Source organism: Leucobacter ruminantium (assembly GCF_017565705.1).
GTDB classification, from domain to species: Bacteria; Actinomycetota; Actinomycetes; order Actinomycetales; family Microbacteriaceae; genus Leucobacter; species Leucobacter ruminantium.
In genome coordinates this window covers 55137-111756 of sequence record NZ_JAGDYL010000008.1, presented here as the reverse complement: position 1 = coordinate 111756, position 56620 = coordinate 55137, and the positions used below count along the sequence as shown (strand labels likewise).

52 protein-coding genes and 1 tRNA gene (1 of these 53 running past the window's edge) are annotated in these 56620 nt (G+C 71.0%); 14 read left to right on the top strand and 39 right to left on the bottom strand.

From position 1 onward, the window contains the following. Positions 1-124 precede the first annotated feature (124 nt). From J4H91_RS06900 to J4H91_RS06870, 7 genes are all read right to left on the bottom strand, one after another. Positions 125-985, bottom strand: a complete 861-nt coding sequence (locus J4H91_RS06900; RefSeq protein ID WP_208045517.1) for an aldehyde dehydrogenase family protein — start codon at positions 983-985, stop codon at positions 125-127. Next, positions 982-2451: an aldehyde dehydrogenase family protein gene (locus J4H91_RS06895; RefSeq protein ID WP_208045516.1), complete on the bottom strand. Its 1470-nt coding sequence runs from the start codon at positions 2449-2451 to the stop codon at positions 982-984. Before J4H91_RS06895 ends, J4H91_RS06900 begins: the two co-directional genes overlap by 4 nt. Positions 2452-2470: 19 nt before the next feature. Continuing rightward, positions 2471-3496 carry a deoxyribose-phosphate aldolase gene (deoC, locus tag J4H91_RS06890; RefSeq protein WP_208045515.1) on the bottom strand — a complete coding sequence of 342 codons (1026 nt, stop codon included), beginning with the start codon at positions 3494-3496 and terminating at the stop codon, positions 2471-2473. Between the two features lie 32 nt (positions 3497-3528). Further along, positions 3529-4485, bottom strand: coding sequence for a sugar-binding transcriptional regulator (locus tag J4H91_RS06885; RefSeq protein WP_208045514.1), 957 nt, complete (start codon positions 4483-4485; stop codon positions 3529-3531). Positions 4486-4494: 9 nt separating this feature from the next. Beyond that, entirely contained in the window at positions 4495-5523 is a 1029-nt protein-coding gene (locus tag J4H91_RS06880; protein ID WP_208045513.1) for a galactitol-1-phosphate 5-dehydrogenase, read from the bottom strand. 195 nt (positions 5524-5718) lie between these two features. Then, complete coding sequence (gene menD, locus J4H91_RS06875) at positions 5719-7575, bottom strand: 2-succinyl-5-enolpyruvyl-6-hydroxy-3-cyclohexene-1-carboxylic-acid synthase (RefSeq protein WP_208045512.1); 1857 nt, start codon at positions 7573-7575, stop codon at positions 5719-5721. Then, positions 7572-7970, bottom strand: coding sequence for a PLDc N-terminal domain-containing protein (locus J4H91_RS06870; protein ID WP_208045511.1), 399 nt, complete (start codon positions 7968-7970; stop codon positions 7572-7574). Before J4H91_RS06870 ends, menD begins: the two co-directional genes overlap by 4 nt. 111 nt (positions 7971-8081) lie before the next feature. Here J4H91_RS06870 and J4H91_RS06865 point away from each other — a divergent pair, with 111 nt between their 5' ends. Together J4H91_RS06865 and J4H91_RS06860 are read left to right on the top strand one after the other, a co-directional pair. Next, the gene (locus J4H91_RS06865) at positions 8082-8369 is read left to right on the top strand and encodes a DUF4229 domain-containing protein (protein ID WP_208045510.1); all 288 of its coding nucleotides are present in this window, start codon (positions 8082-8084) and stop codon (positions 8367-8369) included. After that, entirely contained in the window at positions 8366-9568 is a 1203-nt protein-coding gene (locus tag J4H91_RS06860; RefSeq protein WP_341783468.1) for an FAD-dependent oxidoreductase, read from the top strand. The genes J4H91_RS06865 and J4H91_RS06860 overlap by 4 nt, the downstream gene beginning before the upstream one ends. A gap of 126 nt (positions 9569-9694) precedes the next feature. Here J4H91_RS06860 and J4H91_RS06855 read toward each other — a convergent pair whose 3' ends face one another. The 4 genes from J4H91_RS06855 to J4H91_RS06840 form a co-directional block, all read right to left on the bottom strand. Then, positions 9695-10648, bottom strand: a complete 954-nt coding sequence (locus J4H91_RS06855; protein WP_208045509.1) for a 1,4-dihydroxy-2-naphthoate polyprenyltransferase — start codon at positions 10646-10648, stop codon at positions 9695-9697. Further along, entirely contained in the window at positions 10645-11892 is a 1248-nt protein-coding gene (locus J4H91_RS06850; RefSeq protein WP_341783467.1) for an AMP-binding protein, read from the bottom strand. The genes J4H91_RS06855 and J4H91_RS06850 overlap by 4 nt, the downstream gene beginning before the upstream one ends. A gap of 62 nt (positions 11893-11954) precedes the next feature. Further along, positions 11955-12869 (bottom strand): 1,4-dihydroxy-2-naphthoyl-CoA synthase, encoded by a 915-nt coding sequence (locus J4H91_RS06845; protein ID WP_208045508.1) that lies wholly within the window; start codon positions 12867-12869, stop codon positions 11955-11957. Between the two features lie 102 nt (positions 12870-12971). Then, positions 12972-13712, bottom strand: a complete 741-nt coding sequence (locus J4H91_RS06840) for a VIT1/CCC1 transporter family protein (RefSeq protein ID WP_208045507.1) — start codon at positions 13710-13712, stop codon at positions 12972-12974. Positions 13713-14044: 332 nt separating this feature from the next. Here J4H91_RS06840 and J4H91_RS06835 point away from each other — a divergent pair, with 332 nt between their 5' ends. Next, complete coding sequence (locus tag J4H91_RS06835) at positions 14045-15199, top strand: o-succinylbenzoate synthase (RefSeq protein ID WP_208045540.1); 1155 nt, start codon at positions 14045-14047, stop codon at positions 15197-15199. Between the two features lie 156 nt (positions 15200-15355). Here J4H91_RS06835 and J4H91_RS06830 read toward each other — a convergent pair whose 3' ends face one another. The 4 genes from J4H91_RS06830 to J4H91_RS06815 all read right to left on the bottom strand — a co-directional run bounded on the left by J4H91_RS06830 (position 15356) and on the right by J4H91_RS06815 (position 22345). Next, positions 15356-16564, bottom strand: a complete 1209-nt coding sequence (locus J4H91_RS06830) for a cobalamin-independent methionine synthase II family protein (protein ID WP_208045506.1) — start codon at positions 16562-16564, stop codon at positions 15356-15358. Positions 16565-16738: 174 nt separating this feature from the next. Further along, a complete protein-coding gene (locus tag J4H91_RS06825) occupies positions 16739-18568 on the bottom strand; it encodes an AMP-binding protein (protein ID WP_208045505.1) in 1830 nt (609 codons plus the stop codon). After that, positions 18561-21755 carry a hypothetical protein gene (locus J4H91_RS06820; protein ID WP_208045504.1) on the bottom strand — a complete coding sequence of 1065 codons (3195 nt, stop codon included), beginning with the start codon at positions 21753-21755 and terminating at the stop codon, positions 18561-18563. The genes J4H91_RS06825 and J4H91_RS06820 overlap by 8 nt, the downstream gene beginning before the upstream one ends. A 68-nt stretch (positions 21756-21823) precedes the next feature. After that, positions 21824-22345, bottom strand: a complete 522-nt coding sequence (locus J4H91_RS06815; RefSeq protein WP_208045539.1) for an adenine phosphoribosyltransferase — start codon at positions 22343-22345, stop codon at positions 21824-21826. Positions 22346-22606: 261 nt separating this feature from the next. Here J4H91_RS06815 and J4H91_RS06810 point away from each other — a divergent pair. Then, positions 22607-22680: transfer RNA gene (locus J4H91_RS06810), tRNA-Arg, on the top strand. 64 nt (positions 22681-22744) lie between these two features. Here J4H91_RS06810 and J4H91_RS06805 read toward each other — a convergent pair. Further along, the gene (locus J4H91_RS06805) at positions 22745-23203 is read right to left on the bottom strand and encodes an SRPBCC domain-containing protein (protein WP_208045503.1); all 459 of its coding nucleotides are present in this window, start codon (positions 23201-23203) and stop codon (positions 22745-22747) included. Between the two features lie 171 nt (positions 23204-23374). On the opposite strand from J4H91_RS06805, the gene J4H91_RS06800 reads away from it, so the two are divergent. Beyond that, positions 23375-23689, top strand: a complete 315-nt coding sequence (locus tag J4H91_RS06800; protein ID WP_208045502.1) for a hypothetical protein — start codon at positions 23375-23377, stop codon at positions 23687-23689. Positions 23690-23788: 99 nt separating this feature from the next. Here the strand turns inward: J4H91_RS06800 and J4H91_RS06795 are convergent, their stop codons facing one another. Together J4H91_RS06795 and ku are read right to left on the bottom strand one after the other, a co-directional pair. Then, positions 23789-24271, bottom strand: coding sequence for a CinA family protein (locus J4H91_RS06795; RefSeq protein ID WP_208045501.1), 483 nt, complete (start codon positions 24269-24271; stop codon positions 23789-23791). A 25-nt stretch (positions 24272-24296) separates the two neighbouring features. Next, positions 24297-25151, bottom strand: a complete 855-nt coding sequence (gene ku / locus J4H91_RS06790; RefSeq protein ID WP_208045500.1) for a non-homologous end joining protein Ku — start codon at positions 25149-25151, stop codon at positions 24297-24299. 69 nt (positions 25152-25220) lie between these two features. Between ku and J4H91_RS06785 the strand changes: the two genes are divergently transcribed. Both J4H91_RS06785 and J4H91_RS06780 read left to right on the top strand, forming a co-directional pair. Further along, complete coding sequence (locus tag J4H91_RS06785; RefSeq protein ID WP_208045499.1) at positions 25221-27665, top strand: ATP-dependent DNA ligase; 2445 nt, start codon at positions 25221-25223, stop codon at positions 27663-27665. Between the two features lie 139 nt (positions 27666-27804). Beyond that, a complete protein-coding gene (locus J4H91_RS06780; protein WP_208045498.1) occupies positions 27805-29157 on the top strand; it encodes a glutamate--cysteine ligase in 1353 nt (450 codons plus the stop codon). A gap of 2 nt (positions 29158-29159) precedes the next feature. On the opposite strand, the gene resB is transcribed toward J4H91_RS06780, so the two are convergent. The 4 genes from resB to J4H91_RS06760 are packed head-to-tail and all read right to left on the bottom strand — an operon-like array spanning position 29160 to position 32874. Beyond that, positions 29160-30815: a cytochrome c biogenesis protein ResB gene (gene resB / locus J4H91_RS06775; RefSeq protein ID WP_208045497.1), complete on the bottom strand. Its 1656-nt coding sequence runs from the start codon at positions 30813-30815 to the stop codon at positions 29160-29162. Beyond that, positions 30799-31542, bottom strand: a complete 744-nt coding sequence (locus J4H91_RS06770) for a cytochrome c biogenesis protein CcdA (protein ID WP_208045496.1) — start codon at positions 31540-31542, stop codon at positions 30799-30801. Before J4H91_RS06770 ends, resB begins: the two co-directional genes overlap by 17 nt. Before the next feature lie 4 nt (positions 31543-31546). After that, positions 31547-32233, bottom strand: a complete 687-nt coding sequence (locus J4H91_RS06765) for a TlpA disulfide reductase family protein (protein ID WP_208045495.1) — start codon at positions 32231-32233, stop codon at positions 31547-31549. Next, positions 32230-32874 carry a histidine phosphatase family protein gene (locus J4H91_RS06760; RefSeq protein ID WP_208045494.1) on the bottom strand — a complete coding sequence of 215 codons (645 nt, stop codon included), beginning with the start codon at positions 32872-32874 and terminating at the stop codon, positions 32230-32232. Before J4H91_RS06760 ends, J4H91_RS06765 begins: the two co-directional genes overlap by 4 nt. Before the next feature lie 136 nt (positions 32875-33010). On the opposite strand from J4H91_RS06760, the gene aspS reads away from it, so the two are divergent. Beyond that, positions 33011-34354 (top strand): aspartate--tRNA(Asn) ligase, encoded by a 1344-nt coding sequence (aspS, locus tag J4H91_RS06755; protein ID WP_341783466.1) that lies wholly within the window; start codon positions 33011-33013, stop codon positions 34352-34354. A gap of 46 nt (positions 34355-34400) precedes the next feature. Here aspS and J4H91_RS06750 read toward each other — a convergent pair whose 3' ends face one another. The 6 genes from J4H91_RS06750 to J4H91_RS06725 form a co-directional block, all read right to left on the bottom strand. Then, positions 34401-34976, bottom strand: a complete 576-nt coding sequence (locus J4H91_RS06750) for a hypothetical protein (RefSeq protein WP_208045493.1) — start codon at positions 34974-34976, stop codon at positions 34401-34403. Further along, entirely contained in the window at positions 34973-36190 is a 1218-nt protein-coding gene (locus J4H91_RS06745) for a signal peptidase I (RefSeq protein WP_243752725.1), read from the bottom strand. Before J4H91_RS06745 ends, J4H91_RS06750 begins: the two co-directional genes overlap by 4 nt. A gap of 88 nt (positions 36191-36278) precedes the next feature. Further along, positions 36279-36860, bottom strand: a complete 582-nt coding sequence (locus J4H91_RS06740; protein ID WP_341783465.1) for a SipW-dependent-type signal peptide-containing protein — start codon at positions 36858-36860, stop codon at positions 36279-36281. A 79-nt stretch (positions 36861-36939) separates the two neighbouring features. Then, the gene (locus tag J4H91_RS06735; protein WP_243752724.1) at positions 36940-37521 is read right to left on the bottom strand and encodes a SipW-dependent-type signal peptide-containing protein; all 582 of its coding nucleotides are present in this window, start codon (positions 37519-37521) and stop codon (positions 36940-36942) included. 156 nt (positions 37522-37677) lie between these two features. Beyond that, the gene (locus J4H91_RS06730) at positions 37678-38391 is read right to left on the bottom strand and encodes a methyltransferase domain-containing protein (protein WP_208045491.1); all 714 of its coding nucleotides are present in this window, start codon (positions 38389-38391) and stop codon (positions 37678-37680) included. After that, positions 38384-39349, bottom strand: coding sequence for an NAD(P)/FAD-dependent oxidoreductase (locus tag J4H91_RS06725; RefSeq protein ID WP_208045490.1), 966 nt, complete (start codon positions 39347-39349; stop codon positions 38384-38386). The genes J4H91_RS06730 and J4H91_RS06725 overlap by 8 nt, the downstream gene beginning before the upstream one ends. A 68-nt stretch (positions 39350-39417) precedes the next feature. Here J4H91_RS06725 and J4H91_RS06720 point away from each other — a divergent pair, with 68 nt between their 5' ends. Continuing rightward, a complete protein-coding gene (locus tag J4H91_RS06720; RefSeq protein WP_208045489.1) occupies positions 39418-39969 on the top strand; it encodes a helix-turn-helix domain-containing protein in 552 nt (183 codons plus the stop codon). Positions 39970-40712: 743 nt separating this feature from the next. Here the strand turns inward: J4H91_RS06720 and J4H91_RS06715 are convergent. Continuing rightward, complete coding sequence (locus tag J4H91_RS06715) at positions 40713-41216, bottom strand: VOC family protein (protein WP_208045488.1); 504 nt, start codon at positions 41214-41216, stop codon at positions 40713-40715. An 88-nt stretch (positions 41217-41304) separates the two neighbouring features. Here J4H91_RS06715 and J4H91_RS06710 point away from each other — a divergent pair, with 88 nt between their 5' ends. Next, complete coding sequence (locus J4H91_RS06710) at positions 41305-42105, top strand: AraC family transcriptional regulator (protein WP_208045487.1); 801 nt, start codon at positions 41305-41307, stop codon at positions 42103-42105. Between the two features lie 11 nt (positions 42106-42116). Here the strand turns inward: J4H91_RS06710 and J4H91_RS06705 are convergent, their stop codons facing one another. The 5 genes from J4H91_RS06705 to J4H91_RS06685 form a co-directional block, all read right to left on the bottom strand. Continuing rightward, a complete protein-coding gene (locus tag J4H91_RS06705) occupies positions 42117-43559 on the bottom strand; it encodes an alkylhydroperoxidase domain protein (RefSeq protein ID WP_208045486.1) in 1443 nt (480 codons plus the stop codon). Between the two features lie 106 nt (positions 43560-43665). Next, the gene (locus tag J4H91_RS06700; protein WP_208045485.1) at positions 43666-45495 is read right to left on the bottom strand and encodes a dipeptide ABC transporter ATP-binding protein; all 1830 of its coding nucleotides are present in this window, start codon (positions 45493-45495) and stop codon (positions 43666-43668) included. Beyond that, positions 45495-46385, bottom strand: coding sequence for an ABC transporter permease (locus tag J4H91_RS06695; protein WP_208045484.1), 891 nt, complete (start codon positions 46383-46385; stop codon positions 45495-45497). The genes J4H91_RS06700 and J4H91_RS06695 overlap by 1 nt, the downstream gene beginning before the upstream one ends. Then, complete coding sequence (locus J4H91_RS06690; RefSeq protein WP_208045483.1) at positions 46382-47380, bottom strand: ABC transporter permease; 999 nt, start codon at positions 47378-47380, stop codon at positions 46382-46384. Before J4H91_RS06690 ends, J4H91_RS06695 begins: the two co-directional genes overlap by 4 nt. Before the next feature lie 10 nt (positions 47381-47390). Next, entirely contained in the window at positions 47391-49022 is a 1632-nt protein-coding gene (locus tag J4H91_RS06685) for a TIGR04028 family ABC transporter substrate-binding protein (protein ID WP_208045482.1), read from the bottom strand. Between the two features lie 192 nt (positions 49023-49214). Between J4H91_RS06685 and J4H91_RS06680 the strand changes: the two genes are divergently transcribed. Next, entirely contained in the window at positions 49215-51341 is a 2127-nt protein-coding gene (locus J4H91_RS06680; RefSeq protein WP_208045481.1) for an FAD/NAD(P)-binding protein, read from the top strand. After that, complete coding sequence (locus J4H91_RS06675; RefSeq protein ID WP_208045480.1) at positions 51338-52030, top strand: SDR family oxidoreductase; 693 nt, start codon at positions 51338-51340, stop codon at positions 52028-52030. The genes J4H91_RS06680 and J4H91_RS06675 overlap by 4 nt, the downstream gene beginning before the upstream one ends. Before the next feature lie 11 nt (positions 52031-52041). Here J4H91_RS06675 and J4H91_RS06670 read toward each other — a convergent pair whose 3' ends face one another. The 4 genes from J4H91_RS06670 to J4H91_RS06655 all read right to left on the bottom strand — a co-directional run bounded on the left by J4H91_RS06670 (position 52042) and on the right by J4H91_RS06655 (position 53491). Continuing rightward, a complete protein-coding gene (locus J4H91_RS06670) occupies positions 52042-52344 on the bottom strand; it encodes a Dabb family protein (protein WP_208045479.1) in 303 nt (100 codons plus the stop codon). A gap of 71 nt (positions 52345-52415) precedes the next feature. Continuing rightward, positions 52416-52709, bottom strand: a complete 294-nt coding sequence (locus J4H91_RS06665; protein ID WP_208045478.1) for a glutaredoxin family protein — start codon at positions 52707-52709, stop codon at positions 52416-52418. Between the two features lie 111 nt (positions 52710-52820). After that, on the bottom strand, positions 52821-52919 hold the full coding sequence (locus J4H91_RS06660) for a 30S ribosomal protein bS22 (protein ID WP_005504750.1): 99 nt from the start codon (positions 52917-52919) through the stop codon (positions 52821-52823). A gap of 92 nt (positions 52920-53011) precedes the next feature. Continuing rightward, entirely contained in the window at positions 53012-53491 is a 480-nt protein-coding gene (locus J4H91_RS06655) for an ArsR/SmtB family transcription factor (RefSeq protein WP_208045477.1), read from the bottom strand. A gap of 105 nt (positions 53492-53596) precedes the next feature. Here J4H91_RS06655 and J4H91_RS06650 point away from each other — a divergent pair, with 105 nt between their 5' ends. Continuing rightward, complete coding sequence (locus tag J4H91_RS06650; protein WP_243752735.1) at positions 53597-55018, top strand: TrkH family potassium uptake protein; 1422 nt, start codon at positions 53597-53599, stop codon at positions 55016-55018. Between the two features lie 120 nt (positions 55019-55138). After that, a complete protein-coding gene (locus J4H91_RS06645; RefSeq protein ID WP_208045476.1) occupies positions 55139-55804 on the top strand; it encodes a potassium channel family protein in 666 nt (221 codons plus the stop codon). A 14-nt stretch (positions 55805-55818) separates the two neighbouring features. Here the strand turns inward: J4H91_RS06645 and proC are convergent, their stop codons facing one another. After that, positions 55819-56620, bottom strand: partial view of a pyrroline-5-carboxylate reductase gene (gene proC / locus J4H91_RS06640; protein WP_243752723.1) — the 3' portion only. It continues 65 nt past the right edge of the window; 802 of the gene's 867 nt are visible here — the last part of the coding sequence; its start codon lies beyond the right edge, outside the window — the gene reads right to left on this strand; the stop codon is at positions 55819-55821.

The following is a 56620-nucleotide window of genomic DNA, read 5'->3' as shown; positions in this document are numbered from 1 at the left end:
TCCACACTTCCGCGCAGAATGCCCGGTTTTGCGCTCAGCTGAGCACGGGCGCATCGGCTCGGCGCACGGAAAGGCCCCGCCTCCGTCGCGGGCGACGGAGGCGGGGCCTTTCTGCTGCACTCGGCTAGAGCACGGCCTTCGTGTGCCACACCGTCTTCACCTCGACGAGCGAGGTGATGCGCTCCAGCGAGGGATCGGCGCTGTCGCCCTGCACGGGGAACAGCACGCGCTTCACGGTGTCGGAGGCGGTGCGCTCGAGCTCGGGCCAGTCGAGCTCACCGCACCCGGCGAGGTCGATCGCGTTCACGTCGGCGTGCGCCGCGAGCCAGGGCGTCAGCTCCGCGGGAGAGCCGCTCAGGATGTTCACCACGCCGCCCGGGAGGTCGCTCGTCGCGAGCACCTCGGCCAGCGAGATCGCCGGCAGGGGGGCCTGCTCGCTCGGGATCACGACGACGGTATTGCCCGAGACGATCGCCGGGGCGATCACGCTGACCAGCCCGAGCAGGCTGCCGCCCGACTGCGGTGCGACGATCGCCACCACGCCCGTCGGCTCGGGAACCGAGAGGTTGAAGTAGGGGCCGGCGACCGGGTTGGCGCTGCCGGTCACCTGCGCGTACTTGTCGGCCCAACCGGCGTACCAGACCCAGAGGTCGATCGCCCGCTCCACCTGCTGACGCGCGGCCTGAGCGGAGCCGCCCTCGAGCGTCTGGATCTCCTCCGCGAACTGCGCGCGGCGGCCCTCGAGCATCTCCGCGATCCGGTAGAGGATCTGCCCCCGGTTGTAGGCCGTCGCGCCCGACCAGCCGGGGAACGCCCCGCGCGCGGCCCGGACCGCGTCGCGCGCGTCCTTCCGAGATCCCTGCGCCGCGTTCGCCACGAACGCCCCCTTCCTCGAGAGCACCCGGTAGGAGCGCCCCGACTCACTGCGCGGGAACTTCCCGCCGATGAACAGCTTGTAGGTCTTGGGAATCGTGAGCCTCGTCACTGGTCGGCTCCCTTCGTCAGGCTCTGCGCGCTCGCTCCGTCGGCGAGGTATGAGGTGAGTCCGGGCCTGCCGCCCTCGCGGCCGTAACCGGACTCGCGGTAGCCGCCGAACGGCGAGGTCGGGTCGAACTTGTTGAACGTGTTGGTCCAGACCACGCCGGCGCGCAGACGGTCGGCCACCGCGAGCACGCGCGATCCCTTATCGCTCCAGATGCCGGCGGAGAGGCCGTAAGGCGTGTTGTTCGCCTTCGCGATCGCCTCCTCCGGGGTACGGAAGGTGAGGATGCTCAGCACCGGGCCGAAGATCTCCTCGCGGGCGATGCGATGGCTCGTGGAAACGCCCGTGAAGATCGTCGGCCGGTAGAAGAAGCCCTGCTCGGGCAGCGCGCAATCGGGGGCCCACGCCTCGGCCCCCTCGGCCGTGCCCGCCTCGGCGAGCTCGGTGATGGTCGCGAGCTGGGCGGCCGAGTTGATCGCGCCGACATCGGTGTTCTTGTCGAGGGGATCGCCCACGCGCAGCGTCGACATGCGGCGCTTGAGCCGCTCGACGAACTCGTCGTGGATCGACTCCTGCACGAGCAGGCGCGAGCCCGCGCAGCAGACCTGGCCCTGGTTGAAGAAGATGCCGTTGACCACGCCCTCGATGGCCTGGTCGACGGGGGCGTCGTCGAACACGATGTTCGCGCCCTTGCCCCCGAGCTCGAGGGTCAGCTTCTTGCGGGTGCCCGAGATCGCACGCGCGATGTTCTGGCCGACGGCGGTCGAGCCGGTGAAGGCCACCTTGTCGACGCCCTCGTGCGAGACGAGCGCATTGCCCATGCTGCCCGGGCCGGTGAGGATGTTCACGACGCCGGGGGGCAGATCGGCCTGCTGCAGGATGTCTGCGAACAGGATTGCGGTGAGCGGAGTGGTCGAGGCCGGCTTCAGCACGACGGTGTTGCCCGCGGCGAGCGCCGGAGCGATCTTCCACGCCAGCATCATGAGCGGGAAGTTCCAGGGGATCACCTGGGCCGCGACACCGAGTGCGCGCGGATCGCGCACGCCCGAGTACTCGAGCTTGTCGGCCCAGCCCGCGTAGTAGAAGAACCACGCCGCGACCGTGGGGATGTCGAAGTCGCGGGTCTCCTTGATCGGCTTGCCGTTGTCGAGGCTCTCGGCGACGGCGAGCTCTCGCGAGCGCTCCTGCACGAGGCGGGCGATGCGGAAGAGGTACTTGCCGCGGTCGGCGCCCGAGAGCTTCGACCACGTGCGCTCGTAGGCACGACGGGCCGCGGCGACCGCACGGTCGACGTCGCTCGCGTCGCCCGCCGACATCATCGCGATCCGCTTCCCGTCGGCCGGCGAGATGGTCTCGAAGGGCGTGCCGTGCCCCTCGACGAACTCGCCGTCGATGAAGAGGCCGTACTCGTCCTGGAGCTTCAGGATGCCGCGCGACTCGGGAGCCGGGGCGTATTCGAGGAATGACATGTGTACTCCGGTTTCCGGGTCAGTCGATGGTCACGTAGTCGTTGCCGGAGTACCGGCCCGATGCGAGCTTCTGGCGCTGCAGCAGCACGTCGTTCAGCAGGCTCGACGCGCCGAAGCGGAAGAGCTCGGGCACGAGCCATTCCTCGCCCACCGTCTCGGCGACGGTGACGAGGTATTTGATCGCGTCCTTCGACGAGCGGATGCCGCCTGCGGGCTTCACGCCGATGCGCTCGCCGGTGAGCGCGTACCAGTCGCGCACCACCTCGAGCATCGACAGCGTCACCGGAAGCGTCGCCGCAGGCGAGACCTTGCCCGTGGAGGTCTTGATGAAGTCGCCGCCCGCGAGGATCGAGAGCCATGAGGCTCGGCGCACGTTGTCGTAGGTCTTCAGCTCGCCGGTCTCGAGGATCACCTTCAGGTGGGCGTAGCCGCCGTCGGGCCGACGGCACGCCTCCTTCACCGCGACGATCTCGTCGTAGACCTCGCCGTAGCGGCCCGCGAGGAACGCGCCCCGGTCGATGACCATGTCGATCTCGTCGGCGCCGGCCGCGACCGCGTCGCCCACATCGGCGAGCTTCACCTCGAGCGAGGCGCGGCCGGCGGGGAAGGCGGTCGCGACCGCGGCGACGCCGATCGTGCCGCCGCGGCCCACGTGCGCGTCGCCGAGCGCGTCGATCGCGACGTCGACGAGGTCGCCGTACACGCAGACGGCCGCGACGCGGGGACACGTCGGATCCGAGGGGTCGGGCATGAGCGCCTTCGCCACGAGAGACCGCACGCGGCCGGGAGTGTCGGCGCCCTCGAGCGTCGTGAGGTCCATCAGGCCGATCGTGCGGTCGACGGCCCACGCCTTCGAGGAGGTCTTGATGGAGCGGGTGCCGAGGCCGGCTGCGCGCGCTTCGAGGCCCACTCCGTCGACGCCGGGGAGTCCGTGGAGGAAGCGCCGGAGGTTCACCTCGCTCGCGGCTCCGCCGAGGACGTCGACCGCGGCCGTTTCCCGGCTCGCAGGGGCTGCGGCGCCCGCTGCTTCAATCAATTGGGTCATGCGTGATCCTTTCCGAGGGATTTCAAAACTACTCAGGTGCAGAGCGACTCGTCGAGCAGGTGCTGGGCCGTGAGCTCGTCGGTGATGAGCACGGTGCACAGTCCGCCCGCCACCACGGTGCGGCAGACGTCGTGCTTGGTCTCGCCCGAGATCACCGCGATGGAGCGCTTGGCCCCCCGCAGCTCGTCGAGACGCATCCCGACCGTGCGATCGTCGAGTTCGGGATCGACGGGATAGCCGTTCGCGTCGATGAAGCGGCCGAGCACGTCGCCGACGGCCCCGCGGCCGCGCAGCACGGCCAGATCCTGCTGAGCGAGATACCCGCTCTCCGTGAGCACCGAACCGAGGTCGACCGGGCCGGCGCTGAAGAGGTAGGTGTCGGCGCTGCGGCCCAGGTCGAGCACGCCGGCGACCGTGCGATCGCTCTCGATCGCGCGCTTCGTCTCGACGCGCTCGAGAATCGCGGGGCTCGGCAGCATCGCCGCGGATCCGTGCGCCTTCCTCGCGATCTTGGCCGCGGTGTCGGCGGCCGAGCTGGCACGGCGGTTCAGGCTGACGCCGCCGTTGATCTGCACGACCTGCACCCCGCGGGCCCAGTCCTGCCGCAGCTCTTCGGCGACGTCGTGCAGGGTGCGGCCCCAGCTGATGCCGAGCACCTTCGTCACCGGGCGCATGCTGGTGAGGTACTCCGCCGCCGCCTGCGCCACCCTGCGGCGCAGCTCGGTCGACTCGTTCTCGCCGAGACCGGGCACCACGACGGCCTCCCTGAGACCGAAGCGTTCGCACAGTTCGCGTTCGAGTTGGCCCTTCCGCGCGCGCGGGTGCACGATCTCGATGCGCACATGACCGGCTTCTTTGGCATGGGCGATGAGCCGACCGACTTTCCAGCGCGTGATCTGCAGAAGTGCACCGATCTCGCCCTGGGTCTTGTCTTCCTTGTAGTAGAGCTCTGCGGCCTTGATCGCCAGCAGCTCATCGTCCTCGGTCATGCCGCCTTCCTACTTGGTCGGGATGAAAAGCACCTTCGAAGAGAAGATGGAGCGGTCGGCGAGCTTGCGCATCGTGTCGGGCAGTTCGTCGAGCCCGAGCTCGTGGGTGATCATGAACTCCCAGCCGAGGCTGCCGTCCGCAAGGCGCGCGGCCGACTCGGTCCACTCCCTGCCGGGGAAGGGCGCCGAGAACGAGTTCCAGCTGCCGTGCAGCGAGACCTCACGGCGCAGGAAGTTGGAGAAGGTCTTCTTGTCGAGCTCGATCGGGTGGTTGGGGATGCCGATGAACGCGGCGCGCCCGTGACGCGCCATGAGGTTGGGGGCGAGGGCGATGGTCGGGGGCGCTCCAGCGGTCTCGATCAGCACGTCGAAGCCCTTACCCGCGAGCTCGAGCGCCTGCTCTCCGCTCGTCGCGGTGAGCGTCGCTCCGGCCTCGCGCGCCATGGCGGCCTTCTCCTCGCTCACGTCGAGGGCGAGCACCTCGCTCGCGCCGCCCAGCAGCGCCCACTCGATGGCGAAGAGGCCGATGGGGCCAGCGCCGAGCACCGCGACGCGGTCGCCCTTGCGCAGATCGGTCTTGAGCACCGCGTGGAGCGCGATGGCCGCGGGGTCGATCATCGCAGCGGCGCGGGGGTCGAGGCCCTCCGGCATCAGCAGCGCGTTGTTCTCGGGCACGTTCACGTAGCGGGCGTATGCGCCCTCGCGGCGGCTGCCGAAGTAGTCGTAGTCCTCGCAGAGGCTGAAGTTGCCCGCCTGGCAGCTCTCGCACTCGCGGCATGGCAGCAGCGGAGGCACCGTGACGAGGTCGCCGACCTTGAACGCGGTGACCTCGTCGCCGATCTCGACGACGTGGCCTGCGAACTCGTGACCGCAGATGATCGGCGAGTAGTAGGCGCCGTTCGACATCATGCGGGGGATGTCGGATCCGCAGACGCCGCACGCAGCGACCTCGAGAAGCAGGTCCTTGGAGCCGATGGCCGGGATCGGCACCTCTTCGACTCGGATGTCACCGGGCTCGTAGAGAACCGCAGCGGTCATCTTCCCTTCCATCAGGTGTATCCCCTTCTCTCGGCTGGTATGCCGCATCGCATTCGAGGTGCACCGCGCACCGCTATCAGATTAGGAAAGCAGCGGGAGCCCCTCAACAGTTGAAGGGGTGTTTGCTCATGTGAGCAGGGCGGGTCGAGATGTTCTCGCAGCTGAGCAGGATCGCGCCTGCGAGCGGCGCAGCCGTCACCGCGCGAGCGGAACCTCGATCAGCGTCGGCGCGGCGACCGGCTCGGTGAGCAGCCGCTCGAGCTCGGAGCGCGTGGCGACCCTGCGATACTCCCAGCCGTAGCTCGCGGCCAACGGCTCCAGCAGCGCGCGCTGGGGGGTGAGCATCACGCGATCGAACGCACCCGCATCGGCCGAGCCGGCGACCTCGAGCCCGTCGAAGATGGTGCCCCCGCCGTCGTTGCCGACGAAGAGCTGCACGCGCGGCCGCTCCTCCGATTCCGGGAGCAGCAGCGAGCCCGCGTCGTGCAGCAGGGCGAGATCGCCCAGCAGCACGCGCGTGGCGCCCGCCGCTCGCGCGGGGTCGGGCGCCGACTGACTCGCGGCGGCGACGCCGAGCGCGGTCGCGACCGTGCCGTCGATGCCCGCCAGTCCTCGGTTCGCGTGCACCTCGACCCGGCGCGGCGGTGCGAGCCGGTCGAGTACGCGCACGAGCCTGGACGCGGCGACCACGAGCCGGTCGTGCGGCCAGCTCGCGCGCCACACGGCCTCCACGAGCATCTCCCGCGAGATCGGCTCGCGCATCGCCTCCACCTCGGCGCGGGCGTAGGCGCTGCGCTCCCGGTACCCGGTCGCGAGCGCCGCGTCGAGATCGGGCTCGTGCACGGTGCTGCGCTCGCCCCGCAACTCCCGGTCGGCGACGACCCAGGCGCCCAGCCAGCGGCGCAGCGCCCCGGCCTCGTGTTCGGGCGCGACGGTGGCCGCGCGCACCACCCGGGTGCCCGGAGCGGGCGCGTAGTGCTCGACGCCCGGCCCCGCGTGGGGATCGACGACGATCACCTCGACGTCTTCGCGGCGCAGCAGCGCCGGCACCTGGCGGGTGAGCGTTGGATGGCCGAACACGATCGCCCGCTCGACGAGCCCGCCGATCGAGGGGTCGTCGATGAGCGTGGCGTAGGCCGTGATCGCCTCGCGGCCGAACCTGGCTCCGCTCACGGCCTCCGCGAGCAGAGGGATCCCGGCCGCGTGCGCGAACGCCTCCGCCTCCGGGCCCGATCCCTCGCCCGCGATCACGACGGCGAGCGCGTCGCCGCGGTGCTCGGGGCCGCCGTGCACGTAGACGTCGGCGCCCCCCATGCCCGTGAGCGATCGAGGGCCGTCGCCGGTCGCCCCGCCCCGCGACCCGGCGCCCGTGAGGGGCGCGGACTCGCGCAGCTGCTCGGCCTCCTCGGCCGCGGCGGCGAAACCGCGTGCGATCATCTCGTCGAAACCGGCGGTGCCCGAGAGCGGCTCGCGGAAGGCGAGATTCAGCTGCACCGGCCCGGGCGGCCGGCCGCCGAGCACGCCCGTCGCGGCCTCCAGGGCCGCGACGGCGAGGGAGCCCGGGTCGCTCGTGATGCCGGGGGCGAGGGAGCGGCCGCGCACGAGATCGCCGTCGCTCCCGAACTCGGGCGCGGGCACATCGACGGCGAGGCGTGCCGCCGAACCGAAGATGCCGGCCTGCGCGGTGGTCTGGTTGCTCCGGATGCCGCGCAGCTCGGACGGTCGGTCGGCGGTGAGCAGCAGCATCGGCACCCGCCCCTCGTGCGCCTCGAACGCCGCAGGAGCGAGGTTCGCGACCGCCGTTCCGCTCGTCACGATCACCGGGGCGGGCACGCCCGTCTCACGGGCGATCCCGAGGGCGAAGAACCCCGCCGACCGCTCGTCGAGACGCACGTGCAGGCGTACCGCGCCCGCACGTTCGGCAGCAGCAGCGGCGAGCGCGAGCGCCTGCGAGCGCGAACCGGGGCAGAGCACGATGTCGCTCACGCCTCGGCGCACGAGTTCACCGAGCAGCTCGACGGCGAAGATCGATGAGGCCGCAGGGCGAGTCATCGCTGGGGCGACTCCGAGTCGTCGGCACCCGGCTGCTCCTCGCCAGGCTGCTCCTCGCCCGAGCCGTCGTCCTCACCCGGATAGACCTCGTCGTCGAGCGCGCGCAGCTGCTCCTCGAGATCGCGCATCCGCGCGTCCAGATCTTCCTCGGAGATGCGGGTGCCGGTGAAGCGCGGGTCGTCGTCGGGAGCCGTGCGCCGCACGGACTCGGCCGATCCCTTCCCGATCATGAACCAGAGCACGCCGCCGATCACGGGCAGCACGACCACCAGCACCACCCATACGGGCTTGCTCACCCCGCGGGCGCGAGAGCCGTCGGTCATCGCGGCGTCGACCAGCGCGTAGAGCGTGAATGCGACGGCGATGACGATCCCGATGATCACGAATCGCACCATGCTTCCATGCTAGCCGTGCCCCCTGACATGCTCCTGGCCGCGAACCGGCGCGATCGCGGCGCACAGCGCCGCCTCGGATTCGGCGCAGCCGGCGCGGGTACACTCGGTCGAATGAGCAAGACCCGCACCGCCTGGATCACGTACATCGTGCTGCGACTGCTGCTCTTCGCGGTGCCGTTCGGCGTACTCTACATGATCGGCCTGCAGCCCTGGCTCGCGGCGGTCTTCGCCGCGCTCATCGGCGCCGCCCTCTCCATCCTGCTGCTCTCGAAACAGCGGGCCACGGCATCCGAGAGCATCTACGACTGGCGCAACCGCACCCGCACGGCCGATGACATCGTCGAGGACGAGGCCGTGGACGCCGCCGACTCGCCCGACGGCGAGACCGGGCGAGCGTGAACACCGCCGGGCGGGTCGACGCGACAGCGCGGATCGACCGGGCCGAGCGGCAGGACGGCCCCGAGCAGATCGACCAGATCGTCGTCGGGGGCGGGGCGATGGGCCTCGCCGCGGCCTGGCAGCTCGCGCGACGCGGGCAGCGGGTGGTGCTGCTCGAGCGCTTCGAGCCGGGCCACAGCCGCGGGGCATCGCACGGTGCCACCCGCAACATGAACAACGCCTACGAGGAGCCCCACTACCTCGACCTCTACGACGAGGCGCTGGACCTCTGGCGCGAGCTGGAGGAGACGAGCGGGGAACGGCTGCTGACGCTGTGCGGGCTCGTCACCCACGGCGACCCGGTGCACGTGCGCGGCGCATACGAGGCGCTCGCCGCCCGCGGGGCCGCCGCCGAGCTCATCGGCGCGGACGAGGCCGCGTCCCGCTGGCCGGGCATGCGCTTCGACGGCGAGGTGCTCGTGAACCGCGACGCCGGGCGCATCCACGCCGCGACCGCGCTGCAGGTGCTGGCGGCCCAGGCGGCCCGCCACGGCGCCGATCTGCGCCACGGACATCGCGTCACCGCGATCGAGCCGTTCGAGCACGGGATCGCGGTGCGCGGCACGGATCCCTCTGGAGATCCGTTCCGCCTGGTCGCGGCCGGCGCGGTCGTGGCCGCCGGAGCCTGGAGCAGGCCGCTCCTCGACGGACTCGTCGACCTGCCGCGCCTCACCGTCACCGAGGAGCACCCGGCCCACTTCCAGCCGCTGCCGTCCTTCACCGAGCCGGGCGCGGAGGACTGGTGGCCGTCGTTCAACCACTTCCGCTCGGCGGAGGCCTCGGAGTCCGCGCGCACGGGTGCCGTCTACGGCATGCTCACGCCCGGCGAGGGCGTGAAGGTCGGCTTCCACGCCGTCGGCGACGAGGTCGACCCCGACGACCGACGCTTCCGGGCGAGCGACATCTCGCGCGCAGCGCTGCGCGACTACGTCGCCGAGTGGTTCCCCGGGCTCGACCCCGACACGGCCGCTGAGATCAGCTGCACCTACGCCTCGACGGATTCGGGCGACTTCGTGCTCGACCGGGTCGGGCGCGTCACCGTGGCAGCGGGCTTCTCGGGGCACGGCTTCAAGTTCACCCCCGCGATCGGGCGCGTGCTCGCCGACGCGGCGACGGGCCGCGCGTTCCCGCCGGATCCCTTCCGCCTCGCGGCGCACTGAGCGCGCCGCTCATTCGGATATCGCACGTATTTCGGATGAGAACAGGGGTTCCGATCCGAAGCACGTGCCTCATCCGAAATACGGTCCGGGGTCGGGTCGTCGGGCCGGGGCGAGGGATCCGAGGCGTCAGAACGCGAACGCGAGGCCGAGCAGCACGCCGTAGGCGAGCGCGGCGAGGCTCGTCAGCTGCAGCACGAGGATCAGCTCGCGCGGCGTCTTCGCCGTCACCACGATGAGGATGCACGGCGCGATCGCGAGCAGCACCAGCCACACGATCACCATGCTCGGGTTGACGAGCCCGTAGAGCGCCGGCACCGCGAACGGCAGCACCACGCAGAGCACGTAGAGCAGGCGCGTCGCCCGATCGCCGATGCGCACGGCGAGCGTCTTCTTGCCCGCGAGCCGGTCGGTCGGGATGTCGCGCAGATTGTTGACGACGAGCACCGCGACCGCGAAGAGGCCGACGCCCGCCCCTGCCCACCACATCTCCTGGGTCTGCACATCGGTCTGCAGGTAGACCGTGCCGACCGTGGCCACCAGGCCGAAGAAGACGAACACCACCACCTCGCCGAGCCCGGCGTAGCCGTAGGGCCGCTTGCCGCCCGTGTAGAACCAGGCGGCGACGATCGCGAGCGCGCCCAGCGCGAGGAACCACCAGCGGCCGCTCAGCACGACCGCGACGAGGCCCGCTGCGGCGGCGAGCCCGAAGAAGACGAGCGCCGTCGCGAGCACCCGCTTCGGGTTCACGAGCCCCGAGCCCGTGAGCCTCGCAGGGCCCACCCGGAAGGCGTCGGTGCCCCGGATGCCGTCGGAGTAGTCGTTCGCGTAGTTCACGCCGATCTGCAGCAGCACCGAGACGGCGAGCGCGAGCAGCGTCAGCGTCCACGAGAAGCCGTGCACCATGCGGGCGATGCCGGCGCCGGCCGCGACCGGCGCCACCGCCAGAGGCAGCGTGCGCAGCCGCGCTCCCCCGACCCAGTTCCGCCACGTGATGCGCGGCGGCGCGCCCGAAGCCGCCTGCCGCTCGGCGGCCGCCCGCCGTGCGGGGTTGCCCGATCTCCGCGGATCCTTCGCGTTCATGCCCGCCCTTCTTCCGCCGCGTGCCTGCCGCGGCGGGTCTCGCTGAAACTGTCCCGAAGGCGCGAGATCCACGCCTCGATCGCCCGGAGGTCGGGCTTGCCGCCCGCGAGCCGCGGCAGTTCGTCGGTCTCGGTGGCCCACTCGGGAGCGGCAGCCGCGCCGAGGCGCTCGCGCAATGCGGCGCGCACCTCGTCGAAGGCGAGGGATCCCTCGCCGCCCGTCTCCACGACGAGCCCGACCCGCTCGCCCCACTCCGGGTGCGGCACTCCGACCGCGACGGCCGACTCCCAGCCGGCGTGCTCGCGCGCGGCACGCTCGACCTCGTCGAGCGACACGTTGACACCGCCCGACACGATCACGCGGTCGAGGCGCCCCGTCACCGTGAGCATGCCGCCCAGCAGTTCGCCGGCGTCGCCCGTGCGATACCAGCGCGTCGTCGCACCGTCGCGGCCTGCCTCCTCGACGAAGCGGTCCGCAGTGAGTTCGGGGTCTCCCACGTAGCCCAACGCGAGCGACGGGCCCGCGAGCTGCACCTCGCCGCCGCGGATGCGCACACGGGTGTCGCCGATCTCCACGCCGTCGTAGACGCAGCCTCCCGCCGTCTCGGTCATGCCGTAGCTGCGCTTCAGCGCGATGCCCAGCTCGTGCGCGCGACGACGCAGTTCGAGCGGCACCGACTGCCCGCCGACGAGCACGGCGTCGAAGGCGCGCAGCGCGTCGGCGGCCCCGCGATCCCTCTCGGCCAGATCGAGCAGCCGCGAGAACTGCACGGGCACGAGCGAGACGTAGCGGCGGTCGGCCTCCATGACCTCGGAGGCCCGCAGCAGCAGCTCCGCGTCGAAGGGCCCGTCGAAGAACACCGGGGGCAGGCCCGAGACCTCGCTGCGCACGAGCATCTGCAGGCCCGAGATGAGGTGCGTCGGCAGCGCCACGAGCCACTGCCCCGCGCCGCCGAAGCGCTCGTGCGTCGCCTCGGCGCTCGAGCGCAGGGCCTCCGCGCTCAGCGCCACGGCCTTCGGCACACCGCTCGAGCCCGAGGTGCGCACCACGAGCGCGGTGCCGTGCGGCAGCTCGGCGCGGTGCAGGGCAGCGATCTCGTCGGCGGCGTGTGCGGCGGCTCGGTCGTCGACATCAGCGGGCACAGGCAGCACCGGGGTCCCGCCCGAGAGGGCGTCACCGAGGGCGGCCATGAGCCAGGCGCGATCATCGGTCGGGATCGCGCGGAGTGCGTTCGCGGCAGTCACCGTTCCAGGGTACTCCGCGCTCGGACCGCAGGGCGCTCGGGATGAGGGATCCGAGCGCCCGCTCAGTAGTGGTAGGGGAACGGCGACCAGTCGGGGTCGCGCTTCTCGAGGAACGAGTCGCGGCCCTCGACGGCCTCGTCGGTGCCGTAGGCGAGGCGCGTGGTCTCGCCCGCGAACAGCTGCTGCCCCACGAGCCCGTCGTCGACGGCGTTGAACGCGTACTTCAGCATGCGGATCGCGGTCGGCGACTTGCCGAGGATCTCGCGCGCCCACTCGAGGCCGGTGGCCTCGAGCTCCGCGTGCGGCACGACCGCGTTGACGGCGCCCATCTCGTAGGCGCGCTGCGCCGAGTACTCGCGGGCGAGGAAGAACACCTCGCGGGCGTTCTTCTGGCCGATCTGGCGCGCGAAGTAGGCGCTGCCGTAGCCGGCGTCGAAGGATCCGACGTCGGCGTCGGTCTGCTTGAAGCGCGCGTGCTCCTCGCTCGCGATCGAGAGGTCGCAGATCACGTTGAGCGAGTGCCCGCCGCCCGCCGCCCACCCCGGCACGAGCGCGATGACCACCTTCGGCATGAAGCGGATGAGCCGCTGCACCTCGAGGATGTGGAGTCGGCCGGCGCGGGCCGCGGCCTCGGGGCCGACCGCGGTCTCGTCGTCGCTGTACTTGTAGCCGTCGCGGCCGCGGATGCGCTGGTCGCCGCCCGAGCAGAACGCCCAGCCGCCGTCGCGCGGCGAGGGCCCGTTGCCGGTGAGCAGCACGACGCCCACGCGCGGGTTCACGCGCGCCCGGTCGAGCGCGTCGTAGAGCTCGTCGACCGTATGCGGGCGGAAGGCGTTGCGCACCTCGGGACGGTCGAACGCGATGCGGGCGATGCGCCCGTCACGGCTCAGGTGCGCCGTGATGTCGGTGTAGCGCTCCGCGCCGGGGGCGTCTTGCCATTCGGAGGGATCGAAGATGTCGGAGACCTGCTGCGTCATGCACCCAAGCCTATTCGGGGCGGGGGGGGCGGGCACCGGGTAGGCGCCGGCATCCCTCCCCGCCGCGAGGCATCACGGCACCGGGATCCCTCGCCGCAACGCCTACGCCACAGCGACGCCGAAGAGCAGTCCGATGAGATACGTGGCCGCCATGGTCGCCGTGCCCATGATCACGTTGCGCAGGATCGCCCGCGTGCGCGGTGCCCGACCGAGAGCCGCGCTGACCCACCCCGTCAGCAGCAGCCCGACGCCCACCGCGACCGCGGCCGCCCAGATGCGGTGAGCGCCGAGCGGCAGCAGGATCATGACGAGCGGCAGCAGCGCTCCCACCGTGAACGAGAGGAACGACGACACGGCTGCCGCCCACGGGCTCGTGAACTCGTCGGGGTCGATGCCGAGCTCGACTTCGGCGTGCGCGGAGAGCGCATCGTGCGCCGTCAGCTCTTCGGCGACGCGATGCGCGAGCTCGGGCGAGAGACCCCGCTGCCGGTAGAAGCCGGCGAGCTCGGCGAGCTCCTCCTCCGGCTGTTCGGCGAGCTCGCGGGTCTCCTTCGCGATCATGGCGCGCTCGGTGTCGCGCTGGGTGCTCACCGACACGTATTCTCCGCCGGCCATCGAGAACGCTCCCGCGACCAGCGCGGCCAGGCCCGCCGTGGCGATGGCGAGCAGGTTGTTCGGCGTCGCGGCGGCCACGCCGATCACGACGCCCGCGGTGGAGACGATACCGTCGTTCGCGCCCAGCACGCCCGCGCGCAACCAGTTCAGCTTCTGCCCGATGCGGCTGTCGTGCGGCTCGTCGGGGTGCGCGCCCGGGGCCGGGGTGTCGATGCGTTCCTGCTCCATGCGCCCATCATGCTCTCGCGGCGCGAGGCCCGCAAGCAAGGGAAGGTTTGCCTTTCTCCTGCTCATGCGCGATTTCTCCGCGCCTCTCCGACGAGACCGACTGTTCCGGCGAGGCCGACTGCTCCAGCGCCCCTGGAACCGTCGGTCTCGCTGAAAGCGTCGTGTTCGGTGCGGGCAGCGCAGGGATCCGGTGCGGAGATGGCAGGATCGAGGGCATGGGCGGTGGGCAGGCGAGCGAGCGGCGAGGGATCCCTCTGCTCGAACAGCCGCGAGGGATCCCTCTGCTCGAACAGCCGCGAGGGATCCCTCCGCTCGCAGATGTGCTCGCAGCCATGCGGGTGGTCGCGATCCCCACCCGCACCCGCTTCCGCGGCGTCGCCGTGCGCGAGGCCGCGATCTTCGAGGCGCCGCTCGGCGCAAGCGAGTTCTCGCCGTTCCCCGAGTACGACGACACCGAGGCCGCGGCCTGGCTGGAGGCGGCGCTCGACTTCGGCTGGCACGAGCAGCCACCCCAGCTGCGCGACCGCATCGAGGTGAACGCGACGGTTCCAGCCGTCCCCGCCGAGGAGGTGCGCAAGATCCTGGCGCGCTTTCCCGGATGCCGCACCGCGAAGGTGAAGGTCGCGGAACGCGGCCAGTCCATCGCCGACGACCTGGCCCGGGTGCGCGAGGTGCGCGAGGCGATGGGGCCAGATGCGAGAGTGCGCGTCGATGCGAACGGCGGTTGGACGATCGACGAGGCCGTGACCGCGCTGCGCGCGCTCTCCGGCTTCGACCTGGACTACGCCGAGCAGCCGTGCGCGACGGTGGCCGAACTCGCGGAGCTGCGCGCGCGGCTGTCCGTTCCGGGTCCGACTCCGGATCAGAAGGTCGGGGGTTCGAACAGCGTGAAGCCCGCTACGGGAGACTCGAGCAAGGCATCGGCCGAGGGTAGCGCGCGCGTCGTTCGGGACGACGGGGTCGCAGGTTCAGATCGTCAGCTCGCCGCGGCCGACGGCGCGACCGAGATCCGAGGATCGACAGACCGTTCGCCCATCGTGCGCATCGCCGCCGACGAGAGCGTGCGCAGGGCCGCCGACCCCCTCGCCGTCGCACGGGCGGGGGCTGCCGACCTGCTCGTGGTCAAGGCGCAGCCGCTCGGCGGAATCCGCCGAGCGCTCGACATCGTGGAGCGCGCCGGGCTGCCGGTGGTCGTGTCGAGTGCGCTCGACACCTCGGTGGGCATCTCGATGGGGTTGCACCTCGCGGCGGCGCTGCCCGATCGTCTACTCGCGGGTGCCTGCGGGCTCGGAACTGTGGCGCTGCTCGACGGCGACATCACCGCCCGGTCGCTGCTGCCCGAGCGCGGGGGGATCCCTGTCGAGAGACCGGCCCTCGCCCCGGCCCTGCTCGACCGCTACGCGGCCCCGCCCGAGCGGGAGCGCTGGTGGCGGGAGCGCGTGACACGCTGCCACGCGCTCCTCGCCGAACGAACACGGCGGGCGTGAGAGAAGCCCCGGGGAGAGCTCCCCGCGGTGTTCGTTCGCCCCCGCCGTGTTCGTTCGCCCAAGGTGTTCATGCGGACTGCAGCCGGACGCGGGCCTCGGCCACGCACGACCCCGCCACGCGCCCGCCGCGCCCGCCACGCGCGCCGCGGGCCGCGACTACACGCGGGCCGCGGCGCGCCGGGCGCCCTCGCCGAGCGACTCGAGCTTGGCCCACGCGATCTGCGGGTGCACGCGACCGCCGAGGCCGCAGTCGGTCGCGGCGATGACGCGCTCAGGGCCCACGATCTTCGCGAAGCGCTCGATCCGCTGCGCGACGAGATCGGGGTGCTCGACCAGGTTGGTCGAGTGGCCGACCACGCCGGGCACGAGGATGAGGTCGTCGGGGATGATGTCGCGGTTCTCCTCCCACACGGCCCACTCGTGCTCGTGACGGGCGTTGGCGGCCTCGAACGAGATCTGCCCGACCTTCGCGCCGAGCACCGTGCGCAGAATGTGCTTCAGCTCGATGTCGGTGGTGTGGGGGCCGTGCCATGAACCCCAGCAGAGGTGCAGGCGCACCTGCTCCTTCGGCAATCCCTCGATCGCCGCGTTGATCGCATCGATGCGGATCTGAGTGAAGGCGAGGTAGTCCTCGACGGAGGGCTCGGGATTGATCTGATCCCAGTTCTCTGCGAGCGAGGGATCGTCGAGCTGGAGGATGAGGCCCGCGTCGGTGATAGCGCGGTACTCCTCGCGCAGCGCCTCCACCCAGGCGTCGATGTGCTCCTGCTCGCTCGCGTAGAAGTCGTTGCGGACGCGGGCGGCGGAGCCGGGAGCGATCGCGGTGAGGAACCCGCGCTCGCCCTCCTGCAGCGCAGCGCGGAGGTTGCGGGTGTCGGCGGCGACGGCCTGCTGGCCACGGTAGGCGATCTCGCCGGTCGTCGTGGGGAAGGCGGTCGCGGTGCGACCCGTGGCGATCCCTCCCTCCGGGTCGTTGTAGGCCTCGGCAAAGGCCTGCCGGTCGCGACGGTCGAGGAAGGCGGTGAGGCGCACATCGCCGGGGGCCGAGCGCACCGGCGGCTCGTTGAAGGCGTTGATCTCGGTCAGCGAGAGGCCCGAGACGCGCTGGAAGGAGTAGCTCCACCACGCGCCGTAGTCCACGGCGTTCGACATCGCCTTGCCGAACTCGCCGTCGCCGGGCTGCGTGATGCCGAGTTCGCGCTGCCGCTCGACGACATCGCGCACGGCCTCGGCGACGAGCGCTTCGAACTCCAGCGTCGACTGCAGGGTGAAGCCGTCGTCCTCGAAGGTGCGTGCGGCGTTGGCCTCGATGAGCGCCTGCGTGCGCGGCAGGCTTCCGGCTGTGGTCGTCTCGATAGTCGTCATGACTGCGAAGCTACCGGCGTGCTCCCCCGCCCTCCAGTCTCATGACGCCGAATGACACGAAGGACGGTGCGCGAGCCTCGGGCGCGGTCCCATCAGGCGAGGGATCGGCAGTGGCGTGAGAGCGGACACGATCCCTCAGGCGAGGGATCCGCCGCGCTGCCGCGCGACACCGTCTCAGCCTTTGAGCCCCGGGAAGTCTTCTTCCCGCCACTCGGTCTCGATGCGACGGCCCTCACCGAAGGCGGCCTCCTCGCGCTGCCGCAGTTCGACGCGGCGGATCTTGCCCGACGTCGTCTTGGGCAGCTCGAAGAACTCCACGCGGCGCACGCGCATGTAGGCGGGCAGCGCGACTCTGGCGTGGGCGAGGATGGCGCGCGCCGTCTCGGCTTCGGCGGCCGCGCCTGCCGCGAGGGAGACGTAGGCCTTGGTGACGTTGAGGCGCGTCTCGTCGGGAGCGCCGACGACGGCGGCCTCGGCGACGAACTCGTGCTCGATGAGCGCGCTCTCGACCTCGAACGGAGAGACCTTGAAGTCGCTCGACTTGAAGATGTCGTCGGTGCGGCCGACGAAGGTGAGCACGCCGTGCTCGTCGCGGTGGGCGACGTCGCCCGTGTGGAAGACGCCGCCCGCCATCGCCCTGGCGGTCGCGTCGGGGTCGCCGAAGTAGCCCGTCATGAGGTTCACGGGCGCCAAGGAGTTGTGCAAAGCGTCGCTTTGAGCGCCGACGGCGCTGTCCGCGCCCTCGCGGACAGCCGACGTGCGGAGCAAGGAGGAACAGGGCGAGAGCCGCAGGCAGAGCTCGCCCTCGTCGCACTCGGCCCCGGTGAGCGGGTCGACGAGCACTGCGTCGACACCGGGCAGGGGTTTGCCCATCGCGCCGGGCACGATGGGGTCTCCCGGCATGTTGCCGATGAGGCAGGTGGTCTCGGTCTGGCCGTAGCCGTCGCGGATCTCGAGACCCCACCACTCGGAGATGCGCGCGATGACCTCGGGGTTGAGCGGTTCACCGGCCGACACGACCTCGCGCAGCGCGCGCGGCCTGCGGTCGAGCCGACTCTGGATGAGCATGCGCCAGACCGTCGGCGGGGCGCAGAAGGTGGTGACGCCGGCCCTGTCGAGTTCGGAGACGAAGTGCTCCGCGTCGAAGCGGGCGTAGTTCAGCACGAGGATCGTGGCGCCCACGTTCCACGGGGCGAAGAAGCTCGACCATGCGTGTTTGGCCCAGCCGGGGGCGCTGACCACCGAGTGCACGTCTCCTGGCCGCACACCGATCCACGAGAGGGTCGTGAGGTGACCGAGCGGGTAGCTCGTGTGCGAGTGCTCCACGATCTTCGGGCGGCTCGTGGTGCCCGAGGTGAAGTAGATGAGCGAGGGATCCGTGCTCGCCGTCGTCTTCGCGATCGGTGCGAGGGAGGCCGCGCTCGACTCTTCGTAGCGCAGCCAGTCGAACAGCGCCGCCCGCTGATCCCGGGTCGCTCCGCCGATCACCCCGTCGAAACCGACGCCGACGCGCCCGTACCCGCCGGGCACCTCGGCGAACTTCATCGCGTCGTCGGCCGCCGCGAACACCCAGCGCACACGGCCGCGCTCGACGCGGTCTGCGAGTTCGTGCGCCCCGAGCACGACCGAGGTGGGGAGGATCACGACGCCGAGCTTGAGCGCGGCCAGCATGATCTCCCACAGTTCGAGGCGGTTGCCGAGCATCAGCATCGCGACGTCGCCCTTGCGGGCACCGATGCCCCGCAGCCAGTTCGCCACCTGATCGGAGCGCTGCTTAAGCTGGGCGAAGGTGCGCTGCGACTCGCTCCCGTCGGCCTCCACGATGCGGAGCGCCGCGCGCTCGTTGCCCTCGGCGAGGGCGTCGAAGACGTCGTGCGCCCAGTTGAAAGCCGGCCCGACATCGGGCCAGCGGAACTCGGCGCGGGCGCGCTCCGGATCTCCGGCGAGCTCGAGCAGTCGATCGCGCGCGGCGAGGAAGGCGGCGGTGGGGTCGATCTCAGTCATGGCTCTTATTCTGCCCCTTCCCCGCCGGTCCCATCCGCGCGACGAGAACGGCCTGCGCGGCGACCGCGGCGAGCATGATCGCCCCGACCGCGATGGCGGCCCACCCCTCCCCGTTGCCGCCGGGCATGCTCATCACGGCCCAGAAGAACAGCACGCTCTGCGCGATCGCGGCGATCGGGATCGCGCCGTATGCGACGGTGCGCAGCGAGGCGCTCGGACCCCGTCGGGAACGCGCGGCGAACGCGAGCACTCCGAGCGATGCCACGACGATGATTCCCGCGAGCCCGAGCACGGCGGCATAGGGAGCACGGTATGCGAGGCGATAGCGCTCATACGCCCCGGGGTCGACGCTCTCGAAGGTTCCCGGTGCGAAGTTCAGCACCACCCCGAGGTCTCCAGAGGTTCCGAGGTCGTATTTCTCGAGGGTCCCGTTGATCTCCTCCGAGACTTCCCAAGCGGACTCCGGGGTCTCGGGGTCGTGGTCATCGGCCCTTCGCGACTGCACGGCGTCGGCGTCGAGCGAGACGACGAGGGATCCGTCGTCGAGCCGACGCTCGGAGCCGATGCGCAGCTCGTAGGGAGTGCGCTCGTCGAAGAGCATCTCGGGGTAGGCCGTGGTGTCGTATTGCCACGGCCGATACCAGTTGCCGTCCTCGTAGGGCACTCGCTCACGGTCGCCGTCGTAGTCGATCCACCCACCCGACTCGATCTCGTCGGCGATGCGCGGGTCGATCGCCAGCGTGACGCTGAGCGGGCGCACGGGGGCTCTTCCGTCGAAGGGGTTCTCCGTATCGGTGTAGTGGGCGTCCTCCCAGAATCCGTGCCAGGCGGTCCAGCGCAGCTGCTGCGGCTCGGCTCCGTTCGCCGAGTCGACCACCGGGCTCGTCAGCGCATAGACGACCTCGACGTCGTAGAGCCCGTCGAGCACGTCGGACATCCGCGTCACCATCGCGGTGCTCTGCGGCCCCGCGACCTCCTGGAACGGCACCTCCTCGCCATCGACGCTCACAGATTCGATCTCGAGCCCGAGGCTCTGGCCGAACCGTTCGCGCGGCCACTCCCTAGCGAACTGCGGCACCGACGAACCTCCCGGCGTGAACCGCACGCTGTCGTGCTCTACGACTCGGAGCCGCGCGCCGCCGCGTTCGTCGCGCTGCAGCTCACCGTCGATCGTAAAACCCTCCACCTGCGACCAGACCGTGCCCGACGGGCCCGACGGCCAGGTGACGAAATCGGCCTCCGCGTACGGAGCGGGTCTGGCTGACACGGTGACGATAGAACCGGCGAGAAGCCCGACCGAGGCGAGGAGGGCGAGCGCAGCCGGCAGCGACACGAAGTGCTCCGTGCGCCAGCCGCGGCCGAGCCACCGGTCGCCCGCCTCGCGGCCGGCGCTCGCGGCGACCCTGCGCCCGGCGCGTCTGGAACTCTCGAAGAGCACGGCGTAGGGCAGCAGCGGCTCCTCGACGGTGCCGCGGTCGAGCAGACGCGTCGCGCGCGCGTAGACGTCGATGCCCTTGAGCTGCTGCACGACGAGGGCGCCGTCGCGGGTGAGCGGCCGAGGCCTCCACACCGCCCAGACGATCATCACGGCGAGCGCGCTCGACACGAGCACGAACAGACCCGGCCACCAGACGACCGTGAGGATCACCTGGTGCGAGAGCTGTCGCAGCAGCCCCCACTGCAGCAGCACGACCGCGATGGGCGCGAGGATGAAGGTGTCGCGCACGTAACTGTCGGGCACCCAGCGCAGCCCGCCTTCGACCGGGCGATCGTTCCGGGACCAGCGCGACCGCTGCCGCAGCACGCTCGGCAGGTTGCCGATCCGACCTGCACGCATTCCCGCGCGCGCGATGGCCGCGAGTCGCGCTTCTCTCCCCGGGCGCGCGGCAGAGCCGAGGCGCCCCGAGCGCGCGACCGCCGTCGCCTTTCCTCGCGCCGCCGAGGCCTTCGCGTTCCGGCGCCTGTCCGATCTTCCGGGGCTCCCGGATGCGGCGTCCCCGCGCGCCAGCTCGGCCACGAGCTCCGCGTGCCACGGACGGTCGAGAAGCTGCGCGGCCTCCGACGGGGAGAGCTCGGGCAGCTCGGCTCGCGCGAGATACCACGGCTCACCGGCGCTGTCGGCCCACACGACCCTCCTCGCCGCGAGTGCGAACGGCAGGAGGACGGCGAGAAACGCGAGCGGCAGAAGCGGCCCCCAGGTCTGCCACCAGAATAGGGCTGTGGTAGGAGGTTGCCCGAAGGTGCCCGCTTCGAAGGCGGTGTCGATGACGAGATCGGGGTAGGGCGGCAGGGTGTCGTCGTTGCTGAAGGCGTAGCGCACACCCTCAGCCGTCTCCTTCTCGGGAGTGAGCCATTCGGTGCCGCTGAGCAGCAGCCAGCCCACGTAGGCGCGCGGCGCCCGCACGAGCGCTTCATCCAGCTCGCGGGACAGCGTCAGCGATACATCCACGCCCTTCGTCGCCTGCGGCCAGCTCGGCCCGAGCAGGGGCCACGACCAGCCGTCGACCGCGCCTCCCGTGGCCTCGTCGACTCGCGGTGAGGCGAGATCGCGCATCGAGTAGTCGAGCGCGATCGCTCGCTTCCCCTCCAGCTTCGCGCCGTCGGGGGGTGCGAGCGTGACGGTGGTGATCGTCGCGCCGCGCTTCACCTCGACGTCCGCCGACTCGCCGTCGATGGTCGCCGAGTGCATCTCGAACCCCGTGTCGTGGCCGTCGAACTCGGTCACGAACTTCCGCTCGATCGACCGCTCGGGTCCGTTCGCGAAGTCGGCGGTGTAGCGTTCGGAGATCTTCGCGGAGAAGCGCCCGCCCTCGGTGCGGGTGATCGAGTAGTCGATGTTCGCATCGGTGGCGATCCAGTCGACCTCGCCCACCTTCGCCGAGTCGAGCACGTCGTCGAAGTCGCGCGGCTCGTTGATGACCGGCCCGAGGAGCAGCAGCACGCCGATGGCCATCACCAGCACCCAGCAGAACCCGATGGCGAAGCGGATCGACCGGTTCCCTCGTGCCCTGAGACGGGCCTCCACTGCGGTGAGCACACCTGCGAGCCAGCGGAACAGCGGCGCGTGCTCCGGCTGCGGGTCGGGGATGCGCCCCGAATTGAGCAGTTCGGGATCCGAGCCTGCGAGGTCGAAGGGATCGGGCGCAGGCAGCGAATCGGGCTCCGAACGGCGGCGTCTACGACTCATGCTTCGACACTAGCGGCGACCTCCGACATCGGGACGACCGCGCAGGGTGAGCGACTCGCCGCCTCGGATCAGCTCCTGAACACCGTGTGCAGCCTCGGGTCGTTCAGCGCGTCCCTGCCTCCGAGCCCCTCGATCTCGAAGAGCACCGCGGTGCCTGCGTGCGCGTAGCCGAGCTCGCGCAGCAGATCCCTCCCCGCCGCGAGCGTACCGCCGGTCGCGAGCACGTCGTCGATGAGCAGCACCCGGGTGCCGCGGGGGAAGTCGGCGTGCGCCTCGACCTCCGCGATGCCGTACTCGAGCGCGTAGCTCATCTTCGCCGCGGGACGAGGCAGCTTGCCCGACTTGCGAACCGGCATCAGCCCGACTCCTGCCGCGTAGGCCGCGGCGCTCGCGAGCAGGAATCCGCGCGCCTCCAACCCGGCGACGACGTCGAAGGAGCCCCGGAACGGCGCGATCAGCGCGTCGACCGTCGCGCGGAACGCCTCGGCGTCGGCGAGCAGCGGCGTGATGTCGCGGAACAGCACGCCCTCGAGCGGATAGTCGGGAATCTCGAGGATCAGCGATTCCGCGCGCTTCAGCTCGGGCGTCATCTCGGGGAAGCTCGGCAGGTCGAGGGGCTCGCTCATCGTCTCTGGCACGCGATCCAGGCTACTCGCTCCCTCCGATAAGGGATCCTGCCGCAGCACCCCGCCATCCGGAACAGCACGCCGACGGGTGTCCGACGTCTCCCCTCCCCAGGCGCTTTCCCGCGTCAGGATCCCTCGCCGGAGCACGAAGACACACCCGGGCGACCGTAATTTTTCTTTTCACCGCGACTCATGTAAAGTTTTCCGAGTTGAGAGATCAACAGTGCGCCCCTAGCTCAGCTGGATAGAGCATCTGACTACGGATCAGAAGGTCGGGGGTTCGAATCCCTCGGGGCGCGCGAACCATCTGAAACCCCCGTCGCGGCAGCGGCGGGGGTTTCGTCGTAGCTCGACGATCGCCGCTCAGCGCGCGAGGTAGGCCGCGAGGTTCGCGAGCGAGGAGGCGAAACCGACCGCGTGCTCAGCTGCGGAGATCCCCGACGGCACGCCCTCGGCCCGGATCCGCACGGTGCTCCCCTCCGCAGCCTGCTCCACCGCCCAGGTCATGGTCATCACGCCGGAGAACGCCGGATCGTCCGACTCGAACTCCACCTCCTGCACCACGCGCTCGCCCGGCACGATCTCGACGATGCGGGCCTCCACCGCATCCGATCCCTCGCCGGTCTTGCCGGTCTCCCGGGCATCGAGGTACTCCAGCACCATGCGGTAGCCCCCGCCCGGGCGCATGTCGAAGCGTTCGAACCGGCCGCGCATTCCCTCCGGCGGCAGCCACTCGGCGAGCGCTTCGGCGTCGGTGAGCGCGGCGAACACGCGGTCGGTCGGTGCGGGGATCGTGCGGGCCGCGGTGTCGGTTCTCGGCATGCTTCGACGCTAGCAAGCGATCTCGAAGGTGTCACAGGCGCCTCGCTATCAGACCCCGGCACGAGCGGCAAGGCCCGTTCGCGATCGCGGCACGGCACGTATCGTCGGGAGTCCAGAGCAACCCGAGCGGGGCCCGCGCAGCGGGCCGCACCGCGGAAAGGCCGCAGGATCATGGACCAGCACGCGAACGACCCAGACAAGACCGGCGCCGAGAGGGATCCGGAGCGTCCGAGCGCGGAATCCCCGGAATCGGTTCCCGAGTCGGTGCCCTCCGCCGGGGACCGCGCGGGCAAGGTCGGCCCCGACGCCGCGGATCCGCCACGTGCGGGAACGCCGGGAGACGAACGGGCGGCCGACAACCCCGAGCTCGACGCCGACGAGGGAGCCGACGCTTTCGAGACTCCGAGTTCGGCGCAGCGCAAGCAGCGCCAGTCCGACGCCGAGCGTCAGGACGAGGATCACATCTCGATCGACACGCCCGACTGAGCTCGGCGCGGCCCCGGCTCGCGCGAGCGGCGCGCACGCGACCGGCGCGGATGCCTCCGGACGCCTCGCCGGGCCGCCTGCGACGCGAGCCCCGTCGCTTCACTCGCGCACGCGCGATACGAGGGCCCTCAGAGCGGCCTCGATGGTCTGCCGCATGACGTCCAGGGGGTCCCCCCGGAAGCGATGGAGTTCGGTGCGCGGCTCGGAGTCGTGCCAGGTCGAGAGATACACGGTGCCTGCAGGCTTGCCCTCGTCCGGCTCGGGGCCGCCGACGCCCGTCACCGCGACCGAGCATTCCGCCCCGAGCAGCCTCGCCGCAGAGGAGGCCATCGCCTCCGCCGTGGGTCCGGTCACCACGGGACCGCGGGGCGCATCGAGGAGGTCGTACTTCACCTCGGGGTGGTACGCGACGATCCCTCCCCTGAACCAGTCCCCGGCGTCGGGCGCCGCGGCGAGCGCGGCAGCCAGCTGGCCACCGGTCAGCGACTCCGCCACCGCGAGACGAATCCCCCGCGCAACAGCGAGCTCCGCCAGCTCGCCCACGAGATCGTCGACCGCTGCTCCGAGCGCCGTCTTCACCATCGTCCGTCCTCCGTTCCTCCGGCGCTCATCCGCTGCGCCGCTTCGCGGCACCCGAACCCGAGCGCGACGCCGTCCGCGGCTTCTTCCGTGTGCGGCGCTTCTTCGCCCGTGAGCGCTCGACACTCTGTTTGAGCGCCTCCATGAGGTCGATGACCTCGCCGCCCCGCGCGGTCTCTCCGAAGGTCTCCTCGGTGTCGATCGCGTCGCCCTCGCGACGCTTCGCCTCAATCAGCGTGCGCAGCTGCTCCTGGTATTCGTCGCGGAAGTTGTCGGGCTCGAAATCGCCGGAGAAGCTCTTCACGAGCGCCGTCGAGAGCTGCATCTCCTTCGCCGAGATGCGCACCCGCTGATCGAGCGTCGGGAACTCGGGCTCGCGGATCTCATCGGGCCACAGCAGCGTCTGCAGCAGCAGGGTGTCGTCGCGCACGCGGAGCGCCGCGAGCCGCGTCTTCTGCCGCAGCGCGAACTGCACGATGGCGGTGCGCTCCGTCTTCTCGAGCGTGCGTCGCAGCAGCACGTAGGCCTTCGGCGACTTGCCGGACGGGGCGAGGTAGTAGCTGCGGTCGAGCAGCATCGGGTCGATCTGCGCGTTCGGCACGAACTCGACGACGGAGATCTCTCGATCCCTCTCCTGAGGGATCGACGCCAGCTCCTCCTTCGTGAGCACGACCGTCTCCTCCTCGTCGACGAATGCGCGCTCGATGTGCTCGTAGGCGACGATCTCATCGCACACCTCGCAGCGCCTCTGATAGCGGATGCGCCCGCCGTCGGCATCGTGCACCTGGTGCAGCGGCACGTCGTGGTCCTCGGTCGCGCTGTACAGCTTCACGGGCACGTTGACGAGGCCGAAGGTAATCGCGCCGCTCCAGATCGCTCTCATGCCTACAGTAGACCCCGTTCGAATGTCAAAGGTCTACCGCTTGCACGAACCCCCTTCGAGCATGTAAGCATGCCGAAACACGAACAGCTCGTGCGCGTGGGCGGGCACCGCATCAGACTCTCGAATCTGGAGAAGGTGCTCTACCCCGCGACGGGCACCACCAAGGGCGACGTGATCGGCTACTACCGGGCGATCGCGGAGACCATGCTGCCCCACTGCGCGGACCGGCCGGCGACCCGCAAGCGGTGGCCCGACGGTGTCGGCGAAGACGGTACCGGCTTCTCCTTCTTCCAGAAGGACCTGGGCGAGGATGCTCCGGAGTGGGTGGCGACGGGCAGTATCGAGCACCGCGACCACGTGAACGACTACCCGCTCGTGAACGACCCCGCGACGCTCGTGTGGCTCGGACAGCTCGCGGCGCTCGAGCTCCACGTGCCCCAGTGGCGCTTCGGCCCCGACGGCGTCGCGATGAACCCCGACCGGCTCGTGTTCGACCTCGACCCCGGTGAGGGCGTGCCGCTCGCCGACTGCGCGCGCGTCGCGTTCCTCGTACGCGACATCCTGCGCGACATGGGCCTCACCTCGGTGCCCGTGACGAGCGGCAGCAAGGGGATCCACCTCTACGCGGCGCTCGACGGCGAGCAGACCTCGGACCAGGTCTCCGCCGTCGCTCGCGAGCTGGCGCGCTCGCTCGAGGCCGATCACCCGGACGAGATCACGAGCTCGATGAAGCGGGCGCTGCGCCCCGGCAAGGTGTTCATCGACTGGAGCCAGAACAACGGGTCGAAGACGACGGTCGCACCCTACTCGCTGCGCGGGCGGACGGAGCCCCTCGTCGCCGCGCCGCGCACCTGGCGCGAGCTCGCGTCGCCGCATCTGCGCCATCTCGACTTCCGCGAGGTGCTGAGCCGGGTGAAGCGGCGCGGCGACCCGCTCGAGGCGCTGCTCGACGCGGCGCCCGCGCGCGACCGCCTGCAGCTCTACCGCTCCAAGCGCGACGCGGCGCGCACCCCCGAGCCGGTGCCCGAGCCGGGCGACGGCGACGACCCCGACGCGGCGGGAGACCTGCGCTTCGTCATCCAGCGCCACGAGGCGCGCCGCCTCCACTACGACTTCAGGCTCGAGCACGACGGGGTGCTCGTGAGCTGGGCGCTGCCGAAGGGGGTGCCCACGGATCCCTCGACCAATCATCTCGCCGTGCCGACCGAGGACCACCCGCTCTCGTACCGCCATTTCGCGGGGCGCATCCCGAAGGGCGAGTACGGGGCCGGCACGGTCGAGATCTGGGACGCGGGCACCTACGAGTTGGAGGAATGGTCGCGCGACAAGGTCGTCGCGGCCCTCACCGGGCGCCCCGGCGGCGGGCTCGGCGGTACCCGTCGCTACGCGCTGTTCCGCGCCGGCGAGCTGGGCGGCAAGCCCAGCTGGCTCATCCACCTCATGCCGGACGAGGGATCGGGAGGGATGGGTTCCAGGGGAGCGGGTTCCAGGGGCGCGAGTTCGGGCCGCCGGAGTTCCGCGCGCGCCGGCTCACGCCGCGCGAGTTCCGCAGCCGATCTCTCCCCCATGCTCGCCGAGACCGGGACGCCGGCGCGGCTCGTCCGCCTCGACCCGGAGCATTGGGCGTTCGAGATGAAGTGGGACGGCATCCGTGCCATCGCATCGATCGCGAGTTCGGGGGTCGAGCTGCGCAGCCGCTCGGGCGCCGATCTCACCACCGCCTACCCCGAGCTCGCCTCGCTGCACGAGGCGGTCAACGCCGAAGAGGCGGTGCTCGACGGCGAGATCGTGGCCCTCGGCGACGGCGGCGCCCCGAGCTTCAGCCGCCTGCAGACCCGTTTCGGCTTGACCGACCCCCGCGAGATCGCTCGCGCGCGGCGCGGCGCCCCGGCCGCCCTCTTCGTCTTCGACGTGCTGCGCGTCGACGGTCGCGACTGCCGCGGCCTCACCTATCTGCAGCGCCGCGAGCTGCTCGAGCGCCTGATCGAGGAGGGGTCGGCCGCGCCCGTCTCTCGCCCCGAGGCCTTCGACAGCGACCCGGAGGAGGCGCTCGAGACGAGCCGACGGCTGGGCCTCGAGGGAATCGTCGCGAAGCGGCGCGAGAGCCTCTATCACTCGGGCGCACGCTCGGGCGACTGGCTGAAGTTCCCGCTCGTGATCGCTTCGGAGGCCGTCGTGGTCGGCTGGCGCGACGGCCTGTCGGATGCCTCCGATATCGCCTCGCTGCTGCTCGCCGTCCCCGACGGCGTCGGACGGTGGAGGTACGCCGGCCGCGTGGGGACGGGGTTCTCGAACCGCGAGCGACGCGAGATCAGGAAGCGGTTCGCACCGTTGGAATGCTCGGATCCGACGGTCGACGACGTCCCCGCCGAGATCCGGCGTGACGCTCACTGGGTCGTGCCCGACCGAGTGTGCGAGGTGACGGCGAAGGGCCGCACCGAGTCGGGTGTTTTCCGGCAACCGGTGTGGCGCGGCTGGCGACCCGACAAGAGCCCCGATGAGCTCGGGCCGTGACCGCGCACACGCACGCGATCCCTGTCAAGGGCCTTACCGCGCCGCCCGGCGGCGTCTAGCGTGAGGTGCAGCGCTCCGAGCGCACGGGCCGTGAACGCGCGGAGCAGCCGATCGCTCGCTTCTCCGACGGCAGGGTTCCATGACGACACGCACGCACGCCTCATTCGAGCGACTCATCGGAGTCGAGGAGGAACTGCTGCTCGTCGACCCCGAGACGGGTGTACCCGTTCCACGGTCGGGCGCGGTGCTCGCGACGGCGCACGCCGAATCCGGGCGTGCAATCCAGGGATCCGCCCCGGCCACACACCTCGAGGCCGAGCTGAAGCGCGAGCAGATCGAGGTGGTCTCGGCTCCGTGCGCCACCCTGAGCGGGCTCGCGATCGAGGTGGCGGCGGGGCGACGCCTCGCAGACGTCGCCGCCCGAGCCGCAGGGGCGCGCGCCGTCGCGCTCGGCACGAGCCCGGCGCCCGTCGACTCGCACCTCATGCAGTCGTCGCGCTTCCGGTCCCTCGCGAAGCAGTACCCGCTGACCACCCGCGAGCAGCTCACCTGCGGGCTGCACGTGCACGTCACCGTCAGCGACGACGAGGAGGGCGTCGCCGTGATCGACCGGGTGCGGCCGTGGCTGCCTGTGCTGCTCGCGCTGAGCGCGAACTCTCCGCTGTGGCAGGGCGTCGACACGGGATTCGCGAGCTACCGGCACCAGGTCTGGGGTCGCTGGCCCTCTGCCGGCTCGACCGAGGTGTTCGGCTCGGCCGCCGCCTACCACGGGATCGTGGAGCGCATGGTCGAGACGGGGGCGCTGCTCGACCGCGGCATGGTCTATTTCGACGCCAGGCTGAGCGACCGCTACCCGACCGTGGAGATCCGCGTATCCGACGTGTGCATGTCGGCGAGACGCGCAGTGGGGCTCGCGGGAATCGTGCGCGGACTCGTCGAGACGGAGGCGGCGGCGTGGAGACGCGGAGAGCCGCTCGAAGCCGTGCCGACGACGCTCGTGCGACTCGCGATGTGGACGGCCAGCCGCTTCGGCCTGGAGGCCGAACTGATCCACCCGGTCGAGCAGCAGCCCCGGCCCGCGGCGGAGGCCGTCGAGGCGCTCCTCGATCACGTCTCCCCCGCGCTCGAGGAGACCGGCGACCTCGCGGAGGTGCGAGGAATCGTCGCAGAGATCCTGCGCGAGGGCACGGGGGCCGAGCGGCAGCGATCCCTCATCGCCCAGGGCGCGAGCTACGCGGAGCTCGTCGCCGACGCCGTGGCGGTGACGCACCGGCCGGTGGCTCGCGAGATGCGACCCGGGCAGCGCAGGGTCTATATTCGGCACATGCGCACGAAAGAGATCGACGGTATCGTCTACACGCTCACCCGCCGAGACGCGCCGGGGCCCGACCTCGATGCATGGTACTGGCTCGGCGCCGACGGATCGGTGGCGGAGCTCGACGAGGCCGAGCACCGGGCGCTCCGCGTGAGCGAGGTGATCCTCGACGAGTGAGGCTACAGCCGCTCGCGGTGCAGCTGCTTCAGGTCATCGACGGCCCGCTCGAGCGAGGGATCATCGCCTCGCGCGAGGGCCGCGTACTGCAGCGCGACGCCGTCCTCCGTCGGCACGGCCTTCACCCACATGCGTCGGCGCGCGACGAACAGCGACCAGAGCAGGCCGCCGAGCGCGAGCAGCGCGAACACGAGGATCCACTGCTGCGCCGGATTGCGCATCACATCGAATGACGCGTAGCGGGGCACCGCTTCGAGGGTGATGGTGCCGAGCCCGTTCGGCAGATCCACCGTCTGGCCCGGGGTGAGCTCCAACGATTCCTTGTCGATCGCGCGGCCGGTGAGCTGCTCCATCGCACCGGTGTCGAGGGCGTAGACGGACTGCGGCACTCCGTTGTCGATGCCGAGGTCGCCCACGAAGACGTCGAGGGTGAGCACGGGGTTCTCGAGGTCGGGGTAGTTCGAGGTGAAGGCACCCGTGTCGAGATCCGACTTGGTCGGGTAGAAGAAGCCGCGCAGCCCGAGCTGCGTCTGCTCGCCGCTCTCGTCCATGATCCCGTAGGGCACCTTGACCACGCCGAGCGACGTCATGTTCGTGTCCTGCGGGATGAACGGCATCGCCTCGCTGTAGACGACCGTTCCCTCGGCGTTGCGCACCGTGATCTTCGGCGCGTAGCCGTTGGCGATCAGGTAGATCGGAGAGCCGTGCACCCGCAACGGGTGGTTCACCCGGATCGTATGCTCCGACTCGCTGCCGTCGGGATCGATGAGCGTCATCGACGCCGTGTAGTCCTTCACCTGACCGATGGCCGAAACGTTGCCGTCCTCGGGCGTCATGTAGGTGACGTCGAGCCCGTCGAGCCGCAGGCTGAAGGGTTCGAGGCTCTCGGTGTCGAAGGAGCGGCCCGAGTTCACGGTGTCGTAGTCGATGAGCTGGTTGACCATCGTCTCACCCTCGACGAGCACTTTCTGCCCGTTGAACGTGAACACTCCGCCGATGCCCACGCTGATGAGCACGCCGAGCAGCGAGAGGTGGAAGAGCAGGTTGCCGGTCTCGCGCAGATAGCCGCGCTCGGCCGAGACCGAGACCTCCTCGACGCCCCTGCGGGTGACGCGCTGCACCTGCACGCGGTAGCGGAGCTTGCGCAGCACCTCCGCAGCGACCTCCACCGCACGCTCGGCGAACTCGGCGCGCTCGGCGTCGGTCGCCTCGGGGTTCGAGACCCGCACCTCACTGAAACCGGCCATGCGCTGCAACCGGGCCGGAGTCTTCGGCGGCTGCCCGCGCCACGCCCTCCAGTGGTGCACGATGCGCGGCAGCACGCAACCGATGAGAGAGATGAACAGCAGCAGGTAGATGGCCGAGAACCAGACCGAGCCGTAGACATCGAAGGCCTGGATGGGGAAGGCGTCGAGGATGGGGAACAGCTCGGGGTGGTCCTGCTCGTACTGGATCACGCCGTTGGGGTCGGCGCTGCGCTGCGGCAGCAGGGATCCGGGGATCGCGGCGACCGCGAGCAGCAGCAGCAGGATCAGGGCGACCCGCATGCTCGTCAGTTGACGCCAGAACCAGCGCAGCCAGCCCTTCAGCCCGAGCTCGGGCGCCTCGACGCGCGCCGCGGCGCCCGATCCGTCGTCGTAATCAGAGGGGCGTGACATATCCGCCGATCACCGCCTGCAGTGCGTACATCATCCGGCTCCAGAGTCCGGTCACCATGAGGAGACCGATGAGGATCAGCAGCACGCCGCCGATCAGGTTCACGGCGCGTATATGCCGTTTGAAGAATGTCATGGTCCGCGTCATCCACCCGAAACCGAATGCGGCGACCACGAAGGGCAGACCGAGGCCGAGGCAGTAGCAGAGGGCGAGGACCACCGAGCGCCCGACCGATCCCTGCTGCAGGCTCAGACCCATGATGACGGTGAGCGTCGGGCCCATGCACGGGGTCCATCCGATGGCGAACACCGCGCCGAGCAGCGGAGCGCCCACGAGACCGAACCTCGGCTTCAGGCGCAGCTTCCGCGTCGTCTGCATGCGGCTGAAAAGGCCGATGAACACGAGCCCCATCAGGATCACGAAGACACCCATGACGCGGGTGATGACGCTCTCCCACTCGAGCAGCCACACGCCGACGGTTCCGGCCGCCGCGAGGAACGCGACGAGGACCGCGGTGAAGCCCGCGACGAACAGCAGCGCACCGAGCACGACGCGGCTTCGAGCCGCGCGATCGCCGGGGGCCGAGGTAGCGGTGGAGCCGACATAGGCGAGGTAGCCGGGCACGAGCGGCAATACGCACGGCGACAGGAACGAGAGGAGCCCGGCGGCGATCGAGATCAGCGACGCGACGAGCAGCTGCCCGTCGCCCACGAGGTCCTGCAGCTCCACCGGGCTACTGCTCGCCCGATCCGGTGCCGGATCCCTCGCCCGACTCGGCCAGCGTCTCGCCGATCAGGGTGCTCAGCTGCGAGGCGCCGGCGAGCTGCCCCAGCACGCGATGCGCCACACGCCCCTCGGTGTCGAGCACGAGGGTCGTGGGCACGGCGTTCAGCGGCACCTGCCCGGCGAAGGCGCGCTGCACGGCACGGCCGCCTGGCGAGTCCATGATGGACGGGTACGCGATGCCGAACTCCTCGGAGAACTGCTGCGCCTGGGCGACCTGGTCGCGGGTGTTGACGCCGACGAACTCGACGCCCTGCGGCGAGAACTCGTCATAGGCCTCGACGAGGTCGGCTGCCTCTGCGCGGCACGGGGCGCAGCCCGCGTACCAGAAGTTGACGACCGTGACGCTGCCCAGCGTGTCGTCGGAGCCGTAGGTCTCCCCCGTCTCGGTCTCGCCGGAGAACACGACGGGCTCGGTGCGTTCGGAGGGCGGGATGCTCAGCGAGGAGCCATCGCCCGAGACGTAGCCCTTATCGCCGCCCTCCTCCCACTGCTGGGAGAGGTCGTCTCCGCCGCTGCAGGCCGTCGCGCCGAGCAGCAGGCCGGCCGCGGCGACGCAGGCGGCCACGCGCAGCGACGCGCGCCCGCGGATCCCTCGCGGAGGGATCCCTCGCCGATCGAGATCGCCGCTGCTCATACGGCGCCCACGTCCGTCGCCTCGGCGAGCAGAGCTGCAGCGGGCGTGCGGTAGTCGACCTCGAACCAACGCTCGCCGCGCTTCTCGAAGCTCGTGATGCTCGACAGCTCGCAGCGGCGCGAAGCGGGATTGTGGAAGAGCGGTTTGCCCGCGATGTCGAGATGCGCCATCCAGATCGGCGACTGGTGCGAGACCATCACGATGTCGCCCTCGCGGGTGCTGTTCCACGCCGCATCCATGGCCTCGCGCACGCGGGCCGCGATGCTGCGGTAGGGCTCGCCCCAACTCGGGCGCAGGGGGTTCCAGTAGCGGTGCCAGTAGCGCGGCTTCTTGAACGCCGAATCCGGGCCGCTGCCCTTGAGCCCCTCGAAGGAGTTGGTGGGCTCGATGATGCGCTCATCCGTGACGATCTCGAGACTGAACGCGCTCGCGATCGGGCGCGCCGACTGCTGCGCGCGCTCGAGCGGAGACGCGATGAGCCTGGCGACCGCACGGTCGCTGCCGGCCAGTTCGAGGGCGGCAGCCTCGGCCATGCGGTGCCCCAGCTCGGACAGGCGATAGCCGGGCAGGCGGCCGTACAGTACGCCCTCCGGGTTGTGCACTTCGCCATGGCGCACCAGATGCAGCAGTTTGTCGCTCACGTCTCCATTCTACGTTCGGGGTGTCTGGGAGGTTGCGGCGGGGGTCCGCGTGCGAACGAGGTGGGAACGCGGGGCGCTCCGCGCCCGGCTCACCGATCAGGCATCGCGGCCGCGCCCGACCGGTAGACTGTCTCGGGTGACTGAGCGTGTATTGATCAAGGACCTGGCCGCCCGCGAGGACGGCCCCGTACGAGTTTCCGGCTGGGTCGAGAAGGTGCGCGACCAGCGCTACGTGCAGTTCGTCGTGCTGCGCGACGAGAGCGGCGCGGTGCAGCTCGTGAACGGAGGCGTGCTGCGCGAGCCCGACCCCGAGAACCCGCGCTCCGACATCCTCGTGCCCCGCACCACCACCATCTCCGAACTCACCCAGGGCACCTTCGTGACCGTGAGCGGCGAACTGCAGCACAACGAACGCGTGAAGCTCGGCGGCGTCGAGATCCAGATCGACGAGATCGAGGTCGTCACCCGCGCGCTCCCCGACAACCCGATCGCGGCCGACAGCGGCATCGATGTGCGCCTCGACTGGCGCTTCCTCGACCTGCGCCGCCCCGAGCAGAACCTGATCTTCCGCATCCAGACGACGTTCCTGCACGCGCTCCGCAATGTGTGGGTCGACCGCGGGTTCATCGAGATCCAGACCCCGAAGCTCATGGCGTCGGCGTCCGAATCGCGCGCCGAGCTGTTCGAGGTCGAGTACTTCGAAGGTCAGGCGTTCCTCGCGCAGAGCCCGCAGTTCTTCAAGCAGATGGCGCAGGCGGCCGGTTTCGGCGGCATCTTCGAGGTGGGCCCCGCGTTCCGCGCCGATCCCTCGTTCACCTCGCGTCACGCGACCGAGTTCACCTCGGTCGATACCGAGCTGAGCTGGATCGACTCGCACGAAGACGTCATGGAACTGCACGAGGAGCTCATCGTCGCCGGCCTCTCCGCGGTGAAGGAGAAGCACGGCGAGGAGATCCAGAAGCTCTTCGGCATCGAGGTCGAGGTACCGGCCCGCCCGTTCCCGCGCATCCCGCTCGCCGAGGCGAAGGAGATCGTGAAGGCCGAGGGCTACGAAGTGCCGCGCGCCGACGCCGACATGGACCCCGAGGGCGAGCGCCGCATCGCCGCGCACGTCAAGCAGAAGTACGGCTCCGACTTCGTCTTCCTCACCGACTACGACGCTTCGATCCGCCCGTTCTACCACATGCGCCACGCAGACGACGCGCAGCTCACCAAGAGCTACGACCTCATCTACCGCGGCACCGAGATCTCGACGGGCGCGCAGCGCGAGCACCGCATCGAGGTGCTCGAGGCGCAGGCGGTCGAGAAGGGCATGGATCCCGCCGAACTGTCGTTCTACCTCGACTTCTTCCGCTACGGCGTGCCCCCTCACGGCGGCTTCGGCATGGGCCTCGCCCGGGTGCTGATGCTCATGCTGCAGCAGTCCTCGATCCGCGAGGTCACCTACCTCTTCCGCGGCCCGAACCGCCTGCTGCCGTAGGCCGGATCCGAAAGGGATCGGGCCGCACGCGGCCCCTGTTCCCGCTTCACTGCTGCAACGCGCACTTCGGCGTGCCGAGGCCCAACAGGTACCAGGTGCCGGAGACGGTCATCCAGCTGGACTTCCAGTCGTTTCCGGCGTTCGGAAGGCTGTATCTCAGGCCCATGCTCTTGCTCCCGCCGACGAGCCCGCCCAGCAGTCCCACTCTGACGACGGTCGTGTAAGCCCCGGGATCACCGCTCACGGCCGTCGTCGTGACGTTGCCGAGCAGCGCGTCGGTCAGCGGGATGAGCAGACCGCTCGAATCCGATCGGCCGTACTCGAGGGCGAGTCCCGCGACCTCCGGCGGTTGGCGCCAATGGATCGTGAGCGTCGAGTTCAGTCCGAGCAGGCCCGTCGCCTCGCAGCTCGTGTAGACGGGAGCGGGGACCTGGTACGTGCCGAACGCCGCATTGCCCGACTCCGAGTCGGCCCAGGTGGCTTCGGTCCAGGCCGGCCGATCCGTCAGCACCGGCGCGGAGATCACCACGAGCACCGTCAGGGCGCCGACCGCCCAGCCGATACGCCAGGAGGGCCGGCGCGGCACTCGCGATCCGTGGCGTCCGCTGCCATTCATGTTCATGAGACGCTCCGCACTCTCCGGCGCGCCATCGCCCTCGCCGCTCCCGCGGCGCTCAGCCCGACCGCCAGCGCGCCCGCGCCGAGCAGCGCAGCCGGCCCGATGCCCGCGCCGCCCGTCGTCGGCAGGCCGTGCACCTCGCCCGGTCCGGACGTCACCTCTTCGCCGAACCCCGTCGCGCGCAGAGTGAGCTCGACGACGCCCGAGGCCGGTTCGGGGATCTCGGCGGTGATGAGGAACCAGCGCTCGGCGCCTCCCTTCCACGCCAGGAGGGATTCGAAGCCGGTGTCGGGGTCCGCCGGCGCGGACGCGCGGAGGAGTTGCTCATCACCGGCGCAGCGCGCGTCGACCCAGCGCTGCGTGCAGGCGCGCACGTCGACGTTCAAACCGAGTTCGTGCGAGCCCGCGGCGTTGAGCGCGACATCCACCGAGGCCTCCTTCGCCCCCGCCGCGCGAATGCCCACCCCCACCTGCCAGTGCACGGGGATGCCCACTCGCATCGCGCGCATTTCAGCGGGATCCCCGATCGACGTCAGAGTCAGGTGCTCGCCGCGGACGATCTGTTCCTCGACTCCGGCCCCTTGCGCCTCGGCGCGGGGAGCAGGCGCGACGGCGAGCGCGAAGCCGACGGCCACCGCCGCAGCTCCGCTGCCGATCCGCGCCCCTGCTCCGTGCCGCCCCCTGACCGGAGCGGGTTCGTCACGCGCTGCGGCCCCTGCGGCGTCCTCGCCCGAGGCTCCCTGCGGCCACCGGCGCGGGTTCCGCGGCCAGAATGCCCACGTGACGAGCACCGAGGCTCCGATCGTGAGCGTACCGAGCACCCAGGGGTTCGAGAACCACACGACCGTGTACGCGAGCCCCGGCACGGAAGCGAGGACCCGGCGTACCTCGGTAACCGTGTACGGCGAGGGATCGGGCGCCTCGTTCGCATCCCCCTTCATCGTGATCGTGCGGGTCTCGCCCTCGCCGCTGACCGAGGTCACGCGGTGCGTCACGGGGAGGTCACCGGGACGGTCGACGGTGACCACGTCGCCGATCTCGATCTCGGAGGCGGGGATCTCGCGCACCGCCGCGAGCGAGCCGGCGGGGATGGTGGGCGACATCGAACCGGTCTTGAACATGATGAGCGACACGTGGAAGACCGTCGAGAGGACCACGAGGACGATGCAGACGAGACCGCCGAGAGCGGCGAGATTGAGCAGGGCGCCGCCGATCATCCCGGGAACCGAACGCCTTCGGGCCGGCATGCTCACCCCCTCACTCATGTCTCACGCGTCTCCGTCGCGGCCGTCGCTCGGAGAACCCTCACGAAGTCGACGTCGCAGTGAGCGTCCACGTCGCCGCAGCGGTGAGGCCCTGTGCGGCGTTCTCCGTGCCTGCGGGAAGCGTCACAGCGAAGCAGTAGGCGACCGGCGAGGCCCCCGCGGCGGCAAGATTCTGTGCGCTCGCCGCCCCGGCGGTCAGCGGGCTGCCGTTTGCCACGACGGCTGTTCCGGCTGCGTACGACGTGGCGTCGCAGTTGCTGGTCGCTGGGATGGTGCGCACCCCGTACCTGAGATACGTGCCGAGTCCGCTCCCGGTGACAGTCGCTCCGCCCAGCGTCACCGTTCCTGTGACGTTCGTGGTGGGGGTCGTCTTCACGATAAAGCGCGAGTAGACCGTCGTTCCCGGCGACAGCGCGTTCGGCGTCAACGTGAAGGCGAGCGCGGCGGGCGAACCGGACGGGTGGTCCGAGAACGCGGGCGCGGTGCCGGGCCCCGCAGCGCCCACGATTCCGAACGTGCTGGCCGTGAAGGTGCCCTGCGCGACCTCGGTGTCGGTCCAGGCCGCGAGCGTGAGCGTCGCACCGACCCCGAGCACGAGTGCACCGGCGAGCAGCGCGCGCACGCGCGAGAACCAGTCTGGTGAAACCCGCCGGGCCCCGTGGGCGCCGGCGGATTCGCCGCGGCGGGACACCTCCGGCCCCTTACAGCGCGTCAGCGGATGTGGCCGCGAAGTTCCAGAGGATCGTGCCGTCCTGTCCCTGCGGGAGCGTACTGTCGGCGCTCACCCGGAAGCACAGGTAGACCGGTGTGCCGAGCGCGGTGAGCTCGAAGCTCGTGCCGTTCTCGTTCGTGCCCGCCCCGTAGGCGGTCGCGTCGCACGTCGCCGACGTCGTGTAGCGGTAGCTCGCCGTCGTGCCGGTGATCTTCGCGCTGTCGTCCTGCGTCACGGTGACGTCGGCCTGGTTGGTCGAGCCCGGCGCCAGTCGCACGGCGTAACCCGCATAGACCGTGTCGTTCGGCGCGAGCCGATCGGCGCCGACCTGGAAGTTCAGGGTCGCGGCGGACGCCTGGTCGGGATGTTCGGCGAACGTCGAACCGTCCGCCGCTCCCTGGATGCCGAACTGGCCGCTTCCGAAGACGCCCTTCGCCCACTCCTGATCCGTCCACGCGGCGAGCGTGATCGCCGCGCCCACGCCGAGCACGAGCCCTCCGGCGAGGATAGCCCTGGCCTTCGTCCATCCGCGCTGCTTCGCCGCAGGCGCGACGCCGTCTGTCTGAATCATGATTTCCCCCATAGAAAAGCGCAGCATCCCCTTTTAGCTGCGTGCTGCCAGGCTAGGCGAAGCCATCGCTAAACGGAAGTCGACCGCCCGTGTCGCACTGCCGCGACCCTCGGACACGGGCGCAGAGAGTTGCGAATGATCCCTCCCGTCCTGGTTTCAGCGAGGAACAGCCGCTCCGCCCGGGTCCCGGAGACGCCGCACCACCACCAAGGTGTCCTTGAGCACGGTGGGAACGCCATCGGGCCCCACCGCCTCGCGCGCACGCACCTCCGCGAGCTCGATCGCCCAGAGTTCGGGGGCGAGATCGAGGGCGGCGAGCTCCGACTCCGGGGAGGGGAAGTCGCCCGGATGATCGGGCGCCCATCCCGGTGCTGCGGCGTGGGAGATCACGACGAGGCGTCCGCCGAGCGCGACACGTTCGGCGGCGGCCCGCAGGATGCGCTTCCGCGGCAGCTCCACGGGCGACTGCAAGAAGCTCGCGGTGACGAGGTCGTAGGGGCCGGCGGAACCGTCGACCGTTTCGGGTGCAGATGCCCACTCCCCCAGGTCGGTCGCGATGAAACGTGCAGCGATCCCTCGCGAATCGGCTGCCGCTCGCGCTCGGCCGGTCGCCGTCGGTGAGAGGTCGATGCCCGTCGCGTCCCACCCGCGCTCGGCGAGCCACAGCACGTCGCCTCCTTCGCCGCAGCCGAGGTCGAGAGACCGGCCGGGCGTCCAGTCGCTGACGATCTCCGCGAGGGATCGGTTCACCTTCCCCGACCACACCGCCTCGGCGCCGGCGTAGCGCTGCTCCCAGAACTCGGCCGGGGCCTGCTGCGAGACGCGGGCGTCGCCGTGCCCGGCCGTGCGCGGGTCCCCGTGCTCATGCACCGGTCGGCCCTCCGGCGGCGAGCGCGAAGTCCTCCTCGACGAGCACCGCGTTGACCGCCGCGCCGGCCATCGCGCCCGCGCCCATCGCCACCGGGACCGTGGCGGCCGGCGCGACGACGTTACCTGCGGCCCAGACGCGCGGGTGGCTCGTGCGCCCAGTCGGGTCGACGGCGATGAAGGATCCCATCGGCGTCTCCGCGCGGTCGAGGGCGAGCTCCGCGAGGAAGCCGTCGTGCGGCACGAGCGCGCTCGCGGTGAAGATCGCATCGACTGCGAACTCGTCGGAGGCGGTGCGCACGGCGGCGATCCCGGCTCCGTCGCCCGCGACGACCTCCGTGACCGGATCAGGCACGAGCCGCACCCCGCGCGCCGCGAATTCGCGGCGGGCCTCGTCGCTCAGCTCGCCGAGACCCGCGGTGAACACGGTCAGGTCTTCGGTCCACTGCCGCAGCAGTCGGGCCTGGTGCATGCCGAGCGGCGAGGTCGTGATGACCGCGAGCCGCCGCCCGCGCACCTCCCAGCCGTGGCAGTAGGGGCAGTGCAGCACACCGGTTCCCCAGTGCCGCGCGAGGCCCCGGATCGGCGGCAGCTCGTCGGCGATGCCCGTCGCGACCACCAGCGAGCGGGCCTCGAGGGTGTCACCGCCGTCGAGCTCGACGAGCACGCGCGCGGGCGATCCGGACCCCTCGTCCGCAGGGCGGTCGCGCACGGCGAGCACCGATCCCTCGCGGAATGCGACGCCGTACCGCTCTGCCTCCGCTCGCCCGCGGGCGAGGAGCTCCGCGGGAGGCGTGCCGTCGAGGCCGAGCACGTTGTGCATGTGCGAGGCGAAGCGATTGCGCGGGCTGCCCGCGTCGATGACGAGCGTGCCGCGCAGCGAGCGGCCGAGGGCCTGCGCGGCGCTGAGCCCCGCTGCGCCGGCCCCGATCACGATGGTGTCCCAGGTGCGATGAATCATGGGACCAGCATGCGCCTCGGCATGCGATACTTGCAAGCAAGTTTGCCAAATCAGCAAGGAGTCACGTCATGGAGGAACTGCGAAGTCTCGGCCCGCGTCTGCGCTCGGCCCGCCAGGAGCGCGGATGGACGCTCGACGAGCTCGCCGAGCGCGCGGGCATGTCGGCGAGCACCCTCTCGCGGCTGGAGTCGGGCAAGCGGCAGGCGAGCCTCGAGCTGCTGCTTCCGCTCACGCGGCAGCTCGGGATCCGCGTCGACGACCTGCTCGAGCCGCGCGAACGCGACCCCCGCGTGCACCGCAGCGCGATCCGCCGCGAGGGGATGACGATCGCCCCGCTCACCCGCGAGGAGTCGGAGGTGCGCGCCTTCAAGATCACCTACCACACTGACGCCCCTGAGCGGCCGCTGCAGGTGCACGACGGGCACGAGTGGCTCTACGTGCTGTCGGGACGGCTGCGCCTGCACCTCGGCGAACAGGAGCTCGTGCTCGGACGCGGTGAGGCGGCCGAGTTCGACACCACAGTGCCGCACCGCATGCGCGCCGAGGGCGGGCGCCCGGCCGAGGTGATCAGCATCTTCAACACCGTCGGCGAGCGCCTGCACCTGCACAGCGCGGGGTGACGTGGGCGGCGGTGGCTTTCTCGGCCTGAAGCACCGAACGCGACGGTTTCAGCGCGACCGACGCTTTTCGGGCCTCTGAAACAGTCGATTTCGCTGAAGCCGTCGGGTTCGCGCGGGGGTCCGGACTCGCTGCATGCAGCAACCCGCTTCCCGCCAAGGGGTGCCTTCGCCCCCTCCCGGAGGAGGTCGCCCGGACCGTGCGTGACATCCCTTCGGGGCGAAGGCGTCTCTCACACGCGCCGCAGCGTCCCGGCGGCCTATTGCTGGCCGCTAGCCAGCTCAGGGGTCTGGACGCAGCGCTGAGCTCGGAACCCCCGCACCGAGGTCAGAGGCTGTTTACCGGCACTCCGCACGTTGAAAATCCACAACGTCCGCGGCCTCCTGGGCGGGCTCGTCGCTTCCTCCGCGGGCGAGACGCGGGCGTTTGCACGAGATGCCCCCCGGATTCCCGGGATAACGCTCGCGTCTCGTGAAAACGGGCGCGTCTCGCGGCGAGGGGTGCGGCGGGCGGGCGACTTTCTTCGCGGGAGAGACGGGGCCGTTTGCACGAGATGCCCCGCGCACGTGGAGACCTCGAAACCCTCGGACCCGGCGCGAAATCGGCTGATTCCCGCTCAGAGCTCACCCCTCGAACGATCCGGGCCAATAGGCCCGGCACGGAATTTGCCGAACGCTGGCGCGTTCAGCCCTGAAGATTCCTGGCCTGGTAAGGCCAGCGCGATCCTTGGGCGAACGCTTCGCGTTCACCCTTCAAAGGATCGCGCCCACTCCCGCACGCGGGCGGCGCTCTCCTCCTCCGACAGGTCCTCGACGCGCGTCATCACCGACCAGCGCACGCCGAAGGGGTCGCGGATGCTCGCAAAGCGGTCGCCCGACACGAAGTCGCTCGGCGCCTCGCGCACCGTGGCGCCGGCGGCGACCGCGCGCTCCACGACGGTGTCGACATCGGGCACGTAGATGCCCATGGAGTAGCAGTCGTCCTCGCCCTCGGGGCCGGCGACGAGGTGGTAGTCGGGCATCGGTTCGCCGAGCTGCAGGTGCCCGGTGCCGAAATCGAGGTCGGCGTGCGCCACGACGCCGCCCATCTCGGTGACGTCGATGACGCGCGCGCCGAAGACGTCTCGGTAGAACTCGATCGCCTCCGCTGCGCGGGGAATCGCGAGGAAGGGGGTGAGGCTGGTGGCGCCGTGCGGCATGCCGTTCGTGGTGTGCGCGCCGTTCGCGGCGCGTGTCTCGTGTGCGTTCATGCCCTCAGCGTAGGATCGGGCTCGGGGCGGGGCTTGCAGATTCGCGCCAGATCCCCGGAGGCGAAGGCAGTCGGGTCGAAGGAGCACGATGGACGAGGATCGGCGCGGCATTCTCTACCCCCGGCGCCTGCCGGAGTTCCATCGACTCGCACCTGACCCCGAGGTGGAGCACGCGGTGCGATGGTTCTGGATCCCCGAGTGGGATCTCGCGCCGGGCCAGGAGTCGCGCCAGGAGCTGCTGCCGTTCCCGGCGTGCAACCTCGTCGTCGAGCCGCAGGGCGTCACGGCGGTCGGACCCACCACCCGCCGCTCCGATCGGGTGCTGACTGGCCGGGGCTGGGCGGTGGGCGCGCTGCTGCGGCCCGCAGCGGTGCCCGCGCTGGTGCCGAGCCCGGCCGCGATCCGCGATTCGGCACGGCCCGTCGCCGACGACGCGCTGCTCGCGCGTGTGAGAGACGCGATGCAGGATCCGAACGCATCGGGAGGCCGGCGCCGCGAGCGCGCGGTCGCGCTGCTCTCGCGATGGGTCGCCGAGCGCGTCCCGCGCCCCGACGCATCGGGGTCGAGCGACGGGGAGCTCGCGAACCGCCTGGCCGACGCGCTGGCGGATCCCTCGGTCATCCGCGTCGACCAGCTTCCCGACCGCGTGCACGCATCGACGCGCACGCTGCAGCGGACCGCCGATCGCTTCTTCGGGCTGTCGCTGCACTCGATGATCCGCAGGCGCCGTCTGCAGGAGGGCGCGCAGCGGCTGCGCGAGGGCGACGCGCCCACCATCGCCGCGCTCGCCGGTGAGCTCGGCTACTCCGACCACGCCCACTTCACGACCGACTTCAAGGCGGTGCTCGGCGTCACCCCGAGCGAGTACCGGCGTCGCGCCGCGGGTTGAGCGACACCGCCTCAGACGCTGGGCTCGCCGAGCGACAGCATGAGGCGGTTGGCCCAGTTGAAGAAGGCTCCGGCCTGGATCGCGTCGACCACCGCGAGCTCGTCGAATCCGGCGTCTCGGAGGGCCGCGACCTCGGCGCCGCCGAAGCGGGGCGGCGTCGCGGTCAGTGCGACGGTGGCGTCGATGAGCGCGTCCCAGCGCGGCGAGATGCGCGCGGCGACACCCTCGTCGAGCAGCCGCTGCACCTCGTCCCGATCGGCGCCGTTCTCCGTCGCGAAGCGCGAGTGCACGGAGGCACAGAACACGCAACCGTTGTATCGGGAGGCCGCCGCCGCCGCGATCTCGCGGTCGGCGCGGGGCAGGCCGGCATCGGCGTTGGTGAAGATGTCGAGGTCGGTGAGCGTGCGCTCGAGCAGCGCCTCCGGGTCGCGGGCGAGCAGCCGGAAGTAGGGCATGTGCACCCGGTCGCGCTCGACGAGCGCCCGGTAGTGCCGCTCGGTGAAGTCGGCTGCGGGCAGCGGCTCGAGCCAGGGCTTCCAGCCGAGGGCGTCCTGTGTGAAGCGCGGCGGCTCCGTCACCCGGGGCGCTGGCGGCAGATGCTCGGCGGTTCCGACAGGGATCCGCCCGGGGCCGTCACCCAGTCGCTGCGCCGCGGCGGCCGCGACCTCGGCGGCGAGCGCCTCGAGACGCTGCCGGTCGCTCCCGGGAGCGGCGGCCGCGGCGGCGCCCTCCTCGGTCGGCGCGCCGCGCAGTTCGGGCGAACCGGATCCCTCGCCCGCTCCGACAGCATCGCCGCCCGCGCCGAGGCTCGCCCGCAGCGCACCGAAGCCCTGCGCGACGCGAAGTTGGAACGCGAGGAACGAGATCAGCTGGGAGAGCGTGACGACGCCCGTCGTGCTCCAGCCCGCCTCGAGCAGCGCTTCGAGGTGGTCGCGCTGCGCGTCGCGCGGGTGCAGCACGAGCAGGTGGGCGTGTTCGAGCGCGGCCGCCAGCCGGTCGCCGAGCAGGTAGGCGGTCTCCAGGGCGTCGACCTCGTAGACGGGGCCGGCGGTGCTCTCCGGCGCATTCTCGGCGCGGAAGGCGCCGTAGGGGCCTCTGCCCGAGGCGCGTCCGGCCTCGGAGACGATGAGCGCCTCGAGGCGTCCGATGCCCGACGCCGTGCTCGGGTTCTCCTCGGTGGCGCGCAGCAGGGCGCCGTAGAACGCGACGGCGGAGGAGTCTCCGTGCAGTCGGGCGACGAAGAGCGCGACCGCGGCGCGCTCGGCGAGCGACACCTGCGAGGCATCGGCGGGCAGGAAGAGCGCTGCGAAGCTGCCCTGGGCGTGCGCGCGGGCGTCGGGCCTGCGGCGGCGCGCGGCGTCGAGCGCGTCGCCGGGGGCGATGCCCGCGAGCGCGTCGAGCACGTCTGGAGCGAGGGGCGCGATGTCGGGAGTATCGGGGTCGGTGGTGGTCATGTCGGGTGTCCTCCTCTGCGCGGTGCGCGGTGCGTGCGCCGTGATCGGGCGCGGTCGGGGGTGGGTGAGGGATCAGGGCGGGCGAGGGATCGGGGGGCGGCGTCGCTCAGATCACCCAGTGCCCTGATGCGAGCGAGCGCCCGGGGATCGCGTCAATGAGCCGCCGCGTGTAGGGGTGCTGCGCGTCGGCGAAGACGCGCTCGGTCTCCCCGTGCTCCACCTGCCGCCCGCGCTGCAGCACCGAGACCGTGTCGGAGATCTGCCTCACGACGGCGAGGTCGTGCGATATGAACACGTAGGTGAGCCCCAGCTCGTCCTGCAGCTCGGCGAGCAGTCGCAGGATCTGGGCCTGCACCGTCACGTCGAGCGCGGAGACGGCCTCGTCGAGCACCACGAGTTCGGGGTCGATGATGAGCGCCCGCGCGATCGCGACGCGCTGCCGCTGCCCGCCCGAGAGCTCGCGGGGACGCCGGTGGGCGAAGTCGGTCGGCAGCGCGACGAGTTCGAGCGCGCGGGCCACGCGGTCGGCGTGCTCGCTCCGCGCGCCGATGCCGAAGTTGCGCAGGGGTTCGAGGAGGGTCTGCCCGACGCTCAGCCGGGGATCGAGCGAGCCGTAGGGGTTCTGGTAGACGAGCTGCGTCTTGCGGCGGAACTCGCGCAGCGCCCGGCCGCGCAGTCCCGTGATCTCGGAGCCGTCGACCCGGATGGAGCCGGCGCTCGGCTTCGCGAAGCCCGCGATGGCGCGTCCGGTCGTGGTCTTGCCCGAGCCCGATTCGCCCACGATGGCGTGGGTGGTGCCGCGCGCGACTGTGAACGACACGTCGTCCACGGCGACGAAGGCGTCGGCTCCGCGGCCGAAGCGCTGCCGCAGGCCGCGCACCTCGAGCAGCGGGGCGGACGCCCCCGCTGCGCCGGCCGCATCGGGCTCGTCGGTCGCATCGGGCTTGTCGGTCGCCCCGCCCGCGTCGGCCGACCCGGCGCGCTCGGGATCGGAGGGCCGCGCCCGCTCGCGAACGAGCACGTGCCCGAACGAGGGGGCGTCGTCCATGAGCTGCCGCGTGTAGTCGGAGGCGGGGTGGGCGAGCACGCGCGCGCTCGGCCCCTCCTCCTGCACCTCTCCGCCGCGCATCACGACGACGGTGTCCGCCCGGTCGGCCGCGACAGCGAGGTCGTGGGTGATGAACAGCACCCCGGTTCCCGTCTCCTCGCGCAGCCGGTCGATGAGGTCGAGCACGGTGCGCTGCACGGTGACGTCGAGCGCCGATGTCGGTTCATCGGCGATGATCAGCTCCGGGTTGTTGGCGATCGCCGCCGCGATCAGCACGCGCTGCCGCATGCCGCCGGAGAACTCGTGCGGGTACTGCCTGGCGCGACGGATCGGGTCGTCGATCCCCACCTGCTCGAGCAGCGCGTGCACCCGATCGCGCACCTCTCCCCGGCTCGGCCTGCCGTGGATGCGCAGCGACTCGCTGATCGAGCGTCCGACGCTCTTGACGGGGTCGAGGGAGTTGCCGGGATCCTGGGGGATCAGCCCGATGCAGCGGCCCCGCAGGTCCTGCCAGCGCCGCTCGGGCAAGCCGACGAGCTCGGTGGTGCCGAGCCGACGCTCGGAGAGCACGATGCTGCCGCCGGCGATGCGCCCGTTCGAGGCGAGCAACCCCATGACGGACTGCGCCACGGTCGTCTTGCCGGAGCCGGACTCGCCGACGACGGCGGTGACCCTGCCCGGCTCGACGTCGAAGCCCACGCCGCGCACGGCGTCGACGGTACCTCGCTCGGTGCGGTACTGCACCACGAGGTCGCGGATGCTCAGGAGCGGCGCGGAGGCGGGCGAAGCGCCCGAGACCTGCGCGCCCCCGGCCGGAGCGGCCCCGGCCTGCGGTGCCGTGGCGGGGCGGACCGCAGCGGTGGCGGCGTTCGCGATCGATGCGTTCATCAGGATCCTCCTGTGGCGCTGCGCGCGCCGATGGCCCGGCTCAGGCGGTTGGTTGCGAGCACGATGGCGACGACCACCAGGCCCGGCAGCGTCGTGATCCACCAGGCGGTGGCCACGTAGTTGCGCCCCTCGGCGATGAGCAGCCCCCACTCCGGCGTGGGCGGCGGCGCGCCGTAGCCGAGGAAGCCGAGGGTCGAGATCTGCAGGATCGCGGAGCCCAGCTGGAGCGCCGCGAGCGCGATGACGGGCGTGAGGGAGTTCGGCAGGATATGCCTGCGCAGCACGCCGAAGAAGGTGCCACCCGAGCCGTAGGCCGCCTCGACGTACTCGCTCGCCCGAACCCCCACGACCTGCGAGCGGGAGAGCCGCGCGAACACCGCGACCGAGGTCACGCCGACGGCGATGGCAGCGTTGGCGGTGCCGAAGCCCAGGAGGATGACGACGCTCAGCGAGAGCAGCAGCGTGGGGATCGCGAGGAGCACGTCGACGACGCGCATCAGCGCCTCGTCGACGAGACCGCCGACCGCGCCGGCGACCACGCCGATGAGCAGTCCGAACACGAGCCCGACGCCCACGGCGAGCAGCGCCGCGGTGATCGACTGGGAGGCGCCGTAGACGACTCGCGCGAACAGGTCGCGGCCGGTCGAGTCGGTGCCGAACCAGTGCTCGATGCTCGGGGCCTGGAGCGCGGCGCCGACCGATTCGGTCGGGCTCGCCGAGGTGAAGAGGCCGGGAGCGACGGCCCAGGCGAGGGCGATCGCCAGCACGGCGAGCGGCACGATCGTGCCGAGGCCGAGCGCAGTCGAGCCGAGCGCGCGCAGACGCGGGCGGCGCACACCGCTCGGACGAGGCGATGCGCCGATTCCCGATGCGAGTTCGATCGCGCTCATGCGGCGGCCTCCTGTGAGATGGGGGCGGTCGGGGCGACGGACGCGTCGCGCCGTGAGCCGCCGGTGCGCTGGCGCAGCCTCGGATCGAGCAGCGGGTACAGCAGATCGACCACCAGGTTGATGGTCACGAAGACGACCGTCGCGATCACCACGACGGCGAGCAGCACCGGGGTGTCGCGGTTCGCGACGGCCTGCGCCGTGAGGTGCCCGATGCCGGTGCGCCCGAACACCGATTCGGTGACGATCGCGCCGCCGACGAGCTCGCCGAAGAGCAGACCGGCCATCGTGAGCACGGGCAGGAGCGCGTTGGGGGCGACCCCGCGCCACAGCAGCCAGCTCGTGCTCGCGCCACGGGCCTGCGTGACCGCGACGAACGGCTGCTCGCGCACCTCGTCGATGCTGCGCAGGAACACCTGCGCGATCGGTGCCGCGATCGGCACCATCAGGGTCAGCGCCGGCAGCACGAGCGACTGCGCCTCGCTCGCCCCGATCACGGGGATCAGGCCGAGCTTGAACGAGAACACCTGGATGAGCACGATGCCCACCCAGAACACCGGCAGCGAGACGAACAGCGGCGGCAGGTTGCGGAAGACGCGACGCAGCCAGGCACCGCGCCCGTAGCTCGCGGTGAAGGCGATCACAACGGCCAGGAAGACCGCGCCGACGAGCGCGATCGACGCGAGCGCGAGGCTCGACGGCAGCGCCTCGGCGAGGAGGTCGGATACCTTCGCCCCGCTCTGCGCGGAGTAGCCGAGGTCGCCGCGCAGGAAGGCCCCGATCGACTCGAGGTAGCGCACGAGCGGCGGGCGATCCGCGCCATAGGTGGCGCGGATCTCGGCGAGCTGCGCCTCGCTGAGGCCCAGCTCGGGGCTGCCGTAGCGCGCCATGACGGCGTCGCCCGGCAGCGCCGCGAGCAGGATGTAGGCTCCGGTGTAGGCCAGGACCAGCACGAGCAGTGCCTGGCCCACACGGCGGAGCAGCGCGATGGGAGTCATCGGATGCGGTTCACCCCTCGAGCGTCACGTCGTAGAACGAGGGGCGTCCGATCGATTCCGTGGTGAAGCCCTGCACCGCGTCGCGCAGGCCGAACACCTGCGGCTCCTCGAACAGCGGCAGCACGTAGGCCTGATCGGCGATGTACTGCTGGGCCGCAGCCGAGGCGGCCTCGCGCTCCTCGGTCGTGGGAACTGAGGCGATCGCCGCGAGCAGCCGGTCGAGTTCCGGGTCCGAGATCTGGCCGGTGTCGGGGTTCTTGTTGACGAGTGCGTTGCGGTTGCCCGAGTAGAGCTGCGACTTCAGCACGTCGAAGTCGGCGCGGCCCACCATCGAGTGGAACACCTGGATCGTGTCGAGGCTGCGCTGGGCCTCGTCCTGCGCGACCTGGTCTCCGGGGAAGATCTTCACGCCGACGCCGATCTCCGCCAGCTGTTCCTGGATGAGGGTCACGACCTCCTTCGAGCGCGGCTGCGGCAGCGCCTCGTTGAAGGTGAGCTCGAGCTTCTGCCCGTCCTTCTCGCGGATCCCATCGGCGCCCGGCTTCCAGCCCGCCTCGTCGAGCAGCTGCTTCGCCCGGTCCTGGTCGTAGACGTAGAAGCTCGACGTGTCGGTGTAACCGCGCGCGCTCTTGGCGAGGATGCCGGTGGCGAGCGGATAGTTCTCGGTGAAGAGCGTATCGACGATAGCCTCGCGGTCGATGCCGGCGATGAGCGCCTGCCGCACACGGATGTCCTGCAGCAGCGGATGGCCGAAGCGGAAGTTCAGGCTGTTGTCGACGCCGTTGGTCGCCGCGGCCACGAGGCCGAGGCCGTCGGCGTCGAACTGCTTCTCGTCGGGCGCGGGGATGGTGCGCGCGACATCCGCCTGTCCCGAGACCACGGTGCCGACGCGCACGCTGGCCTCGCTCGCGACGATGAAATCGACCCCGTCGATGCGCGCCGCGCCCTGGTGCTCGCGCGACTCCGGCGCCCAGTCGTAGTCCTCTCGGGTCTTGAGCGAGAGCTCGCTTCCGATCTTCTCGTCCTCGATCACGAAGGGACCGCTGCCGATGATCTCCGTCGCGTTGCCCGGGCCGAACTCCTCGCTCGTGCGGTCGAGCGTCGCGTTCGAGAGCAGGCCCGAGTTGATCGTGGAGACGGCCTGCGCGAAGCCGGGCGACGGGGCGCTGAAGACGAACCTCACTGTGTGCTCGTCGACGACCTCGCCGTGGTCGTAGTTGTTGATGGCCTCGGAGACCGGCAGGCCGCGGTCGGGGTCGCCCTTGCCGAAGAGGTCGATGTTCTTCACGACGTTCTCGGCGTCGAGCGGGGTGCCGTCCGAGTAGGTGACGCCCTCGCGCAGCTTGAAGACGTACTCGGTGGCGTCGGCGTTGACCTCTGGCAGCTCGGCGGCGATCCAGGGCTCGAGCTCGAGGGTCTCGGGGTTCTGCCAGAGCAGGCGGTCGGTGATCTGGTTGATCACGCCGCCGTTCGGATAGAAGCCGCCCTGCGGCGGGTAGAGCGTGATCCAGGTCTGCGGTTCGAGGTAGGTGAGCGTGCCGCCTCCCGACGACTCCCCCTCGCCCGCACCCGCGGAGCAGCCGGTCATCGCGATCGCAACGGCCGCGATGGCTCCGATCCAGGCGACACGGCGCTTCTTCATGGGAACTCCTTCTGAGTGTGATGTGCCCGCGAATTCGCGGGGGCCCGAGCGGGACAAGCTATTGTTATGCGAGATATAACTCAGAAGAAAGTATCGGTGTAACAGAAGTTCATGAACGCCGTCGACCGCGCCCGTCGTTACATTCGGTCATCTGCCTCGCGCATCCGAGCGCGCTCCGCGTATAACGGATCCATGCCTTCCGCGCCCCGCACTCCCTCCATCGCCATCATCGGCGCGGGCCCCCGGGGCACCTCGCTCATCGAGCGCCTCGGCGCGAACCTCGACGAGGTCCTGCCGGGCGATGCACCGCTCGAGCTCCACGTGATCGACGAGGCGCAGTCGGGCGCAGGGCGCATCTGGCGTACCGACCAGGACCGCGAGCTGTGCATGAACACGCTCGCGCACGCGGTCACGCTGTTCACCGAGCCGGGCAGCACGGTTGCGGGGCCCGTGCGGCCGGGCCCCACGCTCTACGAGTGGTGCGTGCTCGTGCGCGACGGCGGGCGGGCGGGCGAGGGATCGCGGGCATCGGGCGAGGGATCCCTGCCGCCCGCGCACGTCGCGACCTTCGCAGCGCACCCGGTGCGCGCGAGGCTCGCGGCCGATTACCGCGACGAACTCGCGACGATGCGCCCCGAGTCGCACCCGAGCCGCGCGCTCTACGGCGAGTACCTCGCCTGGTGCTACTCCCGCGCGCTCGCGGAGCTGCCGCGGCGCGTGCGCGTCGTGCGGCACCGCAGCCGGGCTGTCGGCGTAGAGGCCGACACGCGTCGCCCGGCGGGCGCGGCCTCCGGCCCAGATGCCGGTTCCGGTTCCGGCTCCGGCCCCGATACGGTGCTGCTCGCCGATGGCAGCAGTGTCGCCGCCGACGCAGTGATCATCGCGGCCGGCTGGATGCCGCGCGCTTCCACACCCGCCGAACAGGACTTCGAAGCACGGCTCGCCGAACGGCCCGAGCTCGTGTGGGTGCGCCCCGAGAGCCCCGCGGAGCAGCCGTTCGAGCGCGTCGCGCCGGGGGCCCACGCCATCGTGCGCGGCCTGGGCATGGGTTTCTTCGATGCGATGGCGCTTCTCACGATCGGCCGCGGCGGCCGCTTCATCGACGACCCGGAGGCACCGGGCGGGCTGCGCTACGAGCCGTCGGGCCGCGAGCCCGTGCTGCACATCACCTCGCGGCGCGGGGTGCCGTTCCGCGCGAAAACGCTCTACGGCTCGCTGCCGCCGTCGCCCGCGCAGCGCTTCGCCCGCTCGGCCGACTGGGCGTCGGCGCCGCGCCCCATCGACTTCGACCGGCAGCTGTGGCCCCGCATCGTGGCCGACGCGTACCTCGACCACGCCGAGACGCTGCTCCGCGTCCGCCCATCGGCCGTCACGGCGACGAGCGTCGAGCTCAGGACCGAGATCGAAGCCGCGCTCACGCGCGAACTGGCCGGGCAGGGCGCGGACGGGGATCCCTCGCCGGCCCGCGCGTCGGCGCCGGAGGTCTCCCGCGAGTTCGCAGCCCTCATCGGCACGGCCGAGCGCATCGGGGCGGCCGCGGCACGCTGCATCCCGGACCCGGCTGACCGCCTCGATCTCCCGGCCGAGATGCGCCCCGTGCACGAGCGCTTCGATTCACCCGCCGCGTTCGACGCGTGGGTCGCCCGACGGGTGGCCGATGACCTCCGCGAGGCCGACCTCGGCCACGACAGCGCGATCAAGGCCGGGCTCTGGTCGATCAGCGCGGCGCGGGCGCTGGCCGGCGATGTCGGCACCCTCGGCGGCTTCGACGCGGAGTCGCGCGACTCCGGCTACCGGATGCTCCTCGATCTCGGCGGCATGGTGGGTTCCGGCCCGCCCGCCTTCCGCAACCGGCAGCTGCTCGCACTCGCCGGGCAGGGGCTCGTGCACTTCATCGGACCCGAGGCGCGCGTCGAACTCGGTCCCGAGGGCTTCACAGCCCGCTCCGAGGCGGTCATCGACTCCGAGGTGACGGCCCCCGTGCTGATCGACGCTTGGATGCACGCCCACCGCCTCGCCGAGACGGCCGACCCGCTCGCGCAGAGCCTGCTCGCGAGCGGGCGCGCCCGGGCCTTCGAGGTGACGACCCGGCAGGGATCCCCCGTCGCGACCGGGGCGTTCGATCTCGAGGTCGAAACCGGTCGACTGCTGCGCGCCGACGGCTCCCCCGATCCGAGCGTGCACATCGCGGGAATCCCCGTCGACGAGGCGGTGCACGGCACCATCATCAGCCCGATGCCGGGCACAGACCCCCCTATGCTGAGGGAGACCGACCGGGTCGCGCGCAGCGCCCTTCGCACCGTGAGGAGTCCCAGATGACCGTTTCCCGTCCCGTCGCCCTCGTCACCGGAGCCACCGGAGGCATGGGCCGTGAGATCGTCCGCGACCTGGCGCGCACGCATCGCGTCGTCGCCGTCGGCCGCAACGCCGACCGCCTCGACGCCGTGGCCGCCGACACCGGCGCCGAGAAGTGGCGGCTCGACATCACCGACGAGACCGGGCTCGCCGGCGGGGTCGCGGGCCTCGAACGGCTCGACGTGCTCGTGAACGCGGCGGCCATCGCGCGCGCCTACCCCGTCGCCGACGCTCCCGCCGAGGAGTGGGCCGAGCACTTCGCCGTGAACGTCACGGCGCAGGCCGTGCTCACCCGCCTCGCGCTTCCCCTGCTGCGCGAGTCGCGCGGCACGGTGGTCTTCATCGGCTCCGGGGCGAGCACCCGGCCGGCGCCGGGGAACGCGATCTACACGGCGACCAAGCACGCGCTCAAGGCGGTCGCAGACGTGCTGCGCATCGACGAGGAACCGCACCGGGTGCGCGTCGCCACGGTCGCGCCGGGCCCCACCGACACCGAGATGTGGCAGGGGCTCGCGGGCGATCGCGCCGATGCCTCGCGGTGCATCCGCCCCGAGTCGGTCGCCGAGGCAGTGCGCTTCGTCGTCGACGCTCCGGCCGACGTGCAGATCACCGATCTCGCCGTGCGTCCGCGCGTCGAGATCGCCAGACACTGACCCCGTTACCCTCAGACCGTGAAGTCGGTGGCGACACGCCCGATCGCGTACCGCTTCACGACGTCGACGGCGACGAGGTGCTCGGGGTGCGAGGCGTAGGCGGCGAGCCCGTCGGCGTCGTCGAAGTCGGCGATCAGCGTCACGTCGTAGTTGTCGCCGTCGAACAGTTCGTTGCGGCGCACGTCGAGCGCGCGCACGCTCGGCACCACGCCGTTCAGGCGCAGCAGGGCGTCGGCGATCTCGCCGGCCTGGGCGTCGCGCTGCTCGCGGGTCTCGCCGCTCAGCTTCCAACTCACGATGTGGCGCAGGGTCATTCGGGTTCCTCTTTACGGTTTCTGGGTGGTGCGGGCGACTTCCGCCGGCCCTCGGCCCTGGGCGCCGACGGCTAACGGGACAGGAACGGCAAGCGGCGCTTCCTCGCCGCGCGCTCGACGGCGGCTGAGAATCGCGACGGATCCACCCGGTGAATCGCATGCCTGCGACCGTCGATCTGCACGACGGGGATGTCCTCGGAGTGCAGCCTTGCGAGCTCGGGATCCGTCAGGATGTCGAGCTCCGCGAACTCCGTCGGGATCCCTCGCCCCGAGAGCTCGGCGCGCACCTCGTCGATCACCGCCCTGGCGTCGTCGCAGAGGTGGCAGCCGGGCTTGCCGATGAGGGTGATCAGCGCGGTCTTCACGATGCACCAGTCTATCGAGAGCGGGTTCCGACGCGCGAACAGACGCCCGCGCACGAGAAAAGGCGCCGAGCCCGAGGGCCCGGCGCCTGCATCGCTCCCCGAGGGCGGCGACTACTTCTTGTTGCGGCGCTGGTGACGCGTCTTGCGAAGCAGCTTGCGGTGCTTCTTCTTGGACATGCGCTTGCGGCGCTTCTTGATGACTGAACCCACGGTTACCTCACAACGTCTCTCGGGCCGACCGGTAGCGTGGCCCACAAGACATACATATTACTCGCGGACGGGGACGAGCGCGAACTCGGCGCTCAGGCCCGCAGCTTGAAGCGCGCGACCAGCTCCTTGACTCGCACCTCGGCGCGTGCCGCAGCACGTCCGATGCGCTCGGCCGCAGCGGCCGCCTCCTCGGGCAGCACCTCGCCTTGCTCCGCCTCGGCGAAGTCGTCGGCGCCCTCGGGCCCCGGGACCCGCTCGCCGCTCTCGGAGAGGTACTCGACCGTCACCTCGGTGTCGAAGCCCGCCGACAGGAAGGGGATCACGAAGTCCTCGACCATCTCGAGCGGCTCGGGATCGAGCGAGTAGAAGCGGTGCTGCCCCTCCTCGCGAACGGTGACGAGCTCCGCTTCGCGGAGCACCTTGAGGTGCTTCGAGACCGTGGGCTGGCTGATCTCCAGCTGGCCGACGATTTCGGACACGCTGATCTCGCCGTCCTGGAGATGCTTCTCGAGCAGCACCTGCAGGATGTCGCGACGCGTGGCGTCGGCGATGACTCCGAAAATATCTGGCATGCGTTCAAGGGTACCGGAGCCGCGCGCAAGCGGGTCGGGTGTGTAGCATGACAGCAGCATTCGCATTCGATACGCCGGAAAGAAGGAGCCGTGAGGGCACGCTTCATGCGACGCCGGGCCCCCGCCCCGGCCCACGGATCGTGGGTGGGCGCGCTGGTCCACTCGTCGCCTCCGCGCTTCGCCATCCTCGTCTTCACGGCGCTCATCCTGGCCTGGACGCTGCTGCTCTCCCTGCCCATCTCGAGCCGCGAGGGATCGGTCACCCCGCTCGCCGACGCGCTGTTCACGGCGGTTTCGGCCATCTGCGTCACCGGTCTCTCGACGGTGGACATGGCCACCCACTGGTCGCTCTTCGGCGACCTCGTGATCCTCGCCGGTCTCCAGATCGGCGGCATCGGCGTGCTGACGCTCGCGAGCATCCTGGGGCTCACCGTGACGCGGCGCCTGGGTCTGCGCCAACGCCTCCTCGCCGCCGGCGACACCAACCCGATGCGCATGGCCAAGGGCGCGTCCGAGAGCCAGGCCGTCGGGCTCGGCGACATCGGCGGCCTGCTCGCCTCGGTCGCGACGAGCGTGCTCGTCATCGAGCTCGCGCTCACGGCGCTGATCGCGCCGCGCCTCATGGCCGAGGGCTATAGCTTCTGGCGCTCCCTCTGGGACGGCTTCTACCTCGCGGCCTCGTCGTTCACGAACACCGGCTTCGTACCCTTGCCGGGCGGCCTCGCGCCGTTCGAGACCGACATCTACCTGCTCAGCGTGCTCGCGGTCGGCGTGTTCCTCGGCAGCATCGGCTTCCCGGTGATCTTCGCCCTCTACCGCTATGTGACGGGAGGCGGCTGGCGGGCGCACAAACGCCTCGGCCTGCACACCAAGCTGACCCTCACCACGACGATCATCTTCGTGATCTTCGGCTGGCTGCTCATCGCGGCGCTCGAGGCGGACAATCCGGCGACGTTCGGCTCGCAGAACTTCGGGCAGACGATGTTCAGCGCGGGCTACATGTCGATCATGACCCGCTCGGGCGGCCTCGGCATCATCGATCCGCTCGAGATGCACGGCTCGACGCTGCTCGTCGTCGACATGCTCATGTTCGTCGGCGGCGGTTCGGCATCGACCGCGGGCGGCATCAAGGTCACCACGATCGCGGTGCTCTTCATCGCGGCCTACGCCGAGGCGCGCGGCTACCGCGACATGCAGGCCTTCGGCCGCAGCATTCCGAACGAAGTGCTGCGCGTCGCGGTCTCCGTCCTCATCTGGGGCGCGACGATCGTGCTCGTCTCGACCACCGCCATCATGCACATCACCCGCGTCTCGCTCGACGTCGCGCTCTTCGAGGTCATCTCGGCCTTCGGCACGTGCGGGCTGTCGACGGGGTTGTCTGGCGAACTGCCCGAATCGGGCAAGTACATCATCGTCGCCACCATGTGGCTCGGCAGGGTGGGCACCGTGACGATGGCCTCGGCCATCGCAGCGACGAGCCGTTCCCGCCTGTTCAGGCTCCCGGAAGAGAGGCCGATCGTTGGTTGACATTCGCAGCGGGGTCGCCGCTGCGACGGCGATCCCGCCTCGAGAAAGGCAGACCGTTGGTTGACATTCGCAATGGGCTCACCGCCGCACCGGTGATCGCACCTCGAGAAAGGCAGACCGTTGGTTGACATTCGCAGTGACGCACCGGTGATCGTCATCGGCCTGGGGCGCTTCGGCGCCGCGACGGCGGGTCAGTTGGACCGTCAGGACCGCGAGGTGCTCGTCGTCGACACCGACATGGCGCTCGTGCAGAAGTGGGCCGACCGCGTGACCCACGCGGTGCAGGCCGACGCGCGCTCGATCGAGGCGCTCGAGCAGATCGGCGCCGATGAGTTCCAGATCGCCGTGGTCGCGACGGGCGCTTCGATCGAGTCGAGCGTGCTCATCGCGGCGAACCTGGTCGACCTCGGGGTTCCGCAGATCTGGGCGAAGGCGATCTCGCTGTCGCACGGCAAGATTCTCGAGCGCATCGGCGTGAACCACGTCATCTACCCCGAGCGCGAGGCCGGCGAGCGTGTGGCCCACCTGCTCAGCGGCAGCATGCTCGACTTCATCCAGTTCGACGACAACTACGTCATCGCCAAGATGTACCCGCCCCGCTCGATCCGGGGCCGGGCGCTCAAGGAGAGCGGCGTGCGCACGCGCTACCGTGTCACCGTCGTCGGTGTGAAGACTCCGGGGCAGCCGTTCACCCACGCGACCCAGGACACCGTGATCTCGCCCCACGATCTCATCATCGTGAGCGGCACCGCGGCCGATGTGGAGCGCTTCGCGACGATCGGATAGCGAGGGATCCGCCGCTACTGCGCGGCCAGTTCCTCGGAACGGCGGATGTTCGCCGCGAGTGCCCGGTCGAACAGCTCGCCCCAGCCGGCGGCCTGCAGCACCTTGATCGCCTGCTCCGTCGTGCCCTTCGGGCTCGTGACGTTCCGGCGCAGCTGCGCCGGTTCCTCACCGCTGCGCACCAGCAGTTCCGCGGCCCCCGCGATCGTGCCCTCGACGAGGGTGCGCGCCTGTGCGGGGTCGAAGCCGAGGCGCTCCGCGGCCGCCATCATCTCCTCGGCGTAGAGGAAGAGGTAGGCCGGGCCGGATCCCGAGACCGCCGCGATGTCGTTGATCTGCTCCTCGCGTACGACGAGCACCGAACCGACGGTCTCGAACAGCGCTCGCACCGTCTCGACGGCGGCTGCGGTGGCCGAGGCGCCGCCGGCGACGCCGGTCACCCCGCGGCCGATGTGCGACGGCGTGTTCGGCATGGCGCGCACCACCTGCACCCCCGCCGGCAGCACGGCCTCGATCGCGGCGCTGGGAACACCCGCGGCGACGCTCACGACGATCGCCCCAGGTTCGAGCGCGTCCGCGATCCCTCGCGCCACGTCGACGATCATCCACGGCTTCACGCCGAGCACCACGAGGCCGGCGCCGCGAACCGCGATACGGTTGGCATCGGGCTCGGTCTCGCCCGCGTATGCCGCGACGTCGTCGGCGTCCGCGTATTGCCGCGCGCTCTCGGCCGAACGCGTCGTGACGGCGATCGGCTTGGGGATGCTCAGACCGGGTGCACGCAACCCCTCGAGGATCGCCCCTCCCATCGATCCCACG

Coding starts and splice junctions, on each gene's coding strand:
- J4H91_RS06895 (WP_208045516.1), bottom strand. CDS start 2,451: ATGTCATTCCTCGAATACGCCCCGGCTCCCGAGTCGCGCGGCATCCTG.
- deoC (WP_208045515.1), bottom strand. CDS start 3,496: ATGACCCAATTGATTGAAGCAGCGGGCGCCGCAGCCCCTGCGAGCCGG.
- J4H91_RS06885 (WP_208045514.1), bottom strand. CDS start 4,485: ATGACCGAGGACGATGAGCTGCTGGCGATCAAGGCCGCAGAGCTCTAC.
- J4H91_RS06880 (WP_208045513.1), bottom strand. CDS start 5,523: ATGACCGCTGCGGTTCTCTACGAGCCCGGTGACATCCGAGTCGAAGAG.
- menD (WP_208045512.1), bottom strand. CDS start 7,575: ATGACTCGCCCTGCGGCCTCATCGATCTTCGCCGTCGAGCTGCTCGGT.
- J4H91_RS06870 (WP_208045511.1), bottom strand. CDS start 7,970: ATGGTGCGATTCGTGATCATCGGGATCGTCATCGCCGTCGCATTCACG.
- J4H91_RS06865 (WP_208045510.1), top strand. CDS start 8,082: ATGAGCAAGACCCGCACCGCCTGGATCACGTACATCGTGCTGCGACTG.
- J4H91_RS06855 (WP_208045509.1), bottom strand. CDS start 10,648: ATGAACGCGAAGGATCCGCGGAGATCGGGCAACCCCGCACGGCGGGCG.
- J4H91_RS06845 (WP_208045508.1), bottom strand. CDS start 12,869: ATGACGCAGCAGGTCTCCGACATCTTCGATCCCTCCGAATGGCAAGAC.
- J4H91_RS06840 (WP_208045507.1), bottom strand. CDS start 13,712: ATGGAGCAGGAACGCATCGACACCCCGGCCCCGGGCGCGCACCCCGAC.
- J4H91_RS06835 (WP_208045540.1), top strand. CDS start 14,045: ATGCGGGTGGTCGCGATCCCCACCCGCACCCGCTTCCGCGGCGTCGCC.
- J4H91_RS06830 (WP_208045506.1), bottom strand. CDS start 16,564: ATGACGACTATCGAGACGACCACAGCCGGAAGCCTGCCGCGCACGCAG.
- J4H91_RS06825 (WP_208045505.1), bottom strand. CDS start 18,568: ATGACTGAGATCGACCCCACCGCCGCCTTCCTCGCCGCGCGCGATCGA.
- J4H91_RS06820 (WP_208045504.1), bottom strand. CDS start 21,755: ATGAGTCGTAGACGCCGCCGTTCGGAGCCCGATTCGCTGCCTGCGCCC.
- J4H91_RS06815 (WP_208045539.1), bottom strand. CDS start 22,345: ATGACGCCCGAGCTGAAGCGCGCGGAATCGCTGATCCTCGAGATTCCC.
- J4H91_RS06805 (WP_208045503.1), bottom strand. CDS start 23,203: ATGCCGAGAACCGACACCGCGGCCCGCACGATCCCCGCACCGACCGAC.
- J4H91_RS06800 (WP_208045502.1), top strand. CDS start 23,375: ATGGACCAGCACGCGAACGACCCAGACAAGACCGGCGCCGAGAGGGAT.
- J4H91_RS06795 (WP_208045501.1), bottom strand. CDS start 24,271: ATGGTGAAGACGGCGCTCGGAGCAGCGGTCGACGATCTCGTGGGCGAG.
- ku (WP_208045500.1), bottom strand. CDS start 25,151: ATGAGAGCGATCTGGAGCGGCGCGATTACCTTCGGCCTCGTCAACGTG.
- J4H91_RS06785 (WP_208045499.1), top strand. CDS start 25,221: ATGCCGAAACACGAACAGCTCGTGCGCGTGGGCGGGCACCGCATCAGA.
- J4H91_RS06780 (WP_208045498.1), top strand. CDS start 27,805: ATGACGACACGCACGCACGCCTCATTCGAGCGACTCATCGGAGTCGAG.
- resB (WP_208045497.1), bottom strand. CDS start 30,815: ATGTCACGCCCCTCTGATTACGACGACGGATCGGGCGCCGCGGCGCGC.
- J4H91_RS06765 (WP_208045495.1), bottom strand. CDS start 32,233: ATGAGCAGCGGCGATCTCGATCGGCGAGGGATCCCTCCGCGAGGGATC.
- J4H91_RS06750 (WP_208045493.1), bottom strand. CDS start 34,976: ATGAACATGAATGGCAGCGGACGCCACGGATCGCGAGTGCCGCGCCGG.
- J4H91_RS06745 (WP_243752725.1), bottom strand. CDS start 36,190: ATGATCGGCGGCGCCCTGCTCAATCTCGCCGCTCTCGGCGGTCTCGTC.
- J4H91_RS06735 (WP_243752724.1), bottom strand. CDS start 37,521: ATGATTCAGACAGACGGCGTCGCGCCTGCGGCGAAGCAGCGCGGATGG.
- J4H91_RS06725 (WP_208045490.1), bottom strand. CDS start 39,349: ATGATTCATCGCACCTGGGACACCATCGTGATCGGGGCCGGCGCAGCG.
- J4H91_RS06720 (WP_208045489.1), top strand. CDS start 39,418: ATGGAGGAACTGCGAAGTCTCGGCCCGCGTCTGCGCTCGGCCCGCCAG.
- J4H91_RS06715 (WP_208045488.1), bottom strand. CDS start 41,216: ATGAACGCACACGAGACACGCGCCGCGAACGGCGCGCACACCACGAAC.
- J4H91_RS06710 (WP_208045487.1), top strand. CDS start 41,305: ATGGACGAGGATCGGCGCGGCATTCTCTACCCCCGGCGCCTGCCGGAG.
- J4H91_RS06705 (WP_208045486.1), bottom strand. CDS start 43,559: ATGACCACCACCGACCCCGATACTCCCGACATCGCGCCCCTCGCTCCA.
- J4H91_RS06700 (WP_208045485.1), bottom strand. CDS start 45,495: ATGAACGCATCGATCGCGAACGCCGCCACCGCTGCGGTCCGCCCCGCC.
- J4H91_RS06695 (WP_208045484.1), bottom strand. CDS start 46,385: ATGAGCGCGATCGAACTCGCATCGGGAATCGGCGCATCGCCTCGTCCG.
- J4H91_RS06690 (WP_208045483.1), bottom strand. CDS start 47,380: ATGACTCCCATCGCGCTGCTCCGCCGTGTGGGCCAGGCACTGCTCGTG.
- J4H91_RS06685 (WP_208045482.1), bottom strand. CDS start 49,022: ATGAAGAAGCGCCGTGTCGCCTGGATCGGAGCCATCGCGGCCGTTGCG.
- J4H91_RS06680 (WP_208045481.1), top strand. CDS start 49,215: ATGCCTTCCGCGCCCCGCACTCCCTCCATCGCCATCATCGGCGCGGGC.
- J4H91_RS06675 (WP_208045480.1), top strand. CDS start 51,338: ATGACCGTTTCCCGTCCCGTCGCCCTCGTCACCGGAGCCACCGGAGGC.
- J4H91_RS06670 (WP_208045479.1), bottom strand. CDS start 52,344: ATGACCCTGCGCCACATCGTGAGTTGGAAGCTGAGCGGCGAGACCCGC.
- J4H91_RS06655 (WP_208045477.1), bottom strand. CDS start 53,491: ATGCCAGATATTTTCGGAGTCATCGCCGACGCCACGCGTCGCGACATC.
- J4H91_RS06650 (WP_243752735.1), top strand. CDS start 53,597: ATGCGACGCCGGGCCCCCGCCCCGGCCCACGGATCGTGGGTGGGCGCG.